Annotated in this window: 55 protein-coding genes, 1 pseudogene and 1 riboswitch (2 of these 57 cut by a window edge); of the genes and pseudogenes, 44 read left to right on the top strand and 12 right to left on the bottom strand. The window is 30.0% G+C overall.

Annotated features, from left to right (window positions below):
- The 3 genes in view from CLRAG_RS15675 to ribH are tightly spaced (at most 52 nt apart) and all read left to right on the top strand, a layout consistent with a single transcriptional unit that may run on beyond the window.
- Positions 1 to 67, top strand: partial view of a riboflavin synthase gene (locus CLRAG_RS15675; RefSeq protein ID WP_065079254.1) — the final stretch only. It extends 590 nt beyond the left edge of the window; only the last 67 of its 657 coding nucleotides appear in the window; its start codon lies off the left edge, out of view; it ends in the stop codon at positions 65 to 67.
- Between the two features lie 52 nt (positions 68 to 119).
- The gene (locus tag CLRAG_RS15670; RefSeq protein WP_065079253.1) at positions 120 to 1,325 is read left to right on the top strand and encodes a bifunctional 3,4-dihydroxy-2-butanone-4-phosphate synthase/GTP cyclohydrolase II; all 1,206 of its coding nucleotides are present in this window, start codon (positions 120 to 122) and stop codon (positions 1,323 to 1,325) included.
- A gap of 21 nt (positions 1,326 to 1,346) precedes the next feature.
- Positions 1,347 to 1,808, top strand: a complete 462-nt coding sequence (ribH, locus tag CLRAG_RS15665; RefSeq protein ID WP_013238856.1) for a 6,7-dimethyl-8-ribityllumazine synthase — start codon at positions 1,347 to 1,349, stop codon at positions 1,806 to 1,808.
- Positions 1,809 to 1,906: 98 nt separating this feature from the next.
- Here ribH and spoVB read toward each other — a convergent pair whose 3' ends face one another.
- The gene (gene spoVB / locus CLRAG_RS15660; protein ID WP_065079252.1) at positions 1,907 to 3,244 is read right to left on the bottom strand and encodes a stage V sporulation protein B; all 1,338 of its coding nucleotides are present in this window, start codon (positions 3,242 to 3,244) and stop codon (positions 1,907 to 1,909) included.
- A 129-nt stretch (positions 3,245 to 3,373) separates the two neighbouring features.
- Here spoVB and CLRAG_RS15655 point away from each other — a divergent pair, with 129 nt between their 5' ends.
- From CLRAG_RS15655 to CLRAG_RS15635, 5 genes are all read left to right on the top strand, one after another.
- Positions 3,374 to 4,681 (top strand): PQQ-dependent sugar dehydrogenase family protein, encoded by a 1,308-nt coding sequence (locus CLRAG_RS15655; RefSeq protein ID WP_065079251.1) that lies wholly within the window; start codon positions 3,374 to 3,376, stop codon positions 4,679 to 4,681.
- Positions 4,682 to 4,721: 40 nt separating this feature from the next.
- Positions 4,722 to 5,426 carry a zinc dependent phospholipase C family protein gene (locus CLRAG_RS15650; RefSeq protein WP_065079250.1) on the top strand — a complete coding sequence of 235 codons (705 nt, stop codon included), beginning with the start codon at positions 4,722 to 4,724 and terminating at the stop codon, positions 5,424 to 5,426.
- Positions 5,427 to 5,517: 91 nt separating this feature from the next.
- The gene (locus CLRAG_RS15645) at positions 5,518 to 6,045 is read left to right on the top strand and encodes a class I SAM-dependent methyltransferase (protein WP_154105002.1); all 528 of its coding nucleotides are present in this window, start codon (positions 5,518 to 5,520) and stop codon (positions 6,043 to 6,045) included.
- A 31-nt stretch (positions 6,046 to 6,076) separates the two neighbouring features.
- Complete coding sequence (locus CLRAG_RS15640) at positions 6,077 to 7,789, top strand: B12-binding domain-containing radical SAM protein (RefSeq protein ID WP_065079248.1); 1,713 nt, start codon at positions 6,077 to 6,079, stop codon at positions 7,787 to 7,789.
- A gap of 25 nt (positions 7,790 to 7,814) precedes the next feature.
- Positions 7,815 to 8,123, top strand: a complete 309-nt coding sequence (locus tag CLRAG_RS15635; protein WP_065079247.1) for a hypothetical protein — start codon at positions 7,815 to 7,817, stop codon at positions 8,121 to 8,123.
- 281 nt (positions 8,124 to 8,404) lie between these two features.
- Here CLRAG_RS15635 and def read toward each other — a convergent pair whose 3' ends face one another.
- Positions 8,405 to 8,875, bottom strand: coding sequence for a peptide deformylase (gene def / locus CLRAG_RS15630; RefSeq protein ID WP_065079246.1), 471 nt, complete (start codon positions 8,873 to 8,875; stop codon positions 8,405 to 8,407).
- A gap of 201 nt (positions 8,876 to 9,076) precedes the next feature.
- Here def and helD point away from each other — a divergent pair, with 201 nt between their 5' ends.
- Together helD and CLRAG_RS15620 are read left to right on the top strand one after the other, a co-directional pair.
- A complete protein-coding gene (gene helD / locus CLRAG_RS15625; protein WP_065079245.1) occupies positions 9,077 to 11,374 on the top strand; it encodes an RNA polymerase recycling motor HelD in 2,298 nt (765 codons plus the stop codon).
- A 162-nt stretch (positions 11,375 to 11,536) separates the two neighbouring features.
- Complete coding sequence (locus CLRAG_RS15620; RefSeq protein ID WP_065079244.1) at positions 11,537 to 12,706, top strand: FprA family A-type flavoprotein; 1,170 nt, start codon at positions 11,537 to 11,539, stop codon at positions 12,704 to 12,706.
- Between the two features lie 26 nt (positions 12,707 to 12,732).
- Here the strand turns inward: CLRAG_RS15620 and rocF are convergent, their stop codons facing one another.
- Together rocF and CLRAG_RS15610 are read right to left on the bottom strand one after the other, a co-directional pair.
- Complete coding sequence (rocF, locus tag CLRAG_RS15615; RefSeq protein WP_065079243.1) at positions 12,733 to 13,632, bottom strand: arginase; 900 nt, start codon at positions 13,630 to 13,632, stop codon at positions 12,733 to 12,735.
- A 220-nt stretch (positions 13,633 to 13,852) separates the two neighbouring features.
- A complete protein-coding gene (locus CLRAG_RS15610) occupies positions 13,853 to 14,017 on the bottom strand; it encodes an aspartyl-phosphate phosphatase Spo0E family protein (protein ID WP_023161755.1) in 165 nt (54 codons plus the stop codon).
- 481 nt (positions 14,018 to 14,498) lie between these two features.
- Here CLRAG_RS15610 and CLRAG_RS21425 point away from each other — a divergent pair, with 481 nt between their 5' ends.
- The 5 genes from CLRAG_RS21425 to CLRAG_RS15585 all read left to right on the top strand — a co-directional run bounded on the left by CLRAG_RS21425 (position 14,499) and on the right by CLRAG_RS15585 (position 19,199).
- Entirely contained in the window at positions 14,499 to 14,681 is a 183-nt protein-coding gene (locus CLRAG_RS21425; protein ID WP_063553924.1) for a DUF896 domain-containing protein, read from the top strand.
- 11 nt (positions 14,682 to 14,692) lie between these two features.
- Positions 14,693 to 15,613 carry an HPr(Ser) kinase/phosphatase gene (hprK, locus tag CLRAG_RS15600; RefSeq protein WP_065079242.1) on the top strand — a complete coding sequence of 307 codons (921 nt, stop codon included), beginning with the start codon at positions 14,693 to 14,695 and terminating at the stop codon, positions 15,611 to 15,613.
- The gene (locus CLRAG_RS15595) at positions 15,606 to 16,151 is read left to right on the top strand and encodes a 5-formyltetrahydrofolate cyclo-ligase (RefSeq protein ID WP_065079241.1); all 546 of its coding nucleotides are present in this window, start codon (positions 15,606 to 15,608) and stop codon (positions 16,149 to 16,151) included. Before hprK ends, CLRAG_RS15595 begins: the two co-directional genes overlap by 8 nt.
- A gap of 253 nt (positions 16,152 to 16,404) precedes the next feature.
- Positions 16,405 to 17,343: a magnesium transporter CorA family protein gene (locus CLRAG_RS15590; protein WP_065079240.1), complete on the top strand. Its 939-nt coding sequence runs from the start codon at positions 16,405 to 16,407 to the stop codon at positions 17,341 to 17,343.
- 455 nt (positions 17,344 to 17,798) lie between these two features.
- Positions 17,799 to 19,199, top strand: coding sequence for an aminopeptidase (locus CLRAG_RS15585; protein ID WP_065079239.1), 1,401 nt, complete (start codon positions 17,799 to 17,801; stop codon positions 19,197 to 19,199).
- A 56-nt stretch (positions 19,200 to 19,255) separates the two neighbouring features.
- Here CLRAG_RS15585 and CLRAG_RS15580 read toward each other — a convergent pair whose 3' ends face one another.
- Entirely contained in the window at positions 19,256 to 20,095 is an 840-nt protein-coding gene (locus CLRAG_RS15580; RefSeq protein WP_065079238.1) for a PHP domain-containing protein, read from the bottom strand.
- 246 nt (positions 20,096 to 20,341) lie between these two features.
- Here CLRAG_RS15580 and CLRAG_RS15575 point away from each other — a divergent pair, with 246 nt between their 5' ends.
- Entirely contained in the window at positions 20,342 to 20,542 is a 201-nt protein-coding gene (locus CLRAG_RS15575; protein ID WP_013238836.1) for an alpha/beta-type small acid-soluble spore protein, read from the top strand.
- Between the two features lie 50 nt (positions 20,543 to 20,592).
- Here the strand turns inward: CLRAG_RS15575 and CLRAG_RS15570 are convergent, their stop codons facing one another.
- Positions 20,593 to 20,919 (bottom strand): hypothetical protein, encoded by a 327-nt coding sequence (locus CLRAG_RS15570; RefSeq protein ID WP_023161741.1) that lies wholly within the window; start codon positions 20,917 to 20,919, stop codon positions 20,593 to 20,595.
- Positions 20,920 to 21,140: 221 nt separating this feature from the next.
- Here CLRAG_RS15570 and CLRAG_RS15565 point away from each other — a divergent pair, with 221 nt between their 5' ends.
- The 5 genes from CLRAG_RS15565 (at position 21,141) to CLRAG_RS15545 (ending at position 27,030) form a co-directional block, all read left to right on the top strand.
- Positions 21,141 to 21,503: a phage holin family protein gene (locus tag CLRAG_RS15565; RefSeq protein WP_023161740.1), complete on the top strand. Its 363-nt coding sequence runs from the start codon at positions 21,141 to 21,143 to the stop codon at positions 21,501 to 21,503.
- Between the two features lie 207 nt (positions 21,504 to 21,710).
- Positions 21,711 to 22,142, top strand: coding sequence for a bacteriohemerythrin (locus CLRAG_RS15560; protein ID WP_065079237.1), 432 nt, complete (start codon positions 21,711 to 21,713; stop codon positions 22,140 to 22,142).
- Positions 22,143 to 22,178: 36 nt separating this feature from the next.
- Positions 22,179 to 23,999: a MutS-related protein gene (locus CLRAG_RS15555; protein ID WP_065079236.1), complete on the top strand. Its 1,821-nt coding sequence runs from the start codon at positions 22,179 to 22,181 to the stop codon at positions 23,997 to 23,999.
- A 111-nt stretch (positions 24,000 to 24,110) separates the two neighbouring features.
- Positions 24,111 to 24,287, top strand: a riboswitch (Lysine riboswitch).
- 123 nt (positions 24,288 to 24,410) lie between these two features.
- The gene (locus CLRAG_RS15550) at positions 24,411 to 25,874 is read left to right on the top strand and encodes an amino acid permease (RefSeq protein WP_065079235.1); all 1,464 of its coding nucleotides are present in this window, start codon (positions 24,411 to 24,413) and stop codon (positions 25,872 to 25,874) included.
- A gap of 247 nt (positions 25,875 to 26,121) precedes the next feature.
- Positions 26,122 to 27,030 (top strand): glycerophosphodiester phosphodiesterase, encoded by a 909-nt coding sequence (locus tag CLRAG_RS15545; RefSeq protein WP_242872157.1) that lies wholly within the window; start codon positions 26,122 to 26,124, stop codon positions 27,028 to 27,030.
- 362 nt (positions 27,031 to 27,392) lie between these two features.
- Here the strand turns inward: CLRAG_RS15545 and CLRAG_RS15540 are convergent, their stop codons facing one another.
- Positions 27,393 to 27,671 carry an ArsR/SmtB family transcription factor gene (locus tag CLRAG_RS15540; protein ID WP_065079234.1) on the bottom strand — a complete coding sequence of 93 codons (279 nt, stop codon included), beginning with the start codon at positions 27,669 to 27,671 and terminating at the stop codon, positions 27,393 to 27,395.
- Between the two features lie 197 nt (positions 27,672 to 27,868).
- On the opposite strand from CLRAG_RS15540, the gene CLRAG_RS15535 reads away from it, so the two are divergent.
- From CLRAG_RS15535 to CLRAG_RS15510, 6 genes are all read left to right on the top strand, one after another.
- The gene (locus tag CLRAG_RS15535) at positions 27,869 to 28,354 is read left to right on the top strand and encodes a PH domain-containing protein (RefSeq protein ID WP_065079233.1); all 486 of its coding nucleotides are present in this window, start codon (positions 27,869 to 27,871) and stop codon (positions 28,352 to 28,354) included.
- A complete protein-coding gene (locus CLRAG_RS15530) occupies positions 28,338 to 29,753 on the top strand; it encodes a PH domain-containing protein (RefSeq protein WP_242872156.1) in 1,416 nt (471 codons plus the stop codon). Before CLRAG_RS15535 ends, CLRAG_RS15530 begins: the two co-directional genes overlap by 17 nt.
- Before the next feature lie 305 nt (positions 29,754 to 30,058).
- The gene (galE, locus tag CLRAG_RS15525) at positions 30,059 to 31,045 is read left to right on the top strand and encodes a UDP-glucose 4-epimerase GalE (RefSeq protein ID WP_065079231.1); all 987 of its coding nucleotides are present in this window, start codon (positions 30,059 to 30,061) and stop codon (positions 31,043 to 31,045) included.
- A gap of 65 nt (positions 31,046 to 31,110) precedes the next feature.
- Complete coding sequence (gene argS, locus CLRAG_RS15520) at positions 31,111 to 32,805, top strand: arginine--tRNA ligase (protein ID WP_065079230.1); 1,695 nt, start codon at positions 31,111 to 31,113, stop codon at positions 32,803 to 32,805.
- A gap of 71 nt (positions 32,806 to 32,876) precedes the next feature.
- Complete coding sequence (locus CLRAG_RS15515) at positions 32,877 to 33,674, top strand: ribonuclease H-like domain-containing protein (RefSeq protein WP_065079229.1); 798 nt, start codon at positions 32,877 to 32,879, stop codon at positions 33,672 to 33,674.
- Positions 33,675 to 33,761: 87 nt separating this feature from the next.
- The gene (locus CLRAG_RS15510; protein WP_065079228.1) at positions 33,762 to 34,139 is read left to right on the top strand and encodes a CBS domain-containing protein; all 378 of its coding nucleotides are present in this window, start codon (positions 33,762 to 33,764) and stop codon (positions 34,137 to 34,139) included.
- An 8-nt stretch (positions 34,140 to 34,147) separates the two neighbouring features.
- On the opposite strand, the gene CLRAG_RS20250 is transcribed toward CLRAG_RS15510, so the two are convergent.
- The 3 genes from CLRAG_RS20250 to CLRAG_RS15500 are packed head-to-tail and all read right to left on the bottom strand — an operon-like array spanning position 34,148 to position 36,355.
- The gene (locus CLRAG_RS20250) at positions 34,148 to 34,309 is read right to left on the bottom strand and encodes a FeoB-associated Cys-rich membrane protein (RefSeq protein WP_083985753.1); all 162 of its coding nucleotides are present in this window, start codon (positions 34,307 to 34,309) and stop codon (positions 34,148 to 34,150) included.
- Between the two features lie 14 nt (positions 34,310 to 34,323).
- A complete protein-coding gene (feoB, locus tag CLRAG_RS15505) occupies positions 34,324 to 36,090 on the bottom strand; it encodes a ferrous iron transport protein B (RefSeq protein ID WP_065079227.1) in 1,767 nt (588 codons plus the stop codon).
- Positions 36,091 to 36,127: 37 nt separating this feature from the next.
- Complete coding sequence (locus CLRAG_RS15500; RefSeq protein ID WP_065079226.1) at positions 36,128 to 36,355, bottom strand: FeoA family protein; 228 nt, start codon at positions 36,353 to 36,355, stop codon at positions 36,128 to 36,130.
- 186 nt (positions 36,356 to 36,541) lie between these two features.
- Here CLRAG_RS15500 and CLRAG_RS15495 point away from each other — a divergent pair, with 186 nt between their 5' ends.
- The 8 genes from CLRAG_RS15495 to CLRAG_RS15460 all read left to right on the top strand — a co-directional run bounded on the left by CLRAG_RS15495 (position 36,542) and on the right by CLRAG_RS15460 (position 45,464).
- Positions 36,542 to 37,267, top strand: coding sequence for an HAD-IB family hydrolase (locus CLRAG_RS15495; RefSeq protein ID WP_065079225.1), 726 nt, complete (start codon positions 36,542 to 36,544; stop codon positions 37,265 to 37,267).
- 73 nt (positions 37,268 to 37,340) lie between these two features.
- Positions 37,341 to 37,970 (top strand): ribonuclease H-like domain-containing protein, encoded by a 630-nt coding sequence (locus CLRAG_RS15490; protein ID WP_207644824.1) that lies wholly within the window; start codon positions 37,341 to 37,343, stop codon positions 37,968 to 37,970.
- 47 nt (positions 37,971 to 38,017) lie between these two features.
- Positions 38,018 to 38,716, top strand: coding sequence for a FadR/GntR family transcriptional regulator (locus CLRAG_RS15485; protein ID WP_065079223.1), 699 nt, complete (start codon positions 38,018 to 38,020; stop codon positions 38,714 to 38,716).
- Positions 38,717 to 39,010: 294 nt separating this feature from the next.
- A complete protein-coding gene (locus CLRAG_RS15480; RefSeq protein ID WP_065079222.1) occupies positions 39,011 to 40,537 on the top strand; it encodes an L-lactate permease in 1,527 nt (508 codons plus the stop codon).
- 29 nt (positions 40,538 to 40,566) lie between these two features.
- Positions 40,567 to 41,841 carry a nickel-dependent lactate racemase gene (gene larA / locus CLRAG_RS15475; RefSeq protein ID WP_065079221.1) on the top strand — a complete coding sequence of 425 codons (1,275 nt, stop codon included), beginning with the start codon at positions 40,567 to 40,569 and terminating at the stop codon, positions 41,839 to 41,841.
- Positions 41,842 to 41,878: 37 nt separating this feature from the next.
- Positions 41,879 to 42,667 (top strand): electron transfer flavoprotein subunit beta/FixA family protein, encoded by a 789-nt coding sequence (locus CLRAG_RS15470; protein WP_065079220.1) that lies wholly within the window; start codon positions 41,879 to 41,881, stop codon positions 42,665 to 42,667.
- 148 nt (positions 42,668 to 42,815) lie between these two features.
- Entirely contained in the window at positions 42,816 to 44,024 is a 1,209-nt protein-coding gene (locus tag CLRAG_RS15465) for an electron transfer flavoprotein subunit alpha/FixB family protein (protein WP_065079219.1), read from the top strand.
- A gap of 27 nt (positions 44,025 to 44,051) precedes the next feature.
- Positions 44,052 to 45,464, top strand: a complete 1,413-nt coding sequence (locus CLRAG_RS15460) for an FAD-binding oxidoreductase (protein WP_065079218.1) — start codon at positions 44,052 to 44,054, stop codon at positions 45,462 to 45,464.
- 26 nt (positions 45,465 to 45,490) lie between these two features.
- On the opposite strand, the gene CLRAG_RS15455 is transcribed toward CLRAG_RS15460, so the two are convergent.
- On the bottom strand, positions 45,491 to 45,823 hold the full coding sequence (locus tag CLRAG_RS15455; RefSeq protein ID WP_065079217.1) for a LysM peptidoglycan-binding domain-containing protein: 333 nt from the start codon (positions 45,821 to 45,823) through the stop codon (positions 45,491 to 45,493).
- A gap of 199 nt (positions 45,824 to 46,022) precedes the next feature.
- On the opposite strand from CLRAG_RS15455, the gene CLRAG_RS15450 reads away from it, so the two are divergent.
- The 9 genes and pseudogenes from CLRAG_RS15450 to ftcD all read left to right on the top strand — a co-directional run bounded on the left by CLRAG_RS15450 (position 46,023) and on the right by ftcD (position 57,202).
- Complete coding sequence (locus CLRAG_RS15450) at positions 46,023 to 46,577, top strand: hemerythrin domain-containing protein (protein ID WP_065079216.1); 555 nt, start codon at positions 46,023 to 46,025, stop codon at positions 46,575 to 46,577.
- A gap of 296 nt (positions 46,578 to 46,873) precedes the next feature.
- Positions 46,874 to 47,075: pseudogene (locus tag CLRAG_RS15445) on the top strand (YwbE family protein).
- Positions 47,062 to 47,847, top strand: a complete 786-nt coding sequence (locus CLRAG_RS15440) for a pseudouridine synthase (protein ID WP_065079215.1) — start codon at positions 47,062 to 47,064, stop codon at positions 47,845 to 47,847. Before CLRAG_RS15445 ends, CLRAG_RS15440 begins: the two are co-directional and overlap by 14 nt.
- A 294-nt stretch (positions 47,848 to 48,141) precedes the next feature.
- Positions 48,142 to 51,384: a DEAD/DEAH box helicase gene (locus CLRAG_RS15435; RefSeq protein WP_065079214.1), complete on the top strand. Its 3,243-nt coding sequence runs from the start codon at positions 48,142 to 48,144 to the stop codon at positions 51,382 to 51,384.
- Positions 51,385 to 51,629: 245 nt separating this feature from the next.
- On the top strand, positions 51,630 to 52,664 hold the full coding sequence (gene argC, locus CLRAG_RS15430; RefSeq protein WP_065079213.1) for an N-acetyl-gamma-glutamyl-phosphate reductase: 1,035 nt from the start codon (positions 51,630 to 51,632) through the stop codon (positions 52,662 to 52,664).
- Between the two features lie 104 nt (positions 52,665 to 52,768).
- Positions 52,769 to 53,989, top strand: a complete 1,221-nt coding sequence (gene argJ / locus CLRAG_RS15425) for a bifunctional glutamate N-acetyltransferase/amino-acid acetyltransferase ArgJ (RefSeq protein ID WP_065079212.1) — start codon at positions 52,769 to 52,771, stop codon at positions 53,987 to 53,989.
- 36 nt (positions 53,990 to 54,025) lie between these two features.
- Positions 54,026 to 54,880 (top strand): acetylglutamate kinase, encoded by an 855-nt coding sequence (argB, locus tag CLRAG_RS15420; protein ID WP_013238802.1) that lies wholly within the window; start codon positions 54,026 to 54,028, stop codon positions 54,878 to 54,880.
- Positions 54,881 to 54,892: 12 nt separating this feature from the next.
- On the top strand, positions 54,893 to 56,065 hold the full coding sequence (locus tag CLRAG_RS15415; protein ID WP_013238801.1) for an aspartate aminotransferase family protein: 1,173 nt from the start codon (positions 54,893 to 54,895) through the stop codon (positions 56,063 to 56,065).
- Positions 56,066 to 56,305: 240 nt separating this feature from the next.
- Positions 56,306 to 57,202, top strand: coding sequence for a glutamate formimidoyltransferase (ftcD, locus tag CLRAG_RS15410; protein ID WP_013238800.1), 897 nt, complete (start codon positions 56,306 to 56,308; stop codon positions 57,200 to 57,202).
- 201 nt (positions 57,203 to 57,403) lie between these two features.
- Here ftcD and CLRAG_RS15405 read toward each other — a convergent pair whose 3' ends face one another.
- Positions 57,404 to 57,671, bottom strand: partial view of an ATP-binding protein gene (locus CLRAG_RS15405; RefSeq protein WP_065079211.1) — the 3' end only. Its footprint extends 2,765 nt past the window's final position; only the last 268 of its 3,033 coding nucleotides appear in the window; its start codon lies beyond the right edge, outside the window; its stop codon occupies positions 57,404 to 57,406.

Genomic DNA, 57,671 nt, shown 5'->3' with positions numbered 1-57,671 from the left:
AAAAGAGCCAGAAAAAAGCGGCAGTATAGATGCTTTAAAACTAAAGGAATATGGCTTTATGCAATAAGGCATTTTCTTTTAGATGCCTAAACATTTATTTTTGAAGGGAGATAAAAATCATGAATTTTAAATTTGATACTATAGAAGATGCAATAAAAGATCTTAAACAAGGGAAAATGATCATAATTGTAGATGATGAGGGAAGAGAAAATGAAGGTGATTTAGTTATACCTGCAGAAAAGGCAACTGGAGAAAATATTAATTTTATGATCAAATATGCAAAAGGCCTCTTGTGTGCACCAATTGAAGAAGAAATAGCAGTAAAGCTTGGATTAAATCCTATGGTTCAGCACAATACAGACAATCATGAAACAGCATTTACTGTAACTGTTGACTATAAAGATACTACAACGGGAATATCAGCTTTTGAAAGGGCACATACCATAAATATGATAGCTGCTTCAAATTCTAAAGATGACTTCAGAAGACCAGGACACATATTTCCGCTTATAGCTAAGGAAAATGGAGTGTTTGACAGAACTGGTCATACGGAAGCTTCAGTCGACTTAGCTAAGCTTGCAGGATTTAAAGGTGCAGCAGCAATATGTGAAATAATAAAAGATGATGGAACTATGGCAAGAAGAGATGACTTGATGGAGTTTACTAAAGAACATAATTTAAAAATTGTTACTATAGTGGATTTAATAGCCTATAGAAAGAAAACAGAGAAATTAGTTAAAAGAGTGGCTTCTGCTAATCTTCCAACTAGATTTGGAAAATTTAAAATTATAGGTTACAAAAATATATTAAACGGTGATGAGCATGTGTGTCTTGTAAAGGGAGATAACTTTGAAAAAGAACCTGTCCTTGTAAGAGTACATTCAGAGTGCCTTACGGGAGATGTATTCCATTCACTTAGATGCGATTGTGGACAGCAGCTTCAATCTGCGCTTAAACAGATAGAAAAAGAAGGCAAAGGTGTACTTTTATATATGAGTCAAGAAGGAAGAGGCATAGGAATTTTAAATAAGATAAAAGCTTATAAGCTTCAAGAAAATGGAATGGATACAGTAGAGGCAAATTTAGCATTGGGATTTCCAGCAGATATGCGTGATTATGGGATAGGAGCACAAATACTTGAAGATATAGGTATTAAAAAAATAAAACTTCTTACGAATAATCCAAAGAAAATTGAGGGACTTTCAGATTATGGATTGGAAATAGTAGAGAGAGTACCTATTGAAGTAGATTGTTCACAGGAAAGTAAGAGATATATGAGAACTAAACGAGAAAAGATGGGACATTTATTAAAATTATATAAATAAAAATAGAAAAGAGGATTATTTATGAAGATGTATGAAGGAAAATTAGTTGCAGAAGGTTTAAAATTTGGAATTGTAATTGCAAGATTTAATGAATTTATAGGCACGAAATTGTTAGAGGGTGCTTTAGATTGTTTAAAAAGACATGGAGCACAAGAAGAAGACATTGAGGTAGCCTGGGTTCCAGGAGCCTTTGAAATACCAATGGTTTCAAAGAAAATGGCTTTTTCTAAAAAGTATGATGCAGTTATTTGTCTGGGAGCAGTAATAAGAGGACAAACACCTCATTTTGATTATGTATCAAATGAAGTATCAAAGGGAGTAGCAAGCGTTTCCCTTGAAAGCGGCATGCCAGTAATATTTAGTGTTCTTACCACAGATAATATAGAGCAAGCTGTAGAAAGAGCAGGAACTAAAGGTGGAAATAAAGGATATGATGGAGCTATGTCAGCTATAGAAATGGCAAATTTGATGAAACAGTTTTAGATCAATTCACAATGAACGATGCACAATTCACAATTAAGGATGATTTTCTGTTGTCATAGAAAATCTACCGAAATTGTGCATTGTGAACTGTGAATTGATTATAGAATATGACAGCAGCTCCTGCTGCTTTTTTTTATTTCTTTTATATTTAAAATTAAAGTGGTAGATGAAGTTATCATTAAACTTATTGCGGTACTGTATATATTTATCCATGATATGCCTGCAAGTATGTATATTAATATGACTTCTAAAATGGCAGAAATCAAAGAGTTTTTTAATAGTATATTTTGTTTGCCAATGCCATTTAAAATACCAAAAGTAGAGAAGGAGACAAAGGTAACAGGAGCAGCTAGTGAAGCAAATTTTATATAATTTCCCAGGTCATTTCTATTATAAAATAATTGTCCTAAGTAATCTCCAGTGGAAAGGCAAATTACCATGGTACAGATACCTAAAAATAAAGATACTTTTATAATTTGATGAATCCTTTTTTCTATAGACCAGTAATTTTTACGGCTCATCTTTTCTGATAAATCTGGAATGAGAACCATGGATATGGAATTTATAATTGTAATTGGAAAAAATATTATATTTAGAGCCATGCCATCAAATTTGCCTATCATAGCTAGGGCTAAGTTGTACTCTATGCCAGATGATACAAGCCTTCTTGGAGTTATAAGTGTAGAGACAGCACCAAGTGCAGTAGACAAAAATCCATTTAAACAAAGGGGAAAAGATAGTACCAGTATATTGAATAAAAGCTGAAGTTTGTCCTCGGGATTTGAACAACTAGATCTAAATTTTCTCCTCCTAGTTTTATACATGATGTAAAGTAATATAAAACTTATAAATTCTCCTATAGTTAAAGTTATGTAAGCTGCTGTTACAGTGCTACTTACATCTTTCAAGGAAAATATAGTTATTATGCTAATTATTATGACAATGCGGAGAAATTTTTCTGATATATCTATAAGTGCAGGTATTTTAACTTCAGATATTCCATAAAAATATCCTTTTAGTATAGAGGATAATCCTATAAAAAACATTGCCGGGCACATAACCTGCAGGGCATGTACCGATCTAGAGTCATCTACTATTTTAGTACCTATGTAAGGAGCATTTATAAATACGGTACAGACTATAAGTAAAGCAAAGAGTGAATTAAAAGTTAGAGATGCATCTATGGAATTATTTAAATTATTAAAATCATCTTTGCTAAAATACACGGCAGCTATTTTGGAAATGGCTGCTACCATACCTCCCGATATAAGGCATATGAACAAATCATATATAGGCATTATTAGTCCATAGAGACCTATTCCTTCAGCCCCAAGTTCTCTAGATAATATTATGGGAAATATAAATGCAAATATAGAAGTAATTAAATTTGAACAAATTAAAATAAGTGAATTTTTTAAAAACCTGTCTCTTTTCATAAAAACTCCCGTAATTAAAATTAGAATTAATATTAATAATTATGATAAGAATTATTTAGTTATTCATATGGAGGGTTCTTTTTTAATATATATATTCTAGGATCTATAATTTTGAGGAGAGTAGTGTATATGAAAAAAATTATAAAAATTTTATTTACAACTACAGTTGTATTTGTGTTAACCTTTGTAATTGTAAATTATTTTTCTAAAACTCATTATAAAGTTGAAATTCAAATGAAGGACAATAATCTAAGTTATGATTTAAAGTATTCCAGATTAAAAGGTGCAGTTGACTTTACAAAAGATGAAAAACAAAATTATTACATAGCATATAGTAATAGAATACAGATTATAAAAGATAGCGGGAAAAGTTATGACATATTAAAGAATTCAAATTTAAATATTCACAGCATGGACTATTATAAGGGCAATTTATATTATTCTTCAGGAGATAGTATATATTGCTATAATATGAATGAAGGTAAAAATACAATTTTAATAAAGGGGTTGCCTAATTATGGTGATTATAAGGACAGCTTAGTAAAAGTGAGCAATGGATGTTTATATATTTCCATAGGTTCTGCTACTAATTCAGGTGTAGTAGGAGATGATAATAAGTGGGTAAATGGCAATCTTTACGCCCATGATATGAGCCCAGAGAATATAACTCTTGGGGGAATAAATTTGGGAAAGAGTAAGACAGGTGCTTTTCAAAGCTATAATACTAAAAGTATAAAAGGTCAAATAGTTCCAGCACATTTCCCAGGAAATGCTTGTATTATAATATATAATTTGGAAAGCAGGACAAGTGATACTTTTGCTTGGGGAATAAGGAATGTTACAGGAATGGATTTTACAGACAGCAGTAAATTAATATGTGCTGTAGGTGGAATGGAAAATAGAGGAAGCAGACCTGTTATTGGGGATACAGATTATATATATGAAGTAAAAAAGGGAAGGTGGTATGGATGGCCAGATTATAGTGGGGGAGATCCAGTTACTTCGCCTAAGTTTAAAAGTGTGAAGAACTCTCCACTGCAATTTATACTAGACAATCACCCTACAACAAATCCACAAGCTCCTATATATCAGCATAAAACAGTGAGCAGTATTGGAACTCTTGCAGTGGATTCAAAAGGTGACTTAAACGATAGAAATTGTATATTTTTTTATGATAAAATTGATAATATAGTATATAGCTTTCGAGGAACAGGTTTACCGGAGGAAAAAGTTAAATTTAGTGAAAGAACTAAAATTTCAAGTATAAAAATATATGATAAATCCTTATTATTACTTGACGGTAAAGAAGGTTATTTATATAGTATAAAAAGAGGTAACCTTAAAAAGGTTTCAGAAATAAATAAAAACATTTATCCATACATACTTATGACAACAGTACTTGGAATAATATTAATTTTAAAAGTTCAAGGACGTTGATTTAAGTGTATATTTAAATTAAAGAGGAGATTGTAGTTAGATGAAACAAGAAATTGAAAAAACCTATGGAAGTGCTGTAAGAAAAATATTTTTCGCAGTTAACCCACTTAAGAAAAAGATTATGAAAACTAACTGTACTGTTCACAAGTTTATAATTATACGTGCTATTGAAATATTAAAAAATGATAATTATATGGAAGAGTATGAGTTTTTTAGAAAACATGTTAAAAGATTAAATGCTGGGGTTACATGGGCAGATCAGGATTTTAAAAGTTCAAATCATTTCTACCATGTGAGTAAAGGAAAAGGGTTATATGGATTTTCGAATGCACTTACAGAATGTGAGAAATATTATGACAAGTCAATACAATTTCTCAAGAATAAAGAAGTGGAAAGAGCGCTATTTTATTTTGGTGCATCCTGTCACCTTATTCAAGATGTAACAGTCCCTCATCACGTAAATAACAAACTTTTGAGCAGCCATAGAAGATTTGAGCTGTGGATAATAGGAAGGCTTATGACAGATTACTCTTTTGTAGCTGAAGAGGGTGCTATAGTATATGATAAAGTGGAAGATTTTATAAAAAACAATGCAATAATGGCCAATAGCATATATATGAAGAATATAAATATACAATCTAGAGACGAAAGATATTCTAAAGTAGCTGCAACTATTATAAAAGAAGCAGAGAGAACCACAGCAGGCTTTATGATTAAATACTATGGAGAACTAAAAAAACTTTAATATTTTTCCATAAACTGGAGGAATTTTTCCTACTTTTACAGAACATATATAATAAAGATTTAGCTCTGTTTATATATGTTGGTAAAGGATAGTGATTAAATTGAGTAAGGATATATTTATAAATATGGAAAAAGAAATATTCAAAGGAAATTTGTTGGATATAGGTATGGATAATCAAGGCATAATTTATAATATATATAAGGAATTTAATGATAATGTAAACGTGGAATATATAAGTGGGAAGGAAGAAGGCAAAAATATAAAAGAAGATTATTATGATAATTGTATATTATTATTTTCCTTTAATAAATTATGGGTAAAATTTAAAAAGAAAAATTTTATAAAAGATATACACAGCCATTTAGCGAAAAATGGCATTATCCATATATGGGATATTGATAAAGGGTATGGAAAAATTTTTAATGCAGATATAAAGATATTAATACCTGGAAGAAAACTGAGAAAAATAAAAATAAGGGATTTTAACATTTTAAAAGATAATTCTAAGGAAAGTACCATACGACTACTAGACAATTATTTTAAAATTTTGGAATGTAGAAATTCTGACGGACTTTATTATATAAAGGCTGAAAAAAGGAACTTGGTTTGTAAAAGCTAGGACAACTAAAAAAGGATGGGAGACTCATATTATGAAGGTACTATTAGCAGCACTTAATTCAAAATTTATTCACAGCAATTTAGCAGTGAGATATTTAAAGGCTTATACAAAAAAACTTAATTATAATTGTACTATAAAGGAATTTACTATAAATGATAGAAGGGAAAAAGTATTAGAGAAAATTATAGGGGAGAAACCAGATGTAGTGGCTTTCTCCTGTTACATATGGAATATAGAATACATAAAATCTTTAGCGGTACTCATTAAACTTATAAATCCTAAAGTGGAAATTTTGTATGGGGGACCTGAGGTGTCTTATGATAGTAATAGCTTTTTGAAAAACATACCAGGGGAGTATGTAATAGTAGGTGAAGGAGAAGAAACCTACTATGAATTTGTAAAACTCAGGGCAAAATATTTTGAGACTTCGGGAAAAGTTGATAGTAAAGAGTTTTTCTTAGAATTGAGAGATATAAAGGGCCTTTGTTTCAAACAAAATGGAAATGTAATTTTAAATGAACAAAGGCAGCCAATGGATATGAACAAGATAGTATTTCCCTATACAAAAGAAGATAATTTAAAAAATAAAATTGTGTATTATGAAGCTAGCAGAGGATGTCCCTTTAAATGTAAATACTGTCTTTCTTCTACGGGTTTTGAAGTAAGGTTTTTAAATATAGAGAGAGTAAAAAAAGAACTTAAATTTTTAATGGACAAGGATATAAAGCTAATAAAATTTGTAGATAGAACTTTTAATTGTAATTATGAATTTGCTATGGAAATTTGGAAATTTGTAATAAATGCAGATACAGATGCTACATTTCACTTTGAGATTTCTGCGGATGTTTTAAAAGATGAAGAAATAAAACTTCTTAATACAGCTCCTAAAGGAAGAATTCAACTTGAAGTAGGAGTACAAACTACAAATGATACTGTGTTAAATAATATAAATAGATATGTTAAATTTAATTATATATATGACAGGGTGAAGAAAGTTCAAAAGTATCACAACATAAACCAGCATCTTGATTTAATAGCAGGACTTCCTGGAGAAGATTTTGAGTCCTTTAAAAAATCTTTTAATGATGTATATTCTATAAAACCAGAGGCTCTTCAACTTGGATTTTTAAAACTATTGAAGGGTTCATCTATGATAGAAGAAGTCTCCAAATGGGGAATGGTGTATTCACCCTATGCTCCTTATGAGATATTAAAGACAGATAGTATAAGTTATGATGAAATTGTCATATTGAAAAGAATAGAGGAAGTCTTTGATAAATACTATAATTCTGGCAAATTTAAAAATATACTAAATTATTTTGTACCTAAATTTAAAACAGCTTTTGATTTTTACTATGAGCTTGGAGGGTTTTTTTATGATAGAGGATATTTAAATAAAAATATATCTTCCTCAGATTACTATAATGTATTTATAGAATTTGAAAATGAGTGTTTAAATGAAAAAAATATTGAATTAGAAGAGATAATAAAGTATGATTACTTGAAATTTAATAAGAAAAAATGGCTTCCAGATTTTTTAATGAGAGAAAGAAATAAGGAAGAAGAAAAAACTATAAAAGCTAAAATTGATGATGGACTTATAGAGGTATCAAAAAAATATCATATAGAAAAGTTTTTTATAAATATAGAAAGATTTTTAAATGATTCTGTATTGGAGAAAAAAGAGGGGTATGTAGTATTTGATATTGAAAATGATAAAGAGATATATTTATTTCACGAATAAATATATTTAAAAAGGGGTAGGTATTGTGAATATAACTATTGAAGATAAAGCCCTAAGGTATGCAAAGGAAAAAGAAGGGGATTTTGTAGTAAGGAGCATTTCTGCACCAGGAGGATGTTTTTCTATGGATGTAAGAGAAATAACTGTAGAATTTATAAAAGATTTTAAAGTAAATGAAAAGATATTTAACAGTTATAGTTATAAAAAAATAAATATATTTATAGAAAAAGGTCTGGAAATAAAAGATGATGAGGTACTTATATATCAAAAAGCCAAATTACCTTTTATAGGAGAAAGATTTGGAAGCAAAGGGGTTTCTATAAGATACCTTTAAAGGTTTTAAACGAAATTTTGACTTAATACAAAAATAATGCGAAGCAAAGCTTTTGAAAATAACAAAGTTCAAATAACAAAGAACAGATAAAGATGATTTCCATCGTACCCCAGGAAATCTGTAATTTTAATATTTTCTGACTTTAGGAAGAAAATCATCCTTATTTGATATTTTAACTTTGAACTTTGTTCTTTAAAAAATTGTTTCACAATTTACTTAAACTGCAAAAGTGATCTATTAATTTTTAACTTTCAAATTTTAATTAGATATTAAGGGTTCAATTAGAACTCATCTACTTTGTATATTTTCTTTGCCTTATCTGTATATAAAACGCCATCTAGATGATCTATTTCATGACAAAAAGCCCTGGCAAATAGTCCTTCTGCATTGTATCTAACCTCATTCCCATTTATATCTTCACCTGATACAATTACTTTTTTAGGTCTAACTACAATGCCCTCATGACCATTATAACTTAGGCAGCCTTCTGGACCTTCATTTCTACCCATTTTTTTTACTATTTTAGGGTTTATTAAGATTACAGGATTGGTATTTTCTTTTCTCAAATCAATAAATATTATTCTCTTAAGAATACCTATCTGTGGAGCAGATAATCCAACTCCAGAACTAGCATATAAAGTATCCTTCAAATCTTGTACAATACCTAAAGTTTCTTCATCTATATTTTTGACTTTTCTGCTGACTTTTCTGAGTAATTTATCACCAAACTTCAATATTTCTTTTACGGCCAAATGTATTACCTCCTCTAAGTAAGTATATTTAAATTATACAGTTATTTGATTAAACAATCAATAAAGGAAACTTTTGGATGATATGTAAAGTAAGGTATTCCTATCTTGACATACGGTGTTATTAAATATAAAATTTACTTTTGTACTTGTATATTTATTGTAAAAACTATAGACTTCTATAGTATATGGGAGGGAAGAGATATGGCTATAAGTGTTATGAATATGGAAAATGAAAAAGAACATTTAGAAGAAACCTTGAATTGGATAGATATTCAGATTAAAAACGTAAATTCGGAAGATGAAAAGTTAAAAATAATTATAGATGGACTTAGAAAGCAATCTAGAGGCAAATATAATGAAGAATTAGAAACAAAAGAAAAGCTATATAATATAACTCATAAGAATCTTGAAAAATATATGGAAAGTAAGAATAAGCCTTATTTTGGAAGAGTGGATTTTAGAGAATACAAGGGAGAAGAAGAGACTTTCTATATAGGAAAATTTGGACTTGGAGATATGGAAAAAGGCGATGAAAAGGTAATTGACTGGAGGGCTCCTCTAGCAGATCTTTATTATAGTGGAGTTTCAGGAGAAACTTTTTATAGATCTCCTCAAGGTATAATAAATGGAGAACTTAATTTAAAGAGAAAATTCTTGATTGAAGATGGAAAATTAAAAGATGCTTTTGATGAAGGAATAAATGAAATAATACTCCAGTCTGCAGATGAAAATGAAAATGTCCTAGTAGATGAATTTTTGAAAATAAATTTGGAACAAAGTGCAAATAGCAAACTTAAGGATGTAGTTGCTACCATACAAAAGGAGCAAAACAATATAATAAGAACTGAAAAAAATATTTCACTTGTAGTTCAAGGATCTGCAGGTTCTGGAAAAACTACAGTAGCACTTCATAGGCTTGCCTACCTACTTTATAGATATAAAGGTAAAATCCAAGGGGAAGATATTGTAGTTGTAGCCCCTAATAAATTGTTTTTAAATTATATTTCAGATGTACTTCCAAATTTAGGCATAGAAAAAGTCAAACAGGTAACCTTTGAAAAAATGTGCTGCCAGATGTTGAATTTAAAAAGCAAAGTATATACCAAAGATAAAAAGCTGTCTAGCATAATAGAAAATGAAAAATATAGTAGTGTAGAAAATACACTTGAATCCAGTCGTGTTAGGGGAAGCATTTTATATAAAAATTTAATTGATAGGTATATAGAATATATAGAAGAAAGAGATGTAAATATTGATGATATAAAGATAGATAATTATATCCTATTTAATAAAGAAGAAATATGTAGATTGTATTCAAGTGATATGAAACATCTGCCTATAAATAATAGGAAGCATGAGATAAAGAGGTATTTTCTGCTGAAGATAGATGATAAGATAAATAAAATAATGGACAAAATAGATTTTTATTATGAGTATATGATTGCAAGGCTGAAGAAAAGCATGGAAGATGGTCCAGATAGGAGAAAGACACTCACAAGTGTATATAATGAAAGAGATAAAAAGAAGAAAGATACTAAAAATAGGGCAATACAGGCTTTTGAATGTTATTTTAATAGATGGAGTGAGATTGATACAGAAAACCTCTATGAAGAGTTTTTAAATGACAAAGAAGTATTTGACAAGATTATAAAGGAAAATATTTCGAAGAACATATGGAATAATATAAGACAGGAAGTAAAGGAAAATAGAGAAAAAAAAGTAATAGATAGTGATGATTTGGCTCCTCTTTGCTACTTGAAATTTAAAATAGAAGGAGTTTCTAAAAAGTTTAAGTATAAGCACATTGTAGTGGATGAGGCGCAGGATTATAGTGCTTTTCAGATGACCATTTTAAAGGAAATTAGCACAAATGATTCCATGACTATAGTTGGAGATTTAGGACAGGGTATATATTATTATAAAGGAATAACTAGTTGGAAAAAATTAATAGAAGATGTATTTGATTCTAATGCAAAATATACTCAACTTGAACACAGTTATCGTTCTACGATGGAAATAATAAAATTTGCAAATAAGGTTCTTAAGCTTCAGAAAAACAATCTAAAACCTGCAGTACCAGTGCTTAGACATGGTAAAGTACCACAAGTAATAGAATTTAAAAACAATAGAGAATTTGGTGATGCTTTAGATAGGATTGTAGATGAAGTTTACAGTGCAGGCAAGAAAAGCATAGCTGTTATAGGTAAAACCTATGATCAGTGTAAGAAAATAAGAGAGTATTTAAAAAAGTACAGTTCTTATAGTTGGAGTCTGGTAAGGGAAAATGACAATAATTTAAGTTTTGAAAATATAATAATTCCATCTTATATGACAAAGGGATTGGAGTTTGACTGCAGTGTAATTTACAATTGCAGTGAAGAAAATTATGGTGAAAATGAACTTGATAGAAAGATATTATATGTAGTTCTTACAAGGGCACTTCATATGGAATATATATTTTATTCAGGTAAAAAGTCTAAACTCATTAAGAATGTTTAGTTACAAATTCAATTTTGCCAATGCAATGCTATGTATAAGTTAAAACAATAATTATTATTACCAAATATTTAGTTTTACATTTTTAAAATTATGTGATAGAATATCAATAGTTAGATAAAATATAAATGTATTCATATTAAAAAAATAGGATGGTGAATAACTATGGAAAATGTAAAATTAAAAGAAAATATTTATTGGATTGGTGTAAAAGATCCTGAATTAAAAATCTTTGACATAATAATGAATACTAAAGAAGGAAGTACTTATAATTCTTATTTAATTGATGATGAAAAAGTAGCAGTAATAGATACTGTAAAGGATAAAGATGTTTTTTTTGAAAAATATATATCAAATATAAAAGGTATAATAGGTAAAAGAAATATTGACTATATAATAGTACAGCATACAGAACTTGATCATAGTGGATCACTTGCAAAACTCATTGACTTATATCCTGAAGCTGTTGTAGTAGGTACTAAAGCAGCCTTGATGTATTTAAAGGATATAACAAATAAAGAATTTAAGAGCATGGAAGCCCCAAATGAATTAAGTCTTGGAAAGACTAATTTGCAGTTTATAAAGTCACCAAATTTACACTGGCCTGATACGATGTTTACTTATATACAAAATAGAAAAGTATTATTTACCTGTGATTTTCTAGGATGTCACTATTGCCCTAAAGGTTCAATTACTGATAATTCAGATGATTATGATCATGAGATGAAATATTATTTTGATGTAATAATGGGACCATTTAAAAAATTTGTACTTATGGGACTTGATAAAATTAAGAATTTAGATTTTGATATGGTAGGCCCAAGCCATGGACCTGTTCATATAGATGATATAAAGAAATCTATTGAATCCTATAGAAAGTGGGCTCTTACAGAATCTAAAGAAAAAAATGTTCAAATATTTTATATATCAGCTTATGGAAATACAGAAAAAGTTGCTAAATATATAGAAAATGTAATTAATTCAAGAGGAATAAAGGCAGAAGCACATGAAATAACTTCTATTCCTATGGAAGAGGCTATTTCTCTCATTGAAGGAGCTTCAGGTATATTAGTGGGCTCACCTACTATAAACCAGGATGCAGTGAAACCTGCATGGGATATGCTTTCACTTGTATGTGCTATAACAAATAGAGGAAAGGCAGCTGGCGCATTTGGTTCTTATGGATGGAGCGGTGAAGGTGTGCCTATGCTCACAGAGAGATTAAAGTCATTGAAATTTAAGGTAGCTAGTGGTTTTAGATTCAAATTTGTACCTAATGAGGAAAAGCTAAAAGAAGCAGACGGGTTTATAAATGAATTTTTAAATTTACTTTAAAATAAGGAAGGGCATATGTCCCTTTCTTATTTTAAATGCTGAAAAGTCCAGGAAAGCAAATCTATACATAAATTAGAAGTTTTGTCGTCCTGATCTAATTTAGGATTTAACTCTACCATATCCATGGATTTTACAAGTCCGGTTTCCATTAAATATTTTAATATATATTTAACTTCTGTAACGTTTATGCCTTTTTTAACTGGGGTACCTGTCCCAGGGACTAATTGAGGATTTAAAACGTCTATATCGAAACTTAAGTGAAGAGATTGTATTTTATTTTTTTTTAATTTTAAATAAATTTTAGCCATTATATTTTTTATACCCATCACATGAATGTCCTCAGTGGAGTATACACTTATATCTTGCTCTTTTAAAAGATTCTGCTCACCTTCATCTAAAGATCTAGCACCTAGTATAAATACATTTTCTGGCTTTACTTTAGGACCTTTATAATAGAGATTAGAAAGTTTATCATACCCAAATCCCATAGCAGCTGAAAGGGGCATTCCATGTACATTGCCTGAAGGGGAAGTCTTATCTGTATTTATATCCCCATGGGCATCTAGCCATATAACTGCAATATTTCCATTATATTTGCTTGTACCTGAAAGACTTCCAAGACCTATAGAATGATCACCACCTATGGTCAAAGGAAAACTATGGGCACATAGTGAGCTGTAAACTTGATGAGCTAAATTCCTATTTGCATCTAGTATTGGTTTTAAATACTTCATATGAGAATTAAATGTATATTTTTCATCTTCAGGTATATTTAAAACATGGATATCTCCAGCATCATAAGTTGTATGGCCACTTTTATTTAAAATATCTATTATATTTTTTTGTCTCAACTTTTTAGGACCGTATTCTGTGCCTTTTTTATCAGAACCAAAAAAGATAGGTACACCTATTACGCTAACGTCCATTTAAGTTACCTCCCTAATTTAACTTTTGGTAAAATACAAATTTAAGTTCAATGTTATTTTTAGAATTTATTTTAAGCATTATTCTATTTTAATTTTACATATATGGTTCAAATATCTATACCTTAAAATTTGAATGAATGTAATGATTTTAAATCTATTGAGAAGAATAAATTTGAAAAGAAAAAAATAGAAAGAAAAAATAAAATTCAGCTAAAATAAATTAACTAAATTTATTTTCCTTTTGGTATTGTAGAATTAGCCTGTCCAATTTTTCACTGCACTTTACAACAATTTCATCCGTAAGACTACTAGTTTTCATTAATAGATATAAAGTTTCCTTTAGATTGTTTATTTCAACATCTAAAATTCTCAAATTATCATTCATTATCATTCCTCCACAAGAAACTTTGTACTCTTATATTTTACCAGATAATAAGAAAATAACCATATCTTTTATTAGTCACCAATTTGCAGTATATTACAAAAATAAACATAACTTCTGTAGATAAGGTGTGGATTATTCTGTGGAGAAAATGTGGAAAAAAGAAAAAAATGTCTTCATATACTGATATAAATCACCATGGATAAATTTTACAAATCAAAATAATGTCTAAAAGTTTTTAGCATATTTATAAACTTACTATCTTAACTATTATAAAATAGTTGACAATATGGAGTAATTTGTGGAAAATAAAATTGAACAAATGTATCAATGAATCTTACTTAGTGGGAGTATGTTTCTCCCACTAAGTTTAGATGAATTATCTAGGGGCGTAGCTACTGTTAGCTCCCACTTTGATAGAAGAGGGAGTGTTACAGTAGGTAGCCATCAGATAAATTATAAAGTTAGGAGCTGCAGCTATAAAATGGACAAATTAACTGAAAGAATAAATTTTCTTTATAAAAAGAGTAAAACTTCACAACTTACAGAAGATGAAAAAGAGGAACAGAGAAGACTTAGAGAGAAATATATAAACAATATAAAGAAAAATTTAAAAGCTCAACTTGGAGCTATACAACCAAAATCTAATGAAGATGAACTCAATTAAGAGGTGAGAAAATGCCAGTAACAGTAGTAGATATTATAAATGATTTAAATTTGGAAGTTATAAATAGAGGAGAAAATGTAAATGAAATAAAGGAAAGTGATATAAATAGACCTGGACTTCAATTTAGTGGGTTTTATAATTATTACGCTAATGAGAGAGTCCAGATAGTAGGTAAGGCGGAATGGAGCTTTTTAGATGCTATGCAGCCTGAACTTAGAAAAAAAAGGCTTGGAAAATATTTTGAATTTGACAATCCATGTACCATAATAACTAGAAATTTAGTACCTCATAAGGAATTCTTAGAGAGTGCTATCTTAAATAAAAGGTGGATATTAAGAACTGATAGTATATCTACAAGGTTTATAAATAAGGTTATGAATTATTTAGATGATAAATTAGCACCTGAAACAAGGATACATGGCGTGCTTGTAGATGTTTATGGTATTGGAATACTTATAACTGGAGAAAGTGGTATAGGAAAAAGTGAGACTGCACTTGAACTTATAAAAAGGGGACACCGTTTAGTAGCAGATGATGCGGTAGATATAAAGCAAATAGATGGGGTACTTCATGGAACATCACCGTATATTACCTCAGGGATGATAGAAGTTAGAGGAATGGGTATAATTGATATACCTGCCCTTTATGGATTGAGTTCTGTACTTAAGGCAAAGGATATTAACATGATAATATATCTAGAGCAGTGGAAAGAAGATGAAAATTATGATAGACTTGGAATAGACAAGGAGTATTTAAATATACTAAATGTACCTGTAAGAAAATTGAAAATTCCAATTAGACCAGGAAGAAACCTGGCAGTTATAATAGAGGCCGCTGCAGCAAATTACAGATACAGTCTTATATCAAATGTAACTCCTGTAGATGTAATAAGTAAAAGAATAAATGAGGTGGCGAGAAAGAAAAATGGATAAGAGTATTATAAGAAAGGAAATGAAAGAAAAGAGAAATAAATTATCTAATTCACAAAAAGAAAAGTTGGACAACAGTGTACTTCAAAAGGTTATAGAAAGTGAAGAATATAATAAGGCTAACATCATATTTATATTTGTAAGTTATGGAAGTGAAGTGGACACTCATAGAATTATAAAAAAGGCACTTGAGCAAGGAAAAAATATTTGTGTTCCTAAAGTTATATCCAAAGAGGATGGAATGGTTGCAGTTAGAATACATGATTTTAATGAATTAAAAAGTGGGGCATATGGTATATTGGAACCAGAAGATACAAAATTTAAAGTAGAAGAAGCCTCTATAGATTTATGTTATATTCCAGGAGTAGCCTTTGATAAAAGAGGTGGGAGAGTTGGATATGGAGGAGGATATTACGATAGGTTTTTTAAAAAGCTTAGAGAGAACTCCAAAAAAATTGCCCTTGCATATAGGTTTCAGGTACTAGATGAAGTCCCCATGGAAAAACATGATATGTTTATAGATGGTATCATTTCTGATTAAAATATTTACAATTTTATTATATTATCTATTTAAAATATTCATAGATAGATATTAAAAGTATTGTGTCCTTTATATTGTTGGGGGGATTTATGCACAATACTTTTTTTATTTTGTTTAACTTTGCTGCTATAGTATTTTTATACTATAGTTTTTGTCATAAAATTACATCTACCAAGTAATGAATTATTTCTAATTAAAATTAACACACTAATAAGAATGAACTTATTTTTATGTTTACATTGGTGGTGGTTTTATGAAAATACTTGATATAGATAATGGTTTTCAAGAAGTTACGGAAGAAATTGATTTTATAAGCAGCCATTATTGGATATTACTTCATGCAGATGAAATTGAAAAGTTAAAGGATTTTGTAGACATAGATAGAGATAGTATAGAGGAATGTAAAAGTTTTTCACAAGTATCAAAAATAAACTTTTTCAATGGGTACCTCTTTATAATACTTAATGTACTCAATTATGTAGAAGAAATAGTAATTCCTAGAGAATTGAATGTATTTTTAAGTAGAAATTATATAATAACTGTATACAAAGATAAAATTGATATATTAGATGATTTAATACAAGATATATATGACTCTAAAAATTGTTTTGTACTAAAGGACAATCCAAAGGCATCTATATTACTTTACTATATTTTAGACAGAATAGTTATAAAAAATTATGACATAATATCGGCACTAGAGGTTAAAGCAGATAAAATTGAAATAGATGTTTTAAAAAATCCCAAACATGATCAGATAGATAGTTTGATAACCTTGAGAAGACAGGTTTATAAAATAAGAAAATATTTAAATCCACTTATATACATAGGAGATAGCTTGGTTATGAATGACAATCTGGTAATAGAAAAAGACATCTTAGAATACTTTAGCAATTTAAATAGAAAAATAGAAAAACTTATGTTTTCTGTTGAAAGCTTAGTTCAAGATCTGGCTTTAGTAAGAGAGGCCTTTGAATCTGAAACTGCAAATAAAACAAATGAAGTTATGAAAGTTTTTACCGTAATAGCTAGTATATTTTTACCATTAGATCTTATAAGTAGTATCTATGGTATGAATCTAAAAGGAATACCATTTATGGAGATAGAAAATGGATGCCATTATGTAGTAATAATTATGTTTCTTGTGGCAGTCATTCTTATATGTATATTTAAGAGGAAAAAGTGGTTTTAATATAGATATACAAGGAAGCTGCTCACTAATTAATTAATAATTTTCACAGTTAAAAAAAATTGCGAAACAATTCTTTAGAGGACAATTGACAGAGGACATAGGACAATGAAGGTAAGTTTTCTTCCTTATGTCAGAAAACTAATTTATTTTTTAGGCTTGTTTTGCTAATGCAAAATATCGCTTAAGCAGGCATCTAAAATTTATGATTTTTAGATAACTGCTTACTCAGAAAGTACTTCTAAGAAACAAAAGAACATGAATTTCTTTTAAATTAAAGATTTTCCGTAGTGTAATGGAGAAAAATCTTCCTTCACTGTCCTCTGTCAACTGTCATCTGTCCTCTCAAAAATATAAATATATTAGTGTATTTTGTGATAGAATATAATTGTTAATAAAGTGAGGTATAACATTTATTTGCTAATACAATAACATTAATATAGAAGAGGAGAGATAAAATGTCAAAAAGTTTAACTAAGGAATATAAATATGCATGGGACAAATATTCAAAAAAAGATTTTAAAATACTCTTTAAAATTTCAGATGAGTACGAAAAATTTATGTCTAAATGCAAGACAGAGAGAGAATGTGTAAAAGAATTTATATTGAGAGCTGAAAAAAACGGATATAAAAATATAGAGGATATAATGAATGCAAAATCTACTTTAAAAGCAGGAGATAAGGTTTATGCTAATAATAAGAATAAAAATTTAGCTCTTTTTGTAATAGGTACGGAGAATATGGAAAAAGGGATGAGGATACTTGGAGCTCATATAGACTCTCCACGGCTTGATTTAAAGCAAAATCCTCTTTATGAGGATGCTGATCTTGCATTGTTTGACACCCATTATTATGGAGGTATAAAGAAGTATCAGTGGGTTACCCTTCCACTTGCCATTCATGGTGTAGTTATAAAAAAAGATGGAACTAAGGTAGAAATAGTAATAGGAGAAGAGGATGGAGATCCTGTAGTTGGAGTATCTGACTTACTTGTACATCTTGCAGGAGACCAGATGGATAAGAAAGGAAATAAAGTTGTAGAAGGAGAAGATTTAAATGTTCTAATTGGAAGTATTCCAATAGAGGATAAAGAAGCTAAAAATAGAGTAAAAAAGAACATATTGAGAATTTTAAACGACAAATATGGAATAGAAGAAGAGGATTTTGTATCTGCAGAATTAGAAGTAGTTCCAGCAGGGCCTGCCAGAGATTTTGGACTTGACAGTAGTATGGTTATGGCTTATGGCCATGATGATAAAATATGTGCCTATACTTCTTTTGATGCTATGATGAAAATAGAAAATCCAAGCAAGACCTGTGTTACTCTTTTAGTAGATAAAGAAGAAATAGGAAGTGTAGGAGCTACAGGAATGCAATCAAGGTTTTTTGAAAATACAGTAGCTGAAGTAATGTCACTATGCGAAGAATACAGCGATTTAAAACTTAGAAGGGCTTTAACAAATTCGAAAATGCTGTCTTCTGATGTAAGCGCTGCCTTTGATCCAAATTATCCTTCTGTAATGGATAAAAATAATGCAGCATATTTTGGAAAGGGAGTAGTATTTAACAAATATACTGGTGCAAGAGGAAAATCAGGTTGTAATGATGCAAACCCAGAATATATAGCTGAAATAAGAAATATAATGGATAAAAACGATGTATCCTGGCAAACAGCAGAACTTGGCAAGGTAGACCAGGGCGGTGGTGGAACTATAGCTTATATACTGGCGGAGTACAATATGCAAGTTATAGATTGTGGAATAGCACTTCACAATATGCATGCACCTTGGGAAGTAGCAAGTAAAGCAGACATATATGAAGCTGTAAAAGGATACGTTGCATTTCTAAAAGAAATATAAGAAATAATTTGTGGAGACTTTAACTTAATTAAAGCCTCTGCAGATTATTTTTAAAACTATAAACTTTTAAGTTTGCTTAAAAAATCATTTATTTGATTTTCATCTAAATAAACTTCACCTATAGTATGACCGTGCTTTAAACTTTTTTTGTTTGTAGAATGGAAATCAGATCCTGCAGTTATGATTTTTTTATACTTTTTAGCATACTTTATGAATTTCTCTGTATCACAAACTTTATTAGCAGGATAAATAGCTTCTATACCATGAAATGGAAGCTTGATTAAATCTTCTATATTTATATCTTTTACAAGTACAGGGTGGGCAAGTACAACCATAGCACTTAAAGACGTAAGCATTTTTATTCCTTCTATTGTAGAAAGTTTTTTGTTTGGAACGTAGGCAGGACTGGAATCTCCTATAAAATTTGAAAATATGTAATCAAAACTGTAATTATAACCTGCATTTATTATGGCTTTTGCTATATGGGGTCTTGCTACAACTCCATTAGCTATCTTTAATATGTTTTCAAAATCAAGTTTTATATTGAAAAATTTATATAAATTATTTACTATTTTTTTTGCTCTGTTTATTCTGTATAAGTTCATTTCTTTTAAAAAGTCTTTGAATTTTGGAGATATATGAGAGATATCTTTAAAATACCCCAGTATGTGAACGCTTCTATTTTCATACAAGGTAGATAATTCTATTCCAGGAATAACTTTGATACCTATTTTTTCTCCTTCTTTTAAAGATTCATCTATACCAGATAAGGTGTCATGGTCTGTTATTGCAATAATATCAACACCTTCTCGTTTTGCCATACATACTAGTTTTGACGGAAATAAGTTACCATCCGAAGCATTAGTATGTAAGTGAAAATCTCCTTTTTTATACAATAAAATCACCTGCTTTTAAAATTAACTTATATTTATTATACTACTTTAATCATGCAAAGTTTCAAAAAGCTTTAAATTTAAGGCTTTTTACAGTATAATAGAGAAAAATTTTCATTTATAAAAGTTTCTAGATACCCTATAATATAGTATATTTTCATTTAATTTTATAGAGTAATAATTTTTATATGGAGCAAACTGATAGTGTAATACAAAACAAATAATTTAAAAATGAGGAGGGGAACAATTATGGCAAACAGTAGAGGAAACAGAGTCTTAGTTCCACAAGCTAAAGAGGCTTTAGATAAATTTAAAATGGAATCAGCTAGAGAAGTAGGAGTAGATTTAAAGGAAGGCTATAATGGAGATCTTACATCTAGAGAAGCAGGTTCCGTAGGTGGAAACATGGTTAAAAAGATGGTTCAGGCCTATGAACAGGGCTTAAAATAAGATATTGAATATAGGTAAAAGCCAGATGATAGTTTCATCTGGCTTTTGCACTATTTGATTCCAGATATTTTACCTCTAAGTGCTTTTATACGGCCATTTACATAGCTTAAAAGTTCTGACTTATTGTCTTTTATATTCACTGGTGCATTAATAACTATAGTCAAAATGTCCAGTTTACTGTATTTTATCTGATTTGCAATTTCATAAGCCAAATATTTATTTTTTATTTTCCAGTATGTAGTGTTAAATTCATTTGACTGTCTTTGATTATAATATCCTTTTTCTATACCAAATTGAAATAGATCTGCAGCAGATTCTAACTCATCTAAATCTTTGGCTTGTAAAGTTTCATCAATAAGAGTTTGAAATGTTTTCATTGTTACACTCCTTTTTAGTAATTTATAAGTATTTACTATACAGACAATATTACTTATACCTTTTTTCTTAAATTTTGTCAATATTCATTTTGAATTTAGTTTTATCTAAAAATAAAATAGTTATAACTTCTATTTAAAAAATTTTTTATTTTTAAATATTTTTTATGTTTTAGGTAAAAATATAAGTGAATAAATATTTTATTGAAAAAGGAGTGACTTCCATGGGTGATACAAATAAACAACCTGAAAGATCTACATTGGGAGGTTATATATTAAGATTTGTTTTAACAGTAGTTGTATTGGCAATAACTTCATTTTTAACACCTGGTTTCAAAATATCAGGATTATGGTCATATGTAGCTGCAGCAGTTGTAATAAGTTTAATAGATTATTTAGTAGAAAGATTTATGAATGTAGATGCTTCTCCTTTTGGAAAGGGAGTAAAAGGTTTTGTAATTGCAGCTGTAATATTATATTTAACTCAATTTTTAGTTCCATATATGAGAGTTACCATAGTAGGAGCTATTTTGGCAGCAGTAGTTATTGGAATATTAGATGCCGTAATTCCAGGAAGGGTTATGTAAAAATATTTCCTACAGATCCAATAAGTGAATAATTTTTTATTTTCTTTACGCCGCCGGTATTATTCCGGCGGCGTTTTAAATTAGTAGTAGTTTACTAATTCAAATTTTGTTATAATAATATGTATAGAAGCAGCACAATCAGTAAGTTATAGAAATTAAACTTATTTATCAAATTTTACAATAAAATATTTAGAAAGGAAGTATACTATGTTTGAATGGAAAGATGAATATGCTTGTGGAATTAAGAGAATAGATGATGAGCACCAAAAGTTATTTGAAATAGGACAGTCCATATATGAGTTAGCTGTCAATGAAAATCATGTGGACTATTTTGGTGATATTTTAAATTTAATTGACGATTTAAAAGAGTATACTGTTTATCACTTTGAGGATGAAGAAAAGATTATGAAAATGTATGACTATCCAGGTTATTCGGAACAAAAACGAGTGCATGATAAATTTATAGAAAAAATAGAGAGCTTGGATTTAGATGAAATAGATGAAGATACACAAAAATCAATTTTGGATATTTTGGATTTTGTGTACAATTGGATATCAAGTCATATATTAGGCATGGATCTGAAGATAAAAGATTATTTTGATGAGTTAAAAGTAAGTAGGCTAAAAAATAGCAAATAAAAACATAGACGTAGTGAGAAAAGAGGAGAAATATACTTGAAGGAAATTGAAAAAATCTACTGCAGAAGAAAAAAACATTACGACCATCTTGTGAAAAGGCAAAGTTCTGCTGCAGTACGTATGAGTAGGTTACGTTTTTTAATATTTTTGCTAGGAATAATCTTTATAGTAGGTTTCTATATTAAAAACTATCACTATATGAGTTTAAGTATTTTCCTGGTTTCAGCTATATTGTTTGTACTTGCTGTAAGAATCCATGAAAAGTTAAAACAAAATACAGATTTTACAAAAAAACTAGTAAGAATAAATTGTAATTCGCTAAAAAGAATAGTTGGTGATTGGAAAGAATTTAACGAAAAAGGGGAAAGTTTTAAGGATGTAGAGCATAATTATTCCTGGGATCTTGATATATTTGGTGAAAACTCATTATTTCAATGTATTAATTGCTGTAATACTTATCTTGGAAAGGAAAACTTAAAAAATGTGCTGTCATCACCTTTAGGAAATTCTAAAGATATAGAAAAAAGACAAAGTGCAGTTTTGGAATTGTCCCACAAATTAAAGTGGAGACAGCATCTAGAGGCACAGAGTTCATCCATAGAAGATGATAGGGAGAGTGTTTCAAAGCTTAAAGAAATAGTTTCAACTGAGAATTCAATGTACAGAAATAAATACATTATAGGTGTATTTAAAATAATTCCTATTGTAACTATAATGCTTTTGCTTATGAGTTTTGTATTTCACTTTTTTAATAATTCTATAGGGTATGCAGCACTTGTAGTTCAAATAATTTTACTTTTACCAGGGGCTAAAAACAGATTTAGTACTTTAAACACGGTTTTCAATTTAAAAAGTAATATAAGATCTTATGAAAAAACCATATCCTTAATATGCAAAGAAGAATTTCAGTGTGATTACTTAAATGACTTAAAAAGTATGCTATTTAAAAAACAAAATGGAAAATTAAAAAATGCAGCAGAAGAAATATATAAACTAAAAAGGATATCAGAGAGCATATCTCAGCGCCAGAACATTGCCTATATAATACTTAATATATTTTTCCTTTGGGATTATCAGTGTATGTTTGCCTTTGAAAAGTGGAGGGAACAAAATGGCAGTGAGCTTTATGGATGGATTGAAACTGTTGGAAAATTTGAAATGTTGAGTAGTCTTGCAGTTATAGCATTTGAGCATTCAAGTTGGACAATGCCTGAAATTTTGGATAAATCCTTAGTCTTAAAAGCAGATTCCATGGCACATCCTCTTTTAGGGGATAAGGCAGTTTGTAATAATCTAGATTTGGGCAAAAATTCTAAAGTAGCACTTATCACAGGATCAAATATGTCGGGGAAAAGTACTTTTTTAAGAACAGCAGGTATAAATTTAGTACTTGCTTATTCGGGGGCACCGGTTCGTGCAAAATCATTTTGTTGTTCTATAATGAGTATTTACACCTGTATGCGAATAAGTGACAATTTAGAAAAAAATATATCTTCTTTTTATGGAGAAATTTTGAGAATAAAATCTATTGTAGAAGCTGCTAATAGAGGAGAAAATATTTTTTTCTTATTAGATGAAATATTTAAAGGTACTAATTCTATAGATAGGCACACTGGAGCCAAGATACTTATAAATGAATTGATGGACTCTAATACCTGTGGTATGGTATCAACTCATGATTTGGAATTATGTGATATAGAGAATGAAAGTAATGAAAGAGTAAAAAATTATCATTTTAGAGAATATTATAAAGATAATAAAATACAGTTTGATTATAAATTGCATAGAGGTGCATCGAAAACGAGAAATGCTCTGTATCTTATGAAAATGGCAGGAATTAATGTACCTGACAATTAATCTGATATATTTTTTGCATATTCAATAATATTTTTACAAAATGTACTTTAGAGTATAAAATCTATTGACTAACTTAAAATTTTAGTTCATAATATATTAATATAAGTGAATAACTGAGGTAGAGGTGCAGAATTTAAGAGTAGAGTTGAGGAGTTAAGCACTATGATACAACTTGAAAGGAAATTTTGCCGAAGTTATTTAGCAGATGCTTTAATGCTAAGTAATTGGGTTTACATAAAATATATGTAAAACTGTCACAAGGTTAATTTGTGGAGAGCTATCATTCGTTATAGGATTAATATGTCTTTATATAACCTTGAGTGTACTCTCAAGGTTATTTTTATGATCACCTTATGTCCGTCTTAGTTATATCACTTATCGGAAATTAAAAACCGATAAGGGGGGAAAAAAATGCAGAGTGTTGCAGAACAAAAACAAGAGGGGACCTATGAACTTAAAAGAGGTCTTAAAGCCAGGCATTTAAATATGATTGCTTTGGGCGGAGCTATAGGAACAGGGTTATTTTTAGCTCTAGGAGCTACGATTAAACAGGCGGGTCCTGGAGGAGCACTTGTGGCTTATGGCTGTATAGGAGTTATGGTTTATTTTTTAATGACAAGTTTAGGAGAAATGGCAACGTACATGCCTGATTCAGGTTCCTTTAGTACATATGCCACTAAGTTTGTAGATCCTGCACTGGGGTTTGCACTTGGATGGAACTATTGGTACAATTGGGCTATAACTGTTGCAACAGAAATGGTAGCAGGGGCCTTGATAATGAAATTTTGGTTTCCAGGTGTACCATCTATTATATGGAGTATATGTTTTTTAGTACTTATAGTTGGACTTAATTTATTGTCTGCAAAAGCTTATGGAGAATCAGAATTTTGGTTTGCAGGTATTAAGGTCTTTACAGTTATCGTATTCTTAATTGTAGGTGTGGCAACTATTTGTGGAATATTTAATGGAAAACCTGTAGGATTTAAAAACTTTACAGTAGGAGATGCACCTTTTGTAGGTGGTTTTAAATCTATATTTTTAGTTTTCTTAATTGCAGGATTTTCTTTTCAAGGTACAGAGCTTATAGGTATAGCAGCAGGAGAAAGTGAAAATCCAGAAAAAACTATACCAAAGGCAATTAATGCTGTATTTTGGAGAATAATATTATTTTATATAGGTACAATATTTGTAGTAGGAGCTCTTATACCTTATATGAATGCAGGAGTTGATACAAGTCCTTTTACGATGGTATTTCAAAAGGCAGGTATAGCAGGGGCAGCTTCTCTTATGAATGCAGTTGTTTTAACCTCAGTTCTATCTGCAGGAAATTCTGGAATGTATGCTTCAACAAGAATGTTATATTCTATGGCTAAAGAAAAAAATGCACCTGCATGTTTTGCAAAAGTTAATTCAAGGGGAGTACCAGTAAATTCACTTATACTTACTACTATAGTGGCATCTGCTTGTTTTTTAACTGGATTTTATGCAGAAACTACAGTGTATGTATGGCTGGTAGCAGCTTCAGGACTAGCAGGATTTGTAGCATGGGTTGGAATAGCACTTTGCCATTATCGCTTTAGAAAGGCATATGTTTTTCAAAAACGTGATTTTAGTAAATTAAAATATAAAGCTAAATTATTTCCACTGGGTCCGATTATAGCACTTGTACTTTGCATTGTGGTTATCTTGGGTCAAGGTATTACTTATTTTGGAGAAGCTAAAATAGATTGGGGTGGAGTTATTTCTTCATATATAGGACTGCCTTTATTCTTAGGTCTATGGATATGGTATAAAAAAAGGCATAGTACAAAAGTTATTAAATTAGAGGATGTAGATTTTAATAGTATTGAAAAAGAAGTAGAAAATATGAAGTAATATTTTGGCAAAAAGTTTCTAGGGAGTTTACTTTCCTAGGAACTTTTTTATGTTTTATAGATTAGACTATTATAGATAATTTATGGTAGAATTAGAAGAGCAATGATGAAAAAAATCATGTTCTTGTCTAGTATTGTATTTTTAAATTAAAATTAAATCTGCTAAAATATTTAGCTAAGCTTAAGACTTTATCAATAAGGGGGGTAATAGTATTTATAAAAAGGTATTTACAAATGTTATCCTTATATTGTTTACTGCATTACTTTTAAAAGTTATGGCTGTAACTTTTTATTACAATACCAATTCTCTTTCTCTTAAATATTCGTCTAATATAAGAATTAATAAATTAAATGATATAAGTTACAAAAGAAAAGACAATATACCAAAAAAAGTTAATAATACTGTAATGCAAAATGAACCTATAGTAATAGCTCATCGTGGAGCAAATAGATTTGCTCCTGAAAATTCCATTCCTGCTATTGATATTGCAGGTAAAATGGGATATTGGGGAGTAGAATTAGATGTATGCTCTTCCTCCGATGGTGTTTTATATTTACTCCATGATCCTACACTTAATAGAACAACTAATGGAAGGGGACCAATAACAAAAAAGTCGTCAGACGAAATAGATGAGCTTAAGATTGATAAGGGGGCAAATATAGCTCAATATCCTAATTTAAAAGTACCTCGATTTGAGGAAGCATTGACGGAATGTTCTAAATACAATCTCGTACCAATATTTGAAATTAAATTTCTAAGTAGAAGAAATAGAGATATTAATACATTTTTAGATATTATCCATGAATATGGTTACGAAAAAAAAGTCATTGTTCATTCATTTAATTATCAAGCTTTGGAATATTTAAAAAGTAAGGATAATCAGATTCGTATAATGCCAATTATAAATCCAAATAGCAGACTCCATGGTTATATGTATGCGAAGTCTATAGGGGCTGTAGCTTTAGATTCCAGATATGATTTTCTTACTAAGAAAATTGTACAATTGGCTCATAAAGATGGGTTAAAGGTATTTTGTTGGACAATTGATAGAAGACAAGATTTTAAAAGAGCTGCTAAAATGGGGGTAGATTATATATATTCTGATACCATTTATCCAACTAAGAAAGAAGTAAAATTAAGAAAAAATCCTGTATAGGTATTAAAGTGAAATTAAAAATTGAGAATTAAAAATTAGTAGTTATGGATGATTCCCTTCCGTTAACACTACAGAAGATCTAAAATATAGTGCTATTGCAGCTTTACTTCAATAAGATTTAAATTTAAGATTTTTTAAATTACAATGGGCATTGCTTGAGACCCTTTGTATGAAAGATTATTAGTCCTAAGGAGTTTACTAACTTAAAAATCAACTTATACGTAGGAACATTTTTACAATAATGAAGCTTTTTTAAAATTTTTTTCTTAGCCTTATCAAAATATTTAATTGAACTGAATGTTGTAAAAAATATTTGGAGTATAAGTTGATTTTTTTGTTCGAAACTCTATAAATCATTGACATTACTTAAATAAGACATGAATTAAATCAATAGCTGTTTTATTACAAACACTGTAATTAACTTCAAGTCCATTTCTAGTTCCTTCTATAATTTTTGCTGTCCTTAATTTTTGTAAGTGTTGTGATAAAGTTGACTGAGGAATTTTAAGGCAATTTTGCATGTGTGTAACATTACAGCAGCCCTTATCTAATAGCCCTCTGACTATACATAGTCTAATAGGATGTGCCAGTACCTTAAGAAGTTCAGCAGTATCGGCATACTCTTTATAATTATTGTCCATAGTTCTACCTCGCTATATTTCTATATTTAAATCTTTACATTTATATATTATGATATACAAATATAAACGTCAATATATAATAATTATAAAAGATTTATTAAATTTTAAAATAGTAAAATATAATTATGTAATATATAATATAGGCAAAACTAATTAGTGTACAAGCAAGTACACTAGATATGTGAAGGAGATTAACTATGAATTATGATAAGATCGATAAAAGTGCTATAAAATCATGGATTATTGGAAGAACAGTAATTAGTGTTATATTTATAGCTTTATATGTGCTATGTGTGAATTTATTCTTAATGCCAAGAATTGAAGATATGAAAGTACTAAAATGTGGTTTAAATCTTTTAACTGCAATAATAATATTTGTTTCAATTTTGGATAGTTTTATATGGCCCTTTTTAGAGTATAAACAGTGGAAATACGGAATATTTGAAGATAAAATTGAACTTATAGAAGGCATAATCATAAGAAAAAGAACAATAATTCCAGTTTCTAGAATCCAGAATTTAAAAATAGAACAGGGACCAATTGAAAGAATGTGCAAAATAGCTTCTGTAAATATAATAACTGCAGGGGGTACACATAAAATCCCTGCTATAGCTGTGGAAGATGCTGAAAAAGTCGCAAATAACCTTAAAAATGTTATAGAATTGGGTGATAAAATTGGATAGGGTAGAGAGAAATCATTTCTTTAAATTATTTTATAGTTTAGGCACAATATTAAAAGAAATGATAGGAATTATTTTTGCATCAGGATTCTTGATTAAGTGGATTGGATTTAGATTGGGAATTTTAATTGCAGTAATTTTATTAATACTACTTCTAGCATATGAGATTATAGAATGGAGAAAAAACATTTTTATAATAAGAGAAAAGTATATTTATCACAAAGAAGGGGTCTTTAGCGTAAAAAAAATAGAAGTTCCTTTAGAAAAAATCAATACAGTTGACATTTCAACAAATTTTTTTGAACAAATTTTTAATGCAGCAACTATAAAAATTGATACAGGAGATGCAAAGGATCATGGAAATGAATTGAAATTCACTTTAAATAGAGGTAGGGCTGAGGAGCTTAGAAATATACTGCTTAAAGAAAATACGAATACACTTAAAAATAAATATGAACAGGAATCTTATAGTTTAGGTTCAAAAGAATTATTTATATATTCTATTATTTCTAATTCACTGTTTAAGGGACTAGCTATATTGCTTGCTATACAGCAATTTTTTGAGGAACGTGTTAAAAGATTACTTAAACTTAATATTGATATATCTAAATATTTTAGAGGGTTTAATTATACAACTTTTTATGAAAAAATTTATACAATCGCAATTATAGTTTGTATTATATTATTTGTAAGTTTATGTTTGTCTATTATATATAATTTTATAAAATATTATAATTTTAGAATGTGGGCTGATAATAATAAAATTTGCATAAATTATGGAGCCTTAAATAAGAAAAATTATAGTTTCGATAGAGAAAAGATTAAAGGGATACATCTTAAACAGACTATTTTAATGCAGGTTTTTGGCTATTTTACTATAGAAATAGAAAGTATTGGATACGGAGATGAAAAAGGAGAAAAAGCTATACTATATCCCATATGTAATAGCCAATTGAAAGATAAAATATTAAAAGATTTACTTGATGAATTTTTATATGAAGATAATTTTAATAAACCTCTTAGTAATGTATATTTTGGCTTTTTTTATAAGAAAATTGCATTTTGGGTAATTGTAACTTGCATGATTGCATTTATAAAACCAAGCTTTATTTTATTTAGCATAGCCATGTTTATAATATTATTTATTATAGGACATATGGAATTTAAAAATACGGCATTGGGGATAAATAGAAGTTTAGTTTGCATATGTCATAATAGTTTTAATAAAACTCAATCTGTTTTAAAGATGTCGACTATACAATCTATTACTTCATCATATAATTATTTTCAGCACAATAAGAGAGTTTGCAATTACAAGTTTATTTTATATAGTTCTAATTATGGTAAAGAATTAAAGGTTAAAAATTTAAAAGATAATGCTGTTGAGAAATTTTTTAGATAAGGAAAGACAGCTACACTTAGAATGATTGCAGGCTTTGAAAAACTCAATGGAGTTTATTATGTAATAGTTAATGGACATGTAGTAGTTGAGTATGGTAAAATTAAAAAAGATATTTTGCCTTGAATGGTAATTAGAATGAATTAAATTATAAAGAGCATACCGTTTTTTAATTAGGCTATGCTCTTTATAACATTATATAGAGCATAATTACAACTATAGTAGACAAATAGGATGAAATAGATATAAAATATAAAATATAGTATTTAAATGACTATAAAGTTATAATTTATATTGGAGGTTTTATAATGGCAATTTTAGTTTGCGGTGGAGCCGGATACATAGGCAGTCATATGATTGCGGAGTTATTGGAAAATAAAAAAGAAGTTATCGTATTAGATAATTTTGAAAAAGGACATAGATCTGCAATTTTAGGTGGAAAGGTATATGAGGGAGATTTAAGAGATGATAATATACTTGACAGAGTATTTGGAGAAAATGAAATTGAAGCTGTAATAGATTTTGCTGCTTATTCTCTTGTAGGGGAAAGTGTAGATGAACCTCTTAAATACTTTGATAATAATGTAGGTGGAACTTTAAATTTGCTTAAAGCAATGAGAAAGCATAATGTAAAGTATATTGTATTTTCATCAACCGCAGCTACTTATGGGGAACCAAAAAGTATACCAATTTTAGAAAATGCAGTTACATATCCTACCAATCCCTATGGAGAATCAAAGCTTACAGTGGAGAAAGTTTTGAAGTGGAGTGATAGGGCATATGGTATAAAGTATGCTGCGCTGAGATATTTTAATGCAGCTGGAGCACATATAAATGGGGTTATAGGAGAAGATCACAGACCTGAAACTCATTTAATTCCAATAATACTTCAAGTAGCTTTAAAAAAGAGAGATAAAATATTCATATTTGGGGATGATTACAATACAGAAGACGGTACCTGTGTTAGAGATTACGTTCATGTAACTGATTTAGCTAATGCTCATCTTTTATCACTGGATAAAATTATGAAAGATAATGAAAGTAAGATTTATAATTTAGGTAATGGAAAAGGATTTTCTGTAAAAGAAGTAATTGAAGTTTCAAGAAAAGTAACTGGAGAAAAAATAGAGGCTGAAATTGCACCTAGGAGGCAAGGAGATCCAGCAGTACTTGTGGCTTCTTCTAAGAAAGCCCAGGATGAACTTGGATGGAAGCCAAAGTATAATTCTTTGGAGAACATTATTGGAACTGCCTGGAATTGGCATAAGAATCATGTAACTGGATATGAAAAGTAATAGAATGTAAACAGGAGAGGAGTTGAATATTGTTAAATAACCATAAAGTTATTTAACATAAAGTTATGGATTATAAAGAAATAATAGCAGAAAGAATTAAAGAAAATGTAGATTTAGAATTGGATTTTATAAAAGGTTTAATAGAGATACCTCCAAAGCCTGAGATGGGAGATTATGCCTTTCCATGTTTTCAATTGGCAAAAACATTAAGAAAATCTCCAAATATGATTGCAGAAGAATTAAAAAGTAAATTAGGCAAAGAATATTTTGAAAAAGTTGAAAATCTAGGACCTTATTTAAACTTTTTTGTAGATAAAGCAGCTTTTACAAAAGATACCTTGGAGAAGGTATTAAAAGAAGGAGAAAATTACGGAAAATCTGAGCTAGGTAAAGGAAAAAATATAGTTGTAGAGTTTTCGTCACCTAACATTGCAAAGCCATTTCACGTAGGACATCTTTTTAGTACATCTGTTGGAAATGCGTTGTATAAAATGATAAGTTCTCAAGGGTATAACTGTACCAGAATAAATCATTTGGGAGATTGGGGAACTCAGTTTGGAAAACTCATATCTGCTTATAAAAGATGGTGTGATGAAGATTCCCTACATAAAGATCCAATAAAAGAGCTTTTAAGGATATATGTTAAATTTCATGAAGAAGCTGAAAAAGATCCTTCACTCAATGAAGAAGGTAGAATGTATTTTAAAAAATTGGAAGATGGATGTGAGGAAGAAGTTACTCTCTGGAAAAAGTTTAAGGATTTAAGCCTTAGAGAATTTAAGAAGATATACGATCTTTTAAATGTGAATTTTGATTTCTATACAGGAGAAAGTTTTTATTCAGATAAAATGGATGCCGTTGTAGAGGAAATAGACAAAAAAGGGCTTTTAGTAGAGAGTAATGGAGCAAGAGTTGTAATGCTGGATGATTATAACATACCTCCTTGTATTGTAAAAAAATCTGATGGAGCTACTATATATGCAACACGTGATTTGGCTGCAGCTATATATAGAAAGAAAACCTATGATTTTGATAAATGCATATATGTAGTAGGCCTTGACCAATCACTTCACTTTAAACAGGTATTTACTACACTTAAATTAATGGGAAATGATTGGGCAGATTCATGTACACATGTAGGTTTTGGTCTTGTAAGGTTTGCAGATAAAAAACTTTCTACAAGAAAGGGAGATGTAATATTTTTAGAAGATTTATTAAATAGATCTATAAAGAGAACTCTTGAAATAATAAATGAAAAAAATCCTGAGCTTGAAAATAAGGAAGAAGTTGCAAAGAAAATAGGAATAGGTGCTGTTATATTTACTTATTTAAAAAACAACAGAGAAAGAGATATAGTATTTGACTGGAATGAAATGCTAAGCTTTGAGGGAGAAACTGGTCCTTATGTACAATATAGCTATGCTAGAGGAAAGAGTATATTAAGAAAAGCTCCTGCCGATATAAGTGAAAATGTAGATTACAGCAAATTAGGTAGTAAAGAAGAATTTGAACTTGTGAAAATACTTCATGGTTTTAATAAGGCAGTATTGAATGCTATAAATAAGTTAGAACCATTTATAGTAACTAGATATGTAATAGATGCAGCTAAAGCCTTTAATAAGTTTTACAATGCACACAGCATTATAAATGCTGAAGATGAAGGTGTAAAGGCAGCTAGAATTCAGCTTGTAAAGGCTTCCTGTCAGGTAATAAAAAATGGATTAAATTTACTTGGAATAGATGTAGTAGAAAAGATGTAAAAATATTATTTGTATTTTGAATTCAATTCTACGGTAGAATGGAGATGGAGAAGTTACTTAGTAACTAGGTTATGGAAATCAAAGAGTATAAACAGCATATAAATATTTCAGAAGACATATTTTTAAGTTGTAATATGGATGATGTAGCATATTTTGATATAGAGACAACAGGATTTGACAGAGAACATGACAACATAATACTTATATCTTTTGGGAGATTTTTAAGCAGGGATGACTTTGAAATGAAACAGTATTTTTCAGATGTTTTAGAAGATGAAAGAGAAGTTATATATAATTTTGGATTAGATGTAAAAAAATATAGCAGCTGGTGTTCCTATAATGGAATAGCATTTGATGAGCCCTTTATAAAAGAGAGGGCTCATCAAAACAACATATGTTTTAAAGCTCCTGAACATCACATAGATTTGTACAGGCTTATAAGACCATACTATAAACAACTTGGAATGGAAAGGTGCAATTTAAAGACTGTAGAAAAACATGTGGGAATAGACCGAAAAGATAAAATAGATGGTGGAATTAGTGTAGATCTGTATAAAGAATTTCTAGAAAGTAAAAATGAAGATATAAAGGAAACTATAATGCTGCATAATTATGAAGATGTTTTAAATTTACCCAAAATACATGAATTTGCTTGCAAAATTAAAAATAATAATTTGCTTGTAAGGGAAGATTGTATTACAGAGAAACAGTTAAAATATTTAAAAATACTTTTGAAAAAGAATAATATACAACTAGATGTTCAATTAGAAAAGGTATCTAAAAGAGCTGCTTCTCACGTCATAGACCATCTCCTAAAAGGTGAAAGTGATTGTGATGAATTAGTAAATATAATAAATAATAGTTACTAATATTTTTAGTATAAAATTAAATTTTTGAAATATTTGTACTTTATATTGAAAAATAATTGTATAATTGAAATAAGGAGGGATAATAGTATGGTAGGAGAGATAATGCATTCTGATATTGTGAAATTAAAGAGAGAAGATAGTCTCCATAAGGCTCTAGATGTAATGTATGACCATAATATAAATGGAGCACCCGTAGTTGATGAAAACGGTAAACTAACAGGTATGATAGTAAAAGCGGATATATACAGGTTCCTAATGGAAGAAGGACATTATGATACATGTCCTGTTGACTGGGTTATGGCAAAGGATGTAGTTACAGCTAAAAGTGATGAAGATATTTTAGATGTTGCAAAAAGACTGAGGGAAAAGAACATAGTATCTATTCCTGTAATTGATGATAAAAATACGGTTAAAGGAATTATATCTATCGAAGATATAGTGGATTATGTTATAAAAAAGTTCTGATATTTATATCAGAACTTTTTTATATTATTACAATCTTTTGTATTATAGGGACATTTTGAACCAGTACAGCATCCACAATCACATTTACCTTTGGCTTTATTTTTAATATTTCTATAAAGTATATACAGGGCTGTTCCTGCAATAATTATTGTTACTATAATCTCTAACAATTAAAACGCCTCCATTACTTAAATATCAGAGAAGCTATATTAAATACGGTAAAAGAAGATATCCATGCCAGTAGAAGTTGATATGTTACGGAGAATACTGCCATTTTGCTTCCATATTCTTTTTTCATGGTTGCTATTGCAGATATACAAGGGGTATATAGCAATACAAAAACTAAGAATGCATAAGCGGAAATAGGGGAAAATTGACTTTGAAGAGAGGTAACTAAATTTCCACCATATACAATACTCATAGTACTTAATACAATTTCTTTTGCGGTGATACCTGTAATAAGTGATACTGAACTTTGCCAGGTGCCAAATCCCATTGGTGAAAATATAGGACTTACTAATTTACCGATAGAAGATAGAATACTTTTATCCATGGATACCATACCAGATAAATTGAAGTTAGATAAAAACCAGATTAAAACCGACATGGAAAATATTATGGTACCTGCTTTTTTTAAGAATCCCTTAGCCTTTTCCCAAGTGTGGAATAACAAACTTTTTAATTCAGGGATATTGTATTCAGGAAGTTCTATTATAAAAGGTTCTTCGTCTTTTTTAAATAAGGTATTTTTAAAAAGGAGGCCAATTAAAAAGGCTATAAAGATTCCAAGAATGTACAAAGAAAATACTATGGTAGTTTTATTTTTAGTGAAAAAAGCTGAAGCAAATAGTGCATATATAGGTAACCTGGCATTACATGACATTAAAGGTATAAGTAATGCTGTTAATTTTCTATCTTTTTCACTTTCAAGTGTTCTAGAAGTCATAATTGCAGGCACGGAACAACCAAAACCTACTATAAGTGGTATAAAAGCTTTTCCAGACAACCCCATTTTTCTCATAAGTTTGTCCATTATAAAAGCCCCTCTTGCCATGTATCCACTGTCCTCCAGAAAAGATACTCCTAAAAATAAACAGAATATAACGGGGAAAAATACAACTACAGATCCTACACCAGATAGAATACCATCTACTAAAAGAGAACTAAACCAGCTACTTGTTCCTGCTAAGAGTATTTTTAAATCCGGTTTTAAGAAGCTTTCTAAAAAATTGTCAAAAATGTCTGCAGTAGGTTGACCTACCCAGCTAAAAGTAAACTTGAAAATCAATATTAAACATATTAAAAATATTGGATAAGCTAAAAATCTATTTAAAACTACTTTGTCTATTTTTTCAGTAGTTGAAGTAATATTTTTTTTTGTTTCCTTAACACATTTGCTTAGAATATTATTTATATAGGAATAGGCTGCTTTTTCATTTTCAAAGATAAATTTGCTATTATCTGTTTCCTTTAAAAAGTTACCACTTTTAAGAATTTCAAGAAGGTTGTCTATACCTTTTCCTTTAGCTGCTACAATTGGAACCACTGTTACTCCTAGTTCTTTAGAAAGTGCTGAAAAATCTATTTTTAATCCTTTAGATTCTGCTGCATCCATCATATTCAAAACTAATATAATAGGTTTATTAAATTGTTTCAATTGAGTTGTAAGATATAGATTCCTATTTAGATTTGATGAATCTACAATATTTATTATTACGCTTGGATTTCCTGTAAGTAAAAATTCTTTGGATACTTTTTCTTCATTAGAATATGTATCCATGGCATATATTCCGGGCAAATCTACAATTTTTATAAAATTATCTACGTAACCTTCCTTTTTTTCAACGGTTACTCCAGCCCAGTTTCCAACATATTGATTTGAACCAGTTAGATGATTAAATAAAGAAGTTTTACCTACGTTTGGGTTGCCAAGTAAAGCTGCTACGATCATATTACTCCTCCCGTCTATAACTTCATTATTAATAATTTTACGCAGGGACATTTACTGATATATTTTGTGCATCCTTTCTACGTATAGCTAAATTGAAACCCCTTAAGTTTATAACTATAGGATCCCCTAAAGGAGCACAATTTTTTAATAATACTTCAGTCCCTTCTATGCATCCAAGAGCAAGAAGTCTTTTAACTAATTTTTCATTACCACTTATACTTTTTATCATTCCAATTTCACCTAATTTTAAATCGCAAATACTCATATAAAGCCACCTCCCAATTTGTTAAATATAATGAAAATCATTATCATTTCTAATATTATAATATCATATTAGAAATATACTGTCAACCGATTATTTTTTTTCGAATATTGATATTATAAGTATGTATGTTAAAATAATAAGATATATTTATGTTTTTTTAAATAATAGTTAAGGAGAATAAAGAGTATGAGTATAGCAGCTTTTTTTGATATTGATGGTACTTTATATAGAGAGGGTCTTATAACAGAGGTATTCAAAAAACTGGTAAAATATGAAGTGATACCTGGAGAAAGATGGTATAAGGAAGTTAAACCAGAATATGAAAAGTGGGATAAAAGAGAGGGAAATTATGATAATTATCTTTTAAAGATTGCTGGTATATATATTGAAGCTATAAAAGGTCTTCACAGATCTCAAATAGAATTTATAGCCAAAAATGTAGTTTCACAAAAAGGCCATAGGGTGTATTCTTATACTAGGGATATGATAAAATGGCATAAGGAGCAGGGACACAAGGTTATAACTGTATCCGGAAGCCCAGTGGAGCTTGTAAGGGAGATGGCTGTTAGATATGGATTTGACGATTATGTAGGAGCTGTGTATATTATAGATAGTAGGGATATTTATACGGGAGAAGTTGTTCCTATGTGGGATAGTGTTAGCAAGAAAAAAGCCATAGAATTATTAGTTGAAAAATATGGTATAGATTTAGCAAAAAGTTATGCATATGGGGATACTTCAGGAGATTTAGCAATGCTTAATATGGTTGGAAATCCTGTCTGTGTAAATCCAACCCGAGAACTTTTGAAAAAAATAAAAGATAATAGTGTTTTAAGCGAAAAGGCAAAAGTAATAGTAGAAAGAAAAGATATGATATACAAACTAGAAACAAAGTGCATAAATGATATATAAATTGTTTATGTTTTAAAATGAATTGGAGAAGAGTGATAAAGTGATAGAAAGACTTAATGATGTTGGTGTTGAAATGCCTATGACAGAAAGTTCACTAAAAGTAGAGAATAATAACTGTGTTTTTAAAGATTCTATATTTTTTGATTTAGAGCATTATATATATAAGAAACCAATATGTATAGGAGTATTTGGATGTTGCTTTTATGATTACAAAAATCAAATTTTAAAAGTAACTCAGTATATGATAGAAAACAGCAAAGATGTAAGAGATATACTTGATTTAGCAAGAAGTTACTTTGAAACTATGATTGAAATGGGAAAAAAATATATAGTGACTTTTTCAGGTAACAATGATTTTACAGTAATAAACTATCTTTTTGAGAAATATGGTATAGAATTTAATATAAAAGATTATTTTATAAGTATAGATTTGCAAAAAGAATACGAAAAAGAAATGCATAAATCCATAGGGCTAAAAGCACTGGAAAAAGAATTTGGAATAAATAGGGAAAACGAAGTAATAAGTGGTTCAAATTTGGCTAAAACCTTTAGTAAAATAGCAAAAGATGATGAATATATAAAGAGAATGCCTGAAATGAAAAAACAAAAAATATTATTGTATAACGAGCAGGATGTAGTAAGCTTATTTGGTATATATACAAAGTGGAATGATGTTTTTGTAGGTTCTGCTCAAAATATATAGAAAACTTATCCAAATATAAGATAAAATGAATTGAGGTGGCTCATTTGATGTTTACACCTATAAAGAGTACAAAGGTATATGAACATGTAATAGTTCAAATTGAAAATATGATTATGGATGGTACTTTAAAAAGGGGAGACAAACTTCCTTCCGAAAGAGAGTTAGTTGATAACTTTAAAGTTAGTAGGACTTCTATAAGGGAGGCTTTAAGGGCACTTCAAGTTATAGGACTCATAGACAGCAGGCAGGGAGAAGGAAATTTTATAAAGCAAAGTTTTGAGGATAGTTTGTTTGAACCATTGTCCATAATATTTATGCTCCAAGGTGGGAAACCTGAAGAAATAATGGAAGTTAGAAAAATTATAGAAGTGAAGACAGCAGCTATAGCTGCAGAAAAAATAAATGACAAGCAGCTAAGTAATCTGGAGAAATTAGCAAATGCTTTCAAAACTTCTAAAGATGAGAAAGATAATGTAGAACTTGATAAACAATTTCACTATCAAATTGCCCAAGTTACTGAAAATTTTTTGATAAAAAATATTTTAAATTCAATGTCTTTTTTAATGGATTCCTTTTTAAAAGAAGCTAGAAGTAAGATATTGGTAGATGAAGGAAATCTATCAGTACTTGCAGCACAGCATATTAAAATATGTGAAGCTATTAAAAATCATGATGCTGCAATGGCTTCAGAAGAGATGAAAAAGCATTTAGATTTTACTGATAAGTATATCAGAAGTAATATGTAGTCATCGGATAAATGTAAAAAAAGCCTTTTGCTTAAATAAAATAGTTAACTTATTAACGTTAATAAGTTAACGGCTAGTACACTATAATATGAAAATTAGGGTACAGATAAAAATTTTTATCTGTACCCTAATTTTATGAAAACGTTACGACCACAACATAATTTAATTAATTCAGTTTATTATAAGTAATGTTAACAATATAACAATTGTAGAAAAATTGAAATGATTATGCTAATATAATGTCAAAAGTGGTATTACCATAATACCAATAAGGTTTTTTCAAGGGGGATTAAAATGAACAATTATTTACTTTTTCTTATTGCACTCATACCAATTGTTTGGCTAATGGTATCACTTGGGGCTCTAAAAATCCCGGGACAAAAGACATGCCCTTTCACATTAGTTGTTACTATGATTTTAGCTATAATTGTATGGAAAATGCCAATTTTTAATGCAATTACAGCGGCACTTGAAGGTGTAGCTCTTGCAATATGGCCTATTATGATTGTCATTATAGCTGCTGTCTTCACCTATAATATTACAGTTTATACTAAAAGCATGGATGTAATAAAAAAAATGATGACAGGAATTACTACAGATAAAAGAATATTAGTTCTAATTTTAGCCTGGGCCTTTGGAGGATTTATGGAGGCTATAGCAGGATTTGGAACTGCAGTTGCCATACCTGCAAGCATACTGGCGGGGCTTGGATTTGATCCTGTATTTGCAGCTATAATATGCCTTATTGCAAATACAACGCCTACTGCTTTTGGAGCAATAGGAATCCCTGTAACAACTCTTGCAAAAGTTGCAAATATTAATGTAACTCAGCTAAGTTATGCAGTAGGACTACAGCTTGTAATTTTAATTGTGGTTGTTCCAGTTGTGCTTGTAATGCTTACAGGAAAAAGTGTGAAAGCCATAAAGGGATTTTGGGGAATTTCCCTTGCATCAGGAATTTCTTTTGCAGTTCCGCAGCTTCTAGCTGCAAAATATCTTGGAGCTGAGCTTCCAGCTATACTTGGATCTGTTTGCTGTATGATAGTTACAATTGCCGTAGCTAAAATATTTTATAAGGATACTGCTGATAAGCAAGCAGAAAAGGTTTCCACAAAAGAAGGAGTACTAGCATGGATGCCTTTTATACTGGTATTTCTATTTGTAATATTGAGCAGTGCACTGTTCCCACCGATAAATAAGGCGTTGTCTTCTGTAAAAACTTCAGTACTTATTTATTCGGGAAAAGGAGGATCACCGTATACATTTAACTGGCTGTCAAATCCAGGAACCTTAATTATAATAGCTACATTTATTGGTGGACTTATCCAGGGTGCTAAGATTACTGAAATAATTGGAGTTCTGGGAAGTACCTTTAAGCAGATGTATAAATCAGCTATTACTATAATTGCCATAGTAGCTCTTGCAAAGATAATGGGCTACAGCGGGATGATAAAGTCCATATCAATTGTTTTAGTAGCAGCTACCGGAAGATTTTATCCACTTATTGCTCCTATAATTGGTGCACTTGGAACTTTTGTAACTGGAAGTGATACTTCAGCTAATGTACTATTTGGAGGACTTCAGGTTGAAGTTGCTAAATCGCTTGGATTAAATCCGTACTGGCTTGCAGCGGCTAATACTGGAGGAGCAACAGCAGGAAAGATGATTTCACCTCAAAGTATAGCAGTTGCAACAGCAGCTACTGGACTTGTAGGGCAAGAAGGAAAGATACTAAATTCAACTTTAAAGTTTTGCATAGTTTATGTAATTGTTTTAGGAATTATTGCTTACTTTGCAGGACCTATATTTGGATTTAATTAGATTAATACTTACGAAAGGAGAATTTGATTATGTCTAAAGTATGTTTACCTTATAGTAAAAAGACAATTGAAATTCAAATTGATGATAAAAATTTAGTTGGAGTTTTAAGATCAAGGGCAGAAGATTACAAACCTCAATTTGGAGAGTCTGAAATAGTTGAAAGGGCACTTGATAATCCGATTGCTTCACCTAAATTGGAGAATTTAGTAAAAGGCAAAAAGGATATGGTTATAATAACTAGCGACCATACAAGACCTGTACCAAGTAAAATAATAACACCAATACTTTTAAAAAGAATAAGAAAGGTAAATCCAGATATTGATATAAAAATTTTAATAGCAACGGGATTTCATAGGGCTACTACTAAAGAAGAACTTATAGATAAGTTTGGAAAAGATATAGCTGAAAATGAAAATATAATAGTACACAATTCTAGAGATGAAGAGAGCCTTGTTAAAATTGGAACACTTCCATCAGGTGGAGATCTTATAATAAACAAAATTGCTGCTGAAACTGAACTTTTAATAGCAGAAGGCTTTATAGAATCTCACTTCTTTGCAGGATTTTCAGGAGGAAGAAAGAGCATTTTGCCTGGAATAGCTTCTGCAAAGACCATAATGGCAAACCATTGTTCTGAATTCATAGCAAGCCCTTATGCAAGGACAGGTAAGCTTAATAATAATCCTATACACAGGGACATGTTATATGCTGCAAAAAAAGCAAAGCTTGCATTTATAGTAAATGTAGTTATAGATGAAGATAAGAAGATAATAAATGCTTTTGCAGGAGACAGTAGGATTGCCCATGAAGAGGGATGTAAATTTGTGATGGACTTATCTAAAGTTGACAAAGTCCAAGCTGATATTGCCATTTCGACAAATGGAGGATATCCACTGGACCAAAATATATATCAGTCAGTTAAAGGCATGACTGCAGCTGAAGCTACTTGCAGAGAAGGCGGTGTAATAATAATGGTAGCTGCCTGTGATGATGGCCATGGTGGTGAAGGATTCTATAATAATTTGGCAAATGTAAATTCTCCAAAGGAGTTTTTAGAGAAAGTTTCTAAAGTGCCTAGAGGAGAGACAGTACCTGATCAATGGGAATCTCAAATACTTGCTAGAATATTAAGTACACATACTGTAATAATGGTCACAGATATGTGTGATCCTGAAATTATAAAAAATATTCATATGCAGCATGCTTCAACTATTTCTGAAGCTTTAACTAGAGCATATGACATTATGGGAAAAGATGCCAAGGTAGCAGTTATTCCTGATGGAGTTTCAGTTATTGTAAGTTAATTTACAAATTCATATAAAAATTTGGGAGGTAATTTAAATGGATATATTAGTATGTATAAAGCAGGTACCAGGAACTTCTAAAGTGGAAGTTGATCCTGTAACTGGTGTTTTAAAAAGAGAAGGAATAGATTCCAAAATGAATCCTTATGATCTGTATGCACTTGAAACTGCACTTAGGATCAAAGAAGAAAAAGGAGGAACAGTAAAAGTTATAAGTATGGGACCTCCCCAGGCCGCTGACGTTATAAAAGAAGCTTATATGATGGGTGCAGATGAAGGTGTGCTTCTTTCAGATAGAAAATTTGCAGGAGCTGATGTACTTGCAACTTCTTATACTATTGCTCAGGGAATAAAAAAAATGGGACATATAGATTTAATATTGTGTGGAAAGCAGACTACAGATGGAGATACTGCACAAGTTGGACCTGAAATGGCTGAATACTTGCAAATACCACATATAGCTAATGCATTTAGTATAGAAAAGGTTGAAGAAAAATCCATGGTAGTGAAAATGGATATGCCAAATACAGTTGAAGTAGCTGAAATAAAATATCCTTGCCTTTTAACAGTGGAAAAAGATATATTTCAGCCTAGACTTCCATCTTATAAAAAGAAACTTGAAACCAAAGATAGAGAAGTAAAAGTATTTGGGTATAAGGATTTTGAAGATAAAGATGAAAATAAATATGGATTAAATGGATCTGCAACCCAGGTAGAAAGAATATTTCCACCAGAAGTGAATAATGATAAAGAAATGTGGAAGGGAAATGGAATTGAACTTGCAGACAGACTTTCAAAAAAGCTTAAAGAACTTAAATTTATCTGATGGCTACCTACTGTAACACTCCCACTTCTATCAAAGTGGCAGCTAACAGTAGCTACGCCCCTAGATAATTCATCTAAACTTAGTGGGAGAAACAAGCTCCCACTAAGTAAGATTCATTGATAGATTAAAATTTCAAGGAGGAATTGATATGGGTAAATTAGTAATAAATGAAAATAAGCTTACTCCTTCAATTATAGAAGAATTGATTGGAATATGTCCATTTGGAGCAATGGAAAATAAAGATGGAAAATTAGAAATAAGTGCTGCTTGTAAAATGTGCAAGATGTGTGTGAAAAAAGGACCTTGTGGGGTAGTTGAATTTATAGAAGATGAAATTAAGCAAATAGATAAAAGTTTGTGGAAGGGAATAGCTGTATATGTAGACCATGTAGAAGGAAATATACATCCTGTAACCTATGAACTTATTGGAAAAGCAAGGGAGCTTGCGGCTAAAATAAAACATCCTGTTTATGCAGTATTTGTTGGATGCAATATAAAAGACAAAGCAGAAGAATTGCTCCATTATGGTGTAGATGAAGTATTTGTATATGATTATAATGAACTTAAAGATTTTAGAATAGAGCCTTATACTGCAGCTCTTGAAGATTTTATAAACAAAGTAAAACCTTCTACATTTTTGGTTGGTGCAACTACAGTTGGAAGGTCACTGGCACCTAGAATAGCAGCTAGATTTAGAACTGGGCTTACAGCTGACTGTACTGTACTTGACATGAATGAAAATACAGATCTTGTTCAAATAAGACCTGCATTTGGAGGAAATATAATGGCTCAAATATTGAATCCAAACCATAGACCACAACTTGCCACTGTTAGATATAAAGTCATGAATGCACCTGATAGATCAGAAAAAATATCAGGTAAAATAACTGTACAATCTATGGATAAAAATAAACTTAAATCGGATATAGAAGTATTAAAAATAATCAAGAAGAAAATTGAAGAGGAAATATCTGAAGCTGATGTAATAGTTGCAGCAGGAAGAGGAATTAAATCCGAGAAGGATATGGAACTTATAAAAGAACTTGCTAATTTAGTTGGAGGACAAGTTGCTTGCACAAGACCTCTTATAGAAGCAGGATGGTTAGATGCAAAGAGACAGATTGGTCTTAGTGGAAGAACAGTTAAACCAAAACTTATAATAACTTGTGGTATATCTGGTGCTATACAATTTGTAGCAGGAATGAACAATTCAGATTTGATTGTTGCAATAAACAAAGATCCAAAAGCTCCTATATTTAATGTAGCAAACATAGGTATTGTAGGAGACATATATGAAATTATACCTAAACTTATAGAAAATATAAAGTCTGGTAAAAGTTTGTGTGAAGCAATTTAAGGCATATTTTAGTTTGGAGGAAATGATATGGAAAAGTGTATTGAAAAGTATAAAAAATTAGACAATATTGATATAGATTTTTTAATAGATTTACTTGGAAAAGATAGAGTTTTTGTGGGAGAAGACATAAATGCAGATTACAGCCATGATGAATTAGGCGGCGTAAGTAAATATCCTGATGCAATGGTAGAAGTACTTAGTGCACAAGAAGTATCAAAGATAATGGCCTATGCATATAAAAACAACATTCCAGTAGTGGCAAGAGGGTCAGGCACTGGTCTTGTTGGTTCATCTGTTCCAATAGAAGGTGGAATAATGATAAATTTAACAAAGATGAACAATATACTTGAATTGGATGAAGATAATCTTACATTGACATTAGAACCTGGAGTCCTTCTAATGGATATAGGCAAGTTTGTAGAAAGTCATGATTTATTTTACCCACCAGATCCTGGTGAAAAATCTGCAACAATTGGTGGAAATGTAAGTACTAATGCAGGAGGAATGAGAGCTGTTAAGTATGGAGTTACAAGGGATTATGTAAGAGGACTTGAAGTAGTTCTTCCTAATGGTAAAATATTAGAGTTTGGTGGAAAAATTGTAAAAAATAGTTCCGGTTATAGCATAAAGGATTTGATATGCGGTTCAGAAGGTACTCTTGGAATAATTACAAAGATAATATTAAAATTAGTTCCACTTCCTAAAAAATCAATAAGCCTTCTTATACCATTTCCTGACTTAAATAGGGCTATAAGCACGGTACCTAAAATAATAAAGTCAAAAGCTGTACCTACTGCTATAGAATTTATGCAAAGAGAAGTAATACTTGCAGCAGAAGAGTTTTTAGGTAAGAAATTCCCGGATAATTCTTCAGATGCCTATTTACTGCTTACATTTGATGGAAATAGCAAAGAGCAAATAGAAGGAGATTATGAAAAGGTAGCAGATATATGCTTAAAAGAAGGTGCGCTGGACGTATATATTACAGATACTGATGAAAGAAAGGAATCCGTTTGGTCTGCAAGAGGTGCTTTCCTTGAAGCTGTTAAGGCAACTACTACGGAGATGGATGAATGTGACGTTGTTGTACCTAGAAATAGAGTAGCGGAATTTGTTAAGTACACAAATGAAGTTCAAGATAAATTTAATATTAGAATAAGAAGTTTTGGACACGCAGGTGATGGAAATTTACATGTTTATATTTTAAGAGATGACTTGTCAGAGGATGAGTGGCACAAAAAATTAAGCGGTGTATTTGACTGTCTGTATAAAAAATCTGAAGAATTGGAAGGTGCAGTTTCAGGAGAACATGGAATAGGATATGCTAAAAAGAAATATATAAGAAGACAATATGGAGAAGAGTATATTGAACTTATGAGAAATATAAAACTCGCATTTGATCCTAAAAATATACTAAATCCAGATAAAGTATGTGAATAGTTATAGTAGATTTATCTGGTGGCTACCTACTGTAACACTCCCACTAAGTAAGATTCATTGATAAAGAAATCTTGACATATGCAGCGGGATGTACTGCCAATTTGAACACCGTTAAGACTTATGAAAAAGTCTTTAAATGTGTTTTCAATTTTGGCAGTATATTTTTGTATAAGTTTAAATTGCATTCTAAAATTTAAGTCCTTATTTGATATTCCAATTGGAACTAATAATTCTTGTCCTTCAGATATTTGATGTGGCCCAAATATATTATTAGACATTGCAAGCATTCCAGCACAAATTCCGAAATGATGTGCTATAGCATATAGTGTATCACCATGTTTAACTTTATAAGTTATCATGAAACTTCTCTCCTATAGAATAATAAATCTTCTTTATTATTCTATTCGTTACCTTATTAAGTAGTTACAAAGAAGCGCTGGAAAACGAATAACTAAACATTTGAATATTAACTGATTTTTGTTTTTATATCTAAGGATACTTAATATAAAAAAGGCTAATCCTATAATAGTATAAGTATAATAAGAAAGGTATGAGTTTATGGATGGAATTGATTTAATGATTGAGGAACATAAAAACATAAAAAGAATGTTAGTTGTTATTAGAAAAGAATGTTTAGGTATTATGAATGGAAAAGAAATTGATTACGGGGATTTTGAAAAGATAATTGACTTTGTAAGAAATTATGCAGATAAAAATCATCATGAGAAGGAAGAAAAAATCTTATTCAATAGAATGATAGATGAGATTGGAGGAGCAGCTGAGAAATTAGTTAAGTTTGGAATGCTTGTTGAACATGACTTTGGAAGACTATATATTAAGGAGCTTGAGGAAGGAATTGCTAGGGTTAAGGTCGGTGACAATGAGGCCAAACTTGACGTAATTGCTAATGCTATATCTTATACACATTTATTGAATAGGCATATAGATAGGGAAGACAATGTTGTTTATTCTTTTGCCAAGAGAGAACTTTGTGAAGAAACATTAAATAAAGTCAATATAGAATGCGATAAATTCGAAGAAAAAATGTATAGAGATGGTGTTCAGACTAAGTATATTCAGATATTAGAATTGCTTGAACAAAAGTACAAATAAGATCTAATTACTTATAAAAATTAACTGTAGTTTTATTAACTATGTCTAAAAAGGCAAGAAAATGAAATAGTAAATTATTTAATGTGAAGTTTCTTTAAATACTGTCGTTGTCCACCCTTGCAAATTATAAATTGAAGAACGCACACATCTTTAATTGACATAAATCTTAATAAGCTATAACATATGTATTGGATTTCTATCAAATATACTTTGTATAATGTTTCCTTTCCTCAATAAACTGTATATGTGGAGACAGTAGTAAAGCTATATAAAAAATAAAAAAGAGGAGTAATATTATGGATGGAACGATACGAAAAAATATAAAAGTAGGAATAAAAGTCTTAGTTGTACAAAAACAAGATCAGCGTTCTGGGAAATTAACTGAGGGTGTAGTACAAAGGATACTTACAAACTCACAGGTTCATCATCGAGGCATCAAAGTTATGCTTGAAGGGTATTGTAGGAAGGGTTAAAGAAATTAAACATGAGATTAGATAAATTTTTAGCAGAATCATCTGTTGGAAGAAGGAAAAAGGTTAGGACTTATATCAAAGAAGGTATGGTTAAGGTAAATGGAGACGTAGTAACAGAACCAGCAGTAGAAATTAACGAAAGTTCTGATGTTATTGAATATCTTGGTAAGGTAGTTACTTATACTGGAAAAGTATATTATATGTTTAATAAACCTGCTGGTTATATTACTGCAAGGAAAGATAAAGTTCATAAAACAGTATTTGATTTTTTTAACGATGTTAACATGAATGGAATATTTCATGTTGGAAGATTAGACAAAGATACAGAAGGATTATTGCTTTTTACCAACGATGGTGAATTTGAACATCAATTAATGTATCCCCAAAAGCATGTTGAAAAAACTTATTTTTTTTGGGCTTTGGGTTCTTTAGACGAGGAAGATAGGAAGCAATTAGAGCAGGGAATTTACATAGGGAAAGGTAAAATACTAACGAAGCCTGCAAAAATAGAAGTGCAAAAATGTGGAATATATAAAGAGTTTAAACATGAAATGCCTGCTCGAAATTTACATAATATAGATTCAGACCAGTATAACCAGCCCGTTGTTTCTGGATATCTTACTATTTCAGAGGGACGTAAGCACCAAGTGAAGCGCATGTTAAAGGCAGTAGGCTGCTATGTGGTGTATCTAAAAAGAGTTTCCATTGGAGGGTTACTGTTAGATGAATCATTGGAAAAGGGCCAGTATCGGTTCTTGACAGAAGTTGAAATTCAAAAGTTATTATTAACGATTTAATTAAAGAAATTAAAGAAAAGTAGAATTCAACAACAATTAAATATCAAGTGTGAAAAAGTATGCTAAAATTGCTTAATTAGCGTGCTTTTTTTTACTTTCAATCAGTTATAACTTATTTATCCGATGACTACCTGCTCTAATACTCCCACTTCTCCAAGTTGGAGTAAAGAGCAGTTACGTCCCTGGATAACGATTTCTAAGCATCAGGTGGAGTTCAAAACTCCATCTGATGCCAAGAACTCTGTTTATGATATAATAAAAGGATTGAAAAATTTAAATTTATAGGGAGAAGTTATGTTAACTGAAGATGCATTGTTACAAATATTTAATGAACAAACTACAGGTGAAAATTATTTAAAAGGTCACAGAGTTCTAGACAATGATCTAGTGTCCTCCATAGATATAATAGATGAAGACAAATTAATTTGTATAGAGGGAAATGTGATTTCAGAAAATCTTTTTAACGAATACAATACTAAGATTGAAATGGATACGGGTAATAAAAGCATTTTTTCTACATATTGCAGCTGCCAGGATTATGAAAAAAATGAATTTAAAAAAACAAACTACTGCTGTAAACATCTCACAGCAACTTTTTATAAGGCTCTAGGGGATTTAGTTCAGCATGAAGCTTTAAAAGATGATGATATAAATAGTATATTTAAAAATAAAAGTAATGTTTTATCTTTGCTTTTAGGAGATGAAAAAGATAAGGAAGAATTAAAAATAGAGGTTTATATAAATAAAAACCAATGGAATGGTAATATAACAGCTGAATTTAAAATAGGGGTGAAGTCCACAAGTTCAAGTAACCTCTATGTTTTAAAGGATATAAATCATTTTTTTACATGCTATTATAATAACGTTCCTATAAAATATAGTAAAAATTTTACCTTTGATATAAAAAAGCAAAAGTTATCCACTAAGGATAAGAGACTCATTTCCTTTATAGAAACTTTGAAGGAAATGGAAAAGGATTATAAATATTTTCGTAAAAAAGGTGACGAATGTGTAAGTGGAAAGTATATTATCATTCCCAAGTATTTAGTTAGAGAATTTTTTGAAGTTATAAAAAAGCATAGAATATATCTAAATGAAGGATTTTTTTCTAGACCTATAGAAACAGAAATCCTATTTGAAAATCCAGCTGTGGAGTTTGACTTGAAAACCATAAAAGACAATTATGTTTTAAAATCTTTATCGGGCATGCCAGAGTCTCTTAGCTCTAAAAATGATGTCTTCTTATATGGTTCTACTATATATCTACCAGATTATGAATTCTGCTATAAAATAAGTCCTTATTTGAAGGTATTTAACGAAGCTAGGGTAGTAACTATTGATAAAACTCAGGAAGATACTGTATTAAAAAAGCTCATTCCCAATCTTAATTTTTTATCAGATAGAGTTACTTTGTCAAAGACTATAAGAAATAAGGTAGTAATTGATAAGTGTAAGTTTAACTTCTATTTTAACAAGGAAGGTAAGGACATCACACTTGTTTTAAAAGTTAAATATGGACAATTTGAATTTAATATTTTTGAAGATTGTGATGAAAAGATTATATATAGAGAATCTAAAAGGGAATCTCAGGTTATTGGAATTCTCACCTCACTAGGATTTGAAGAGGTAAATGGGAAATTTTATTTCCTTATGGGGGATGATTATATTTTCAATTTCTTTAAAAATGAAGTATTTAAACTTCAAGAAATAGGGGAAGTTTACTATTCAGAAAACTTTAAAGGCATAAAATCCATAGGAAGTAAAGGTATAAATGGCGATATCAAAACAGGTAAATATAATTATTTTGAAATGAATTTTAAAATAGGGGATATAGATCCAAGAGAAACTACAGGTATATTAAAAGCATTTAGAGATAACCTGAAATATTACAAGCTGAAAAGTGGAGAATATCTTGATCTTGAAGAATTAGAACTTAAGAAGTTTTTAAAACTTTTAGATGCTGTTTCCTATAATAATATAGAAGATAATAATATAAAGATAGATGCAAACAAGGCTATCTTCATTGATGGATATTTGGAAGATAACAATATTACATATATAAAGGGAAAAAAAGAAATAAATAAAATAAGAAATAAATTTAGAAATGTAGACAAATTGGAATTTGAAGTCCCAAAAGAATTACATGCTTCCTTGAGGGAATATCAAAAAGTAGGGTATAAGTGGTTAAAAAATTTAGATTACTTTGGATTTGGTGGAATTCTAGGAGATGAAATGGGACTTGGAAAAACACTGCAAACTATTACTTTTATACTTTCCAGCCAGAAAAGCAAATCTTTAATTATAGTCCCCACATCCTTGGTTTACAATTGGATAGATGAATTTGAAAAGTTTGCGCCTACTTTAAAAGTATTACCTGTTGTAGGAACAAAAGAAGAAAGAGAAACAGATGCTTTTCATATGGGAAACTACGATGTTATTATAACTACATATAATCTTTTAAAAAGGGATTTGAAAATGTACTCTGAAAGAGAATTTGATTACTGTATATTAGATGAAGCACAATATATAAAAAATCCAAATGCTCAAAATACAAAGGCAGCAAAACAAATAAAGGCAAAGACACGGTTTGCTCTATCTGGAACCCCTATGGAAAACTCTCTTATGGAACTATGGTCTATATTTGATTTTATAATGCCAGGTTATCTATATGATAAAAATAGATTTAGTGTAAGATACTATAAAAAGCTTAAAGAGAGTCCTGAGGTAATTGAGGATTTAAATAGACTCATAGCTCCTTTTATACTTAGACGGAAGAAAAAGGATGTTATAGTGGAATTACCTGATAAAATAGAAAAGACACTTATGGTTACTTTAGATGATAAGCAGAAAAAAGTTTATAAAACTTATGCAGATCATGCAGTTGACCTCATTGAAAAAAAAGTAAAAGAGGATAAATTTAAGAATAGTAAAATAGAGATACTTTCCTATATAACGAAACTTAGGCAATTATGTTTAGATCCTAGTATATTAATAAATAATTACAGCGGTGGAAATGGAAAAATGGATGCACTAGTGGAGCTCCTTCATAAAAGTATAGCACAGGGACATAGAATACTTGTTTTTTCTCAATTTACATCTGTGCTTAAAAATATAGGAGAAAAAGTTTCTGGAGAGAAAATTCCATTTAGTTATTTAGACGGTACTATAAAATCAGAAGAAAGAATAAATATAGTAAAAAAATTTAACAAAGGTAAAAATCCAGTGTTTTTAATAAGCTTAAAAGCTGGAGGAACAGGATTAAATTTAACTTCAGCAGATGTGGTAATTCATTTTGATCCCTGGTGGAATACAGCTGTAGAAGAACAGGCTGCAGATAGGACTCATAGAATAGGACAAAAAAATGTAGTGGAAGTTATAAAAATTATAGCTAAAGGTACAATTGAAGAGAAGATAGTACTTCTTCAAAACGAGAAGAAAAAGCTTATAGAAAAATTAATGGAAAATAAATTGGTGGCAGGTGAAAATTTAAAAAGTTTTACTGAAGAGGATATACTTGGATTATTTCAAAATAGATAAACAGAGTTTTTGTCATCAGATAAATTTTTGTATAGTAATCTTAAAAATTGCATATTTATAATTAAATGAAATTTAGAACAAAGTGCTTTACACATTGATAATGTTTGATTTATATGAAGTTTACTAAAAAAAATATATTTATTTTTATAAAAAATATTGCATATTTATTTATAAAGTCATATAATAACTACATATTTATAAAGTTATATTACTTTTCACATGGAATTAGAAGGGGGCAAATTATATTGATACAAGTAGGAATTATTGGAGGAACTGGCTATGTAGGTGCAGAGCTATTAAGACTTTTATCAAATCATAATAAAGTGAAAATATCAGCTGTATCTTCTACCAGTTATAGTGGAAAAACTATTTCTAGTATATATCCAAATTTTTATGGAATAAATGAAATTGTATATGGAAATGAAGATGAAGTTATAGAAAAGAGTGACCTTATTTTTTTAGGCCTTCCAAGTGGATTAAGTGAAAGCATTGTGGAAAAGGCAGTGAAAAAAAATAAAATATGTATAGATATGGGAGCGGATTTTAGATTTAAAAGTGAAACTGCATATAAAAAATGGTATAAAAAAGATTTTGAAATAATGGATTTACACGAGAAGTCCGTATATGGGCTTCCTGAGTTAAATAGAAAATATATAAAAGAAGCAAAAATTATAGGTAATCCAGGGTGCTATGCTACATCTGTTGAACTTGCTCTTCTTCCGCTTATTTCAGGTGGTTTCATAGAGGAAAAAGGAATAATTGCAGATTGTAAATCAGGGGTAACAGGTTCAGGAAGATCATTAAAGGAAGGCAGCCATTTTGTAAATTGCAATGAAAGTTTTAGTGCTTATAAAGTAGCAAATCACAGGCATACTCCTGAAATAGAAGAAAATTTAAGCAGTGTATCAAAAAAAGATGTTAAGTTAACTTTTATTCCTCATTTAATTCCTATAAACAGGGGAATATTATCTACAGTATATACAACTCCTAAGGATAAAATAGATATGGAAAAACTACATGAAGATTACTGTGAATTTTATAAGGCAGAGCCTTTTGTAAAAGTACTTCCTCTAGGAGAAGTAGCAAAAATAAATAATGTTAGGCTCTCAAATTACTGTCACATTTCTCTTCACTACGATGAAGAAAACAATAAACTTATAATGATATCGTGTTTGGACAATATGGTAAAGGGTTCTGCAGGTCAGGGAATTCAAAATATGAATATTGTACTGGGGTTTGATGAAAAGGAAGGACTTAATGCTGTTCCAGCCATTTTTTAATCAAAGGCACATTCAAAAAAATAACTAGCCACAATGCTAGCCTATTTTGAATCTTTGAATTGCTATTTTCTTTTATATACTTAAATTTTAAGGAGGACATTAGAATGAATTTTGAAATTATAGAAGGAGGGGTTACTTCTCCAAAAGGATTTGTATCTGCAGGGATTAGCTGTGGTATTAAAAAAAGAGATTCGAAGGACCTGGCTCTTATAAAATCAATTAGCTCTTGTAATTCAGCAGGAGTTTATACAAAGAATATAGTTAAAGGAGCTCCACTTATAGTTACTAAAAAGCATCTGGAAAATAAAAAAGCTCAAGCTGTGATTGCAAATAGTGGAAATGCCAATACTTGTACTGGTGAAGAAGGATTAAAAAATGCAGAAGAGATGTGTGAATATGTAGCAAGAGAACTTAAAATTGAAAAAGAAGATGTACTTGTAGCATCTACTGGCATTATAGGAGTTAAATTAAATATTGAAGCTATAAAAAATGCAGTACCGGATTTGGTTAAAAAACTAGATAAGGATGGATATAAAGATGCATCCAAAGCTATAATGACTACAGATACTTTTCAAAAAACTATAGCTATAAAATTAGAACTTGGAGGAAAGACAGCAACTATTGGTGTTATGGCCAAAGGATCAGGAATGATACATCCTAATATGGGAACTATGCTTTCTTTTATAACTACAGACGTAAATATAGATCCAGATCTTTTAGACAAGGCTTTGAAAGAGAGTGTACGAATAAGTTATAATAGGGTTTCAGTAGATGGAGATACTTCAACCAACGATATGGTTGTTATACTGGCAAATGGATTGGCTGAAAATCCACTTATAAATGAAGAAAATGAGGATTACAGATTATTTTTACAGGCACTTAAAAAATTAAATGTTGAAGTAGCCAAAATGATTGCAAAAGATGGAGAAGGTGCTACTAAATTAATAGAATGTAAAGCACTAAATGTTTCTAGTGAAGAAAAAGGTGAGATACTTGGTAAATCTGTAATTTGCTCTAACTTAGTAAAAACAGCCTTATTTGGATGCAATGCAAATTGGGGCAGAATACTTGATGCTATAGGATATTCAGGAGTTGAATTTGATATAAACAAGATTCAGGTAACAATGGAAAGTAAAAAAGGAAGCGTCTTAGTATTTGAAAAAGGAGAACCTGTTCCATTTTCAGTAAAAGAAGCAACTGATATATTATCAGAAGATGTAATAGATATAATTATAAACTTTAATTCAGGTAATTATAATGTATGCTGTTGGGGATGCGATCTAACCTATGATTATGTGAAAATTAATGGAGAATATATGTCTTAAAAATAAAATTATTATAATGCATAGGGGGCACGGGAGTTGAATTATAATGAAGTGGCTAAAATTTTAGCAGAATCGCTGCCATATATTCAGAAATATAGAGGAAAAACAATAGTTGTCAAATATGGCGGTAATGCAATGATAGATGAGGAACTCAAAAAATATGTTATAAATGACTTAGTACTTATGAAATGTGTTGGAATAAATTTAGTAGTTGTCCATGGAGGAGGTCCTTTTATTTCATCTTATTTAAAGAAATTAAATAAGGAAAGTGTATTTATAGACGGACTTAGATATACAGATGACGAAACTATGGATATAGTACAGATGGTTTTAAGTGGAAAAATAAATAAAGACCTTGTTAAATTAATTCAAAGCTATGGTGGAAAAGCTATAGGTCTTTGTGGGCTAGACGGGGCTATGATAAGAGCTAAAAAACTTTGCGAAAAAGTGGATTTAGGAAGAGTTGGAGAAATAACTGAAATAAATACTGAAGTAATTAAAAACTCTATAGACAGCGGCTACATTCCTGTAATAAGCAGTGTGGCACTTGCAAATGATAATGAAGGTGTCTACAACATAAATGCAGATACCTGCAGCTATAGAATAGCTTCTGCACTAAAAGCACAGAATTTAATATTGCTTACGGATGTACCAGGAGTAATGACAGATATAAAGGATCCTTCTACACTTATTTCAGAACTTAAGTTAAAAGATATTTCAAAACTATATGATAATAATATTATAAAAGGTGGAATGCTTCCTAAGATAAACTGTTGTGTTGAAGCTATAAAATCAGGGGTTAAAAGTGCACATATTATTGATGGTAGAGTACCTCACTGTCTTTTAGTAGAATTATTCTCTAAGCAAGGTATAGGAACTATGATTTATTAAGGAGGAAAAAATATGAATTATTTAGATTGTGCAAAGGAATATCTTATGAATACCTATAATCATCTTCCTGTAGTGTTTACTCATGGAAAAGGATGTAAGGTATATGATACTTCAGATAAGGAATACTTGGATTTTACATCAGGTATTGGAGTAATGTCACTAGGTTATGGAAATGAAAATTGGATAAAGGCTGTAGAGAACCAGCTTGAGAAAATACCACATACTTCTAATATATTTTTAAATATTCCAGTACTTGAACTTGCCAAGAAATTTACAGAGCTTTCAAAAATGAGCAAGGTATTTTTCTGTAATTCAGGAGCAGAAGCCAATGAAGGAGCTATAAAACTTGCGAGAAAATATAGCTTTGATAAATATGGGAAAGGTAGATCTACTATAATTACATTAAATAAGAGTTTCCATGGTAGAACTATAACTACACTAGAAGCAACTGGACAAGAAAAATTTCATAATTATTTTTATCCTTTTACAGAAGGATTTAAGTATACTGATGTTGATGTTAAGTCACTAGAAGATACTATTGATTCTACTTGTTGTGCTATTATGATAGAAGCTGTTCAAGGTGAAGGCGGAGTAAATCCTTTAAGTAAAGAGTTTGTAAACAAAGTATTTGAAATAGCTGAAAAGAATGATATTTTAGTTATATGTGATGAAGTACAGTGTGGTATAGGCAGAACTGGAAAGATGTATGGCTTTAATAATTATGATGTACATCCTGATATTATATCTACAGCAAAAGCTCTTGGAGGAGGCCTTCCTATGGGTGCTGTACTCTGCAATGAAAAACTAAAGGATACCTTTAAATATGGAGATCATGGATCTACATTTGGAGGAAATCCAGTTTGTACAGCAGGTGCTATAGAAGTTTTAAATACAATTAGTAAAGAAGGTTTCTTAGATAAAGTAAGTGATAAAGGACAATTTATTAAGGAATACTTTAAAAATAAATCTTCTAAAAATGTAGTAGAAGTACGAGGAATAGGGCTAATGATTGGAGTAGAAATTAAAGGAGAATCTTCAAAGGTACAGAAAAAGGTACTAGAAAAAGGACTTCTTGTTTTAACTGCAGGACCAAATGTAATAAGGCTTCTTCCTCCACTTGTGATTTCAGAAGAAGAATTAGAAAAAGGACTTAACATACTTTATGAAGTTATAGAAAGTATGTAATTTATATTTTTATGCTGCTGTAAAATTATTTTATAGCAGCATATTTTATTGCACATATCAATCATTGTGAACTGTCCATTGCACATTATGAATTCCAGTTAAAAATTCTATAAACGTCTAAAGTAGCATATATAAATATTGAATATTTATTCATTTATAGACGTTTTAAAGATGTATTTAATTTATAATTACAAATATCAAATGAAAATAATCTACAGTAAATTTAAGGAGGCAATTGATATGTCAAAGTTGGTAGAGTGTGTTCCAAATTTTAGTGAGGGAAGAAATAAAGAAATAATAGAAAGCATTGTAGATGAAGTTAGGAAAACTGAAGGTGTTAAACTTTTAGATTATTCATCAGATAAAGACCATAATAGATCTGTAGTAACTTTCTTGGGCGGACCAGAAGAAGTAGAAGAAGCAGCATTTAAACTTATAAAAAAAGCTGCTGAGCTTATTGATATGAGAAATCATCAAGGTGCCCATCCTAGAATGGGAGCTACTGATGTAGTTCCATTTATACCTATTAAAGATGTAACTACAGAAGAATGTGTTGAGATTTCTAAAAAACTTGGAAAAAGAGTAGGGGAAGAATTGAAAATTCCAGTTTACTTATACGAAGATGCAGCTACATCTGAAGAAAGAAGAAATTTAGCTGCTATTAGAAAAGGACAATATGAAGGATTTTTTGAAAAAATAAAACAGCCTGAATGGAAACCAGATTTTGGACCTTGTGAGATGAATGTAAAAAGCGGAGCTACAGTTATAGGAGCTAGATTCCCACTTATAGCATATAATGTAAACTTAGGTACAGATAACATAGAAATAGCTAATGCTATTGCTAAAAAAATAAGATACATAGGTGGAGGATTAAGATATGTTAAGGCTGTAGGGGTAAAGGTAACTGAAAGAAATATAGTTCAGGTATCTATGAACCTAGTAAACTATGAAAAGACTCCTATATATACTGCACAGGAAATGGTTAGAATGGAAGCTAAAAGATATGGAGTGCCTATTGTAGGAAGCGAAGTTATAGGCTTAGTTCCTATGAAATCTTTGTTAGATTGTGCAGAGTATTACCTTCAAATAGAAAATTTTAGTGTAGATCAAGTACTTGAATCCAGACTAAGTGAATAAACAGAGTTCTTGACATCAGATGGAGTTTTAACTCCACCTGATACTTAGAAATCGTTATCCAGGGACGTAGCTGCTCTTTACTTCAACTTGTGGAAGGGGAAGTATTAGAGCAGGTAGTCATCGGATAAAATTTAACTTAAAAGACTGCAGTTGAGTTTTGCTTGAAAACAACCAACTGCAGTTATATTTCCATAGTGTAAATTAAATTTTATCCTTTAATTTCATAAGTACGTCAATTTCATAGTTATCTAAAGATTTTTTTAAATAGGTAATACCCATATCACAATAGTTTTTTGCATCTTTAGGGAGATATTCTCTGAATATACTATTTAATTTCTTATTTTCCTTAAGTTGTGTACTTATTTTAGCTTTTACCCGATAAACTAGGCCTATTTCATGAGGGCTCTTTAACATTTGAGAATGAGTATGGGCATCTTTTAGATAGCTTAAAGCCTTAGTGTAATCTTTT

Source organism: Clostridium ragsdalei P11 (genome assembly GCF_001675165.1).
Lineage (GTDB): Bacteria > Bacillota > Clostridia > Clostridiales > Clostridiaceae > Clostridium_B > Clostridium_B ragsdalei.
This window is presented reverse-complemented; position numbering and strand designations above follow the sequence as displayed.

Bases quoted from the DNA above. Each gene is read 5' to 3' on its own strand.
- CLRAG_RS15480 (WP_065079222.1), top strand. From the start codon at position 39,011: ATGAACAATTATTTACTTTTTCTTATTGCACTCATACCAATTGTTTGG.
- CLRAG_RS15495 (WP_065079225.1), top strand. From the start codon at position 36,542: ATGAGTATAGCAGCTTTTTTTGATATTGATGGTACTTTATATAGAGAG.
- ftcD (WP_013238800.1), top strand. From the start codon at position 56,306: ATGTCAAAGTTGGTAGAGTGTGTTCCAAATTTTAGTGAGGGAAGAAAT.
- CLRAG_RS15650 (WP_065079250.1), top strand. From the start codon at position 4,722: ATGAAACAAGAAATTGAAAAAACCTATGGAAGTGCTGTAAGAAAAATA.
- CLRAG_RS15655 (WP_065079251.1), top strand. From the start codon at position 3,374: ATGAAAAAAATTATAAAAATTTTATTTACAACTACAGTTGTATTTGTG.
- spoVB (WP_065079252.1), bottom strand. From the start codon at position 3,244: ATGAAAAGAGACAGGTTTTTAAAAAATTCACTTATTTTAATTTGTTCA.
- rocF (WP_065079243.1), bottom strand. From the start codon at position 13,632: ATGGACGTTAGCGTAATAGGTGTACCTATCTTTTTTGGTTCTGATAAA.
- CLRAG_RS15515 (WP_065079229.1), top strand. From the start codon at position 32,877: ATGGAAATCAAAGAGTATAAACAGCATATAAATATTTCAGAAGACATA.
- CLRAG_RS15570 (WP_023161741.1), bottom strand. From the start codon at position 20,919: ATGAAAACATTTCAAACTCTTATTGATGAAACTTTACAAGCCAAAGAT.
- galE (WP_065079231.1), top strand. From the start codon at position 30,059: ATGGCAATTTTAGTTTGCGGTGGAGCCGGATACATAGGCAGTCATATG.
- CLRAG_RS15540 (WP_065079234.1), bottom strand. From the start codon at position 27,671: ATGGACAATAATTATAAAGAGTATGCCGATACTGCTGAACTTCTTAAG.
- CLRAG_RS15595 (WP_065079241.1), top strand. From the start codon at position 15,606: ATGGATAAGAGTATTATAAGAAAGGAAATGAAAGAAAAGAGAAATAAA.
- CLRAG_RS21425 (WP_063553924.1), top strand. From the start codon at position 14,499: ATGGACAAATTAACTGAAAGAATAAATTTTCTTTATAAAAAGAGTAAA.
- CLRAG_RS15510 (WP_065079228.1), top strand. From the start codon at position 33,762: ATGGTAGGAGAGATAATGCATTCTGATATTGTGAAATTAAAGAGAGAA.
- CLRAG_RS15455 (WP_065079217.1), bottom strand. From the start codon at position 45,823: ATGATAACTTATAAAGTTAAACATGGTGATACACTATATGCTATAGCA.
- CLRAG_RS15670 (WP_065079253.1), top strand. From the start codon at position 120: ATGAATTTTAAATTTGATACTATAGAAGATGCAATAAAAGATCTTAAA.
- larA (WP_065079221.1), top strand. From the start codon at position 40,567: ATGTCTAAAGTATGTTTACCTTATAGTAAAAAGACAATTGAAATTCAA.
- CLRAG_RS15560 (WP_065079237.1), top strand. From the start codon at position 21,711: ATGTTTGAATGGAAAGATGAATATGCTTGTGGAATTAAGAGAATAGAT.
- CLRAG_RS15435 (WP_065079214.1), top strand. From the start codon at position 48,142: ATGTTAACTGAAGATGCATTGTTACAAATATTTAATGAACAAACTACA.
- hprK (WP_065079242.1), top strand. From the start codon at position 14,693: ATGCCAGTAACAGTAGTAGATATTATAAATGATTTAAATTTGGAAGTT.
- helD (WP_065079245.1), top strand. From the start codon at position 9,077: ATGGCTATAAGTGTTATGAATATGGAAAATGAAAAAGAACATTTAGAA.
- CLRAG_RS15415 (WP_013238801.1), top strand. From the start codon at position 54,893: ATGAATTATTTAGATTGTGCAAAGGAATATCTTATGAATACCTATAAT.
- CLRAG_RS15460 (WP_065079218.1), top strand. From the start codon at position 44,052: ATGGAAAAGTGTATTGAAAAGTATAAAAAATTAGACAATATTGATATA.
- ribH (WP_013238856.1), top strand. From the start codon at position 1,347: ATGAAGATGTATGAAGGAAAATTAGTTGCAGAAGGTTTAAAATTTGGA.
- feoB (WP_065079227.1), bottom strand. From the start codon at position 36,090: ATGATCGTAGCAGCTTTACTTGGCAACCCAAACGTAGGTAAAACTTCT.
- CLRAG_RS15470 (WP_065079220.1), top strand. From the start codon at position 41,879: ATGGATATATTAGTATGTATAAAGCAGGTACCAGGAACTTCTAAAGTG.
- argS (WP_065079230.1), top strand. From the start codon at position 31,111: ATGGATTATAAAGAAATAATAGCAGAAAGAATTAAAGAAAATGTAGAT.
- CLRAG_RS15640 (WP_065079248.1), top strand. From the start codon at position 6,077: ATGAAGGTACTATTAGCAGCACTTAATTCAAAATTTATTCACAGCAAT.
- CLRAG_RS15535 (WP_065079233.1), top strand. From the start codon at position 27,869: ATGAATTATGATAAGATCGATAAAAGTGCTATAAAATCATGGATTATT.
- CLRAG_RS15485 (WP_065079223.1), top strand. From the start codon at position 38,018: ATGTTTACACCTATAAAGAGTACAAAGGTATATGAACATGTAATAGTT.
- CLRAG_RS15565 (WP_023161740.1), top strand. From the start codon at position 21,141: ATGGGTGATACAAATAAACAACCTGAAAGATCTACATTGGGAGGTTAT.
- CLRAG_RS15585 (WP_065079239.1), top strand. From the start codon at position 17,799: ATGTCAAAAAGTTTAACTAAGGAATATAAATATGCATGGGACAAATAT.
- CLRAG_RS15590 (WP_065079240.1), top strand. From the start codon at position 16,405: ATGAAAATACTTGATATAGATAATGGTTTTCAAGAAGTTACGGAAGAA.
- CLRAG_RS15490 (WP_207644824.1), top strand. From the start codon at position 37,341: ATGCCTATGACAGAAAGTTCACTAAAAGTAGAGAATAATAACTGTGTT.
- argJ (WP_065079212.1), top strand. From the start codon at position 52,769: ATGAATTTTGAAATTATAGAAGGAGGGGTTACTTCTCCAAAAGGATTT.
- CLRAG_RS15610 (WP_023161755.1), bottom strand. From the start codon at position 14,017: ATGAATGATAATTTGAGAATTTTAGATGTTGAAATAAACAATCTAAAG.
- CLRAG_RS15465 (WP_065079219.1), top strand. From the start codon at position 42,816: ATGGGTAAATTAGTAATAAATGAAAATAAGCTTACTCCTTCAATTATA.
- CLRAG_RS15575 (WP_013238836.1), top strand. From the start codon at position 20,342: ATGGCAAACAGTAGAGGAAACAGAGTCTTAGTTCCACAAGCTAAAGAG.
- CLRAG_RS15440 (WP_065079215.1), top strand. From the start codon at position 47,062: ATGAGATTAGATAAATTTTTAGCAGAATCATCTGTTGGAAGAAGGAAA.
- CLRAG_RS15450 (WP_065079216.1), top strand. From the start codon at position 46,023: ATGGATGGAATTGATTTAATGATTGAGGAACATAAAAACATAAAAAGA.
- CLRAG_RS15620 (WP_065079244.1), top strand. From the start codon at position 11,537: ATGGAAAATGTAAAATTAAAAGAAAATATTTATTGGATTGGTGTAAAA.
- CLRAG_RS15500 (WP_065079226.1), bottom strand. From the start codon at position 36,355: ATGAGTATTTGCGATTTAAAATTAGGTGAAATTGGAATGATAAAAAGT.
- CLRAG_RS15550 (WP_065079235.1), top strand. From the start codon at position 24,411: ATGCAGAGTGTTGCAGAACAAAAACAAGAGGGGACCTATGAACTTAAA.